Below are 57,671 nucleotides of genomic sequence, written 5' to 3'. Positions count from 1 at the left end.
CGCGCCGCCTGCAGGCTGCGGTTCGGCAGACGGACACCGTTTCCCGGCTCGGCGGCGACGAGTTCTTCGTGCTGGCGCATGATGTCGATTCGCCAGCGCGTGCCGGGCAGCTCGCGGAGAAGTTGCTTGCGTGCATTGCCGAACCGTTTGTCGAACTGCCCGAGGCCAGCGGTCTCGGGGCCAGTATCGGCATCTGCGTCTTTTCCGGAGGCGTCAGATCGTCGGAAAATCCGGAACAGATCATCCGTGCGGCCGACCAGGCGATGTATGAGGCCAAGGGCGGTGGCAAGCATCGTCATGCCTTTGCCGCCAGTTGATGGGTCGTGGCCAACAATTCGGCACGGCAGGTGCGCACGGCGATGCCGTGCGCCTTTGCAGATAGAGAGGGAACCCGATGGGACAAGCCAAACGGCGCGGTGGCCTCGAACAGCGCATCGCGCAAGCGCAGGCAAGAACCGAGGCGACACGCCCGGAGAAACTGGTTTGCAACGGTTGTGGCATCGACATGACGACGATTCACCCGGTCAGCACGCGAGGCCTCCCGGGGATCGATGCGATATGGGTCGGTCAGTGCGAATGCGGACAGACGACTTTTGCCGCTTCGGGTGATCCCAAGGCGGTTCAGGCTTTCTTCGATGCGCTCGGTTCGGACGCCGAGTTGACGCTGGGCAGCCAGAGCCGCGACGGCTTGCGGCACGACAGGGCCTAGCTTCCCTGCCGGCGTCTAGCGATTGCGCGGGGTGGCAGGTACCTTGTAGAGGTCGACCGGCTTGCCGGGTTTGGCCGGTGGAAGAACCGGCGCAATCGGCGGCACCGGCCGTGGCGGGTAAGGGCGATGGTAACCGCCGCCGTGGTTGTAGTAAGGCTGCTGGTAGGTCTCGTTGTAGACGGGTGCTACCTGGCCGGTCAGAGTGCACTCCGATTCAAGCTCGGCGCGCCGGGACGAATCGATATTCATGCGACCGACCGTGTTCAGGCATTGCTGGACGGCGGCCGGCGACGGCAGGCCGCCGGCCCTGCGTTCCGCTTCGGCTTCGCGGCGCTGCTGCGCCTCGTCCGCCTTGCGTTCGGCCTTGAACTGATCGGCGCGCTGACGCTGGCGATCCACATCGCGTTGAGCCTTGGCGCGCACGTCATCTGGAATCACGTCCTCGTTGACTTCCTTGAGCGTACGGGCGCCGCCAGCACATGGTTCGCTGGAAATCTGCGTACTGCCGTCCGGCTGGCGGCACTTGTAGGCTTGGCCGTGAGCGGGCACTGCAACGGTGAGGAAGGCTAGCAGGATGAATTGAGCCGTTTTCATGCCTGCTTTATAGCGCAACCCGGAACAAATGGGGAGGGCCGAACGAGCAAGCGCCCCGAGGGGCGCTTCACATTCATGCCGGATCGATGCCTCCGCGTCAGAGAATCATCCCGGCGCCGACCGTGTTGTTGCTGCTTTCGTCGATGATGATGAAGGCGCCGGTGCCGCGGTTCTCCGCATAGGGGTCGACGAACAGCGGCTGAGCGAGCTTGAAGCTGACCTGGGCGATGTCGTTCATCGCCAGCTTTTCGGCCGGGACTTTTTCCAGCGTGTTCACATCCAGGCGATGGTCGATGGCGGCCAGTTTGGCTTTCGAATCGCGCGTCGTGTGACGGATCAGGTAGGTGCGGGCGCGGTCCATCGGGGCTTCGGCCATCCAGCAGACAGTGGCTTCGATCTGCTTGACGGCGGCCGGCACTTCGCTGGATTTGACGATCATGTCGCCACGCGAGGTGTCGATCTCGTTGGCCAGCAGCAGGGTGACCGATTGTTCGGTGGTGGCTTCCGGGATATCGGCGCCGCCGATCTGGATGGCTTTCACGGTCGACGTCAGACCCGAGGGCAAAACCGTCACCGCGTCGCCGACCTTGAGTGACCCAGATTCGACGCGGCCCATGAAGCCGCGGTAATCGTGCAGTTCGGGGTTGGCCGAGTCCTGCGGACGACAGACGTACTGCACCGGAAAGCGGAACCTCTCGGCGCGTTCGCTGTGCGCGCCGGGGGCGGCTTCGAGGATTTCCAGCAGCGTCGGGCCTTTGTACCAGTCCAGCGCGTCGCCACGATCGACGATCATGTCGCCGTTGAGCGCCGAAATCGGCAGGAAGCGCACGTCGTCGATGCCGACCTTGGCGGCGAATTCGAGGTAGTCGGCCCTGATCTTCTCAAAGGTCGCCTGCGAATACCCGACGAGATCCATCTTGTTAATGGCGACGACCAGGTGCGGAATCCCGACCAGCGACGCCAGCTTGGAGTGGCGGCGGGTCTGGGTCAGTACGCCCTTGCGCGCATCGACGAGGATGATGGCGAGATTGGCCGTCGACGCGGCAGTGACCATGTTGCGTGTGTACTGCTCGTGGCCCGGTGCGTCGGCAATGATGTACTTGCGCGTACCGGTGGAGAAATAGCGGTAGGCGACGTCGATGGTGATGCCTTGCTCGCGCTCGGCCTGCAGGCCGTCGGTGAGCAGCGACAGGTCGACCGCGCCGAGGCCGCGCTTTTCCGAGGTGCGGGCGATGGCGTGCAGGGTGTCGGCGAGGATGGTCTTGGTGTCAAACAGCAGGCGGCCAATCAGGGTGCTCTTGCCGTCGTCGACGCTGCCGCAGGTCAGGAAGCGCAGCAGGCCATAGTCTTCAATATTTTCCAGGGCGGACATCAAAAATACCCCTCCTTCTTGCGCTGCTCCATCGAGGCGTCGCTGGTCTGGTCGTCCAGGCGGGTGGCGCCGCGCTCGGTGATCGTGGTGGTGGCGGTTTCGATGACGATCCCGGCGACGTCGCCGGCGTCGGACTCGACCGGGGCAGTGCACGAAATATCGCCGACGGTGCGGAAGCGCACGGTCTTCTCGATGATTGCCTCACCCGGTTTGGGCAGGTTGGTCAGTTCGCCGGAAACCAGCGGCACGTTGACCGGCACGATGGCGCCCTGGCGGATGACGACTGGGCGGGTGTGGGCGAAGTAGATCGACGGCAGTTCCAGCTTCTCGCGCTCGATGTACTGCCAGATGTCCATTTCCGTCCAGTTCGAGATCGGGAAGGCGCGGATGTTCTCGCCCTTGTGGCTGCGGGCGTTGTACAGGCTCCACAGTTCCGGACGCTGGTTCTTCGGATCCCATTGACCGAATTCGTCGCGGAAGCTGAAGATCCGTTCCTTGGCGCGGGCCTTTTCCTCGTCGCGGCGGGCGCCGCCGATGCAGCAGTCGAAACCGAATTCCTCGATGGCTTCGAGTAGCGTCACCGACTGGTGCTTGTTGCGCGATTCACCATCATGTTTGAGGACGACGCTGCCACGCGCCATCGAGTCTTCGACCAAGCGGACGATCAGGCGCTCACCCAGTTCAGCCGCGCGCTTGTCGCGGAAGGCGACGACTTCCTGGTAGTTGTGGCCAGTGTCGATGTGCATCAGCGGGAAGGGGAACTTGCCCGGACGGAAGGCCTTTTCGGCCAGGCGCAGCATACAGACCGAGTCCTTGCCGCCGGAGAAGAGCAGCACCGGGTTGGCGCACTGGCCGGCCACTTCGCGCATGATGTGGATCGCTTCTGCTTCGAGCCAGTCGAGGTGGCTGAGGACGATCCTGGGCGTGGCGATTTGCGTGGTCTGGGTCATTGCTGGAATCCGCACCGGATGTTGAGTGGCGACATTCTAGCAAGGGCTAAATAATCAATTAAGAACGTTTATTCATCTGTATATTCGTAATGGAAATAAAAGATACCTCATGAGAATTGCTCCTGCCCGGCGCTCGACCGTGGCAGGCACACCACCCCGACCACCGGGCGCTTGCCCAGTTTTTCATTGATGAATTCGAGCGCGGCGCGTACGGCTTCCATGTTGTACGGCATGTCGAAGTAATGCTCGTCGGCCTTGACCGTTTCCATGCTCAGGTCGCGACCCCATATCGGCATGTCCTGCGTACCGTGGCCCTTGACCACCGTGCGGCCGTCGATCACGGAATACACGCGGTCGAGCGGGAATACGCCACCGTTCTTCTTGCTCAATGTGGTCAGTTTGGTCGGGGTGGTCTTCAGCACGTCATTCGAGCTGCAGTTACCTGTCCCGCTTGGCCCGTGGCATACAGTGCAACGGTTCATGTATTCACGCTTGCCCAAATCGAACTTGCCCTTCTCGGTTGCACCGGCAACACCGAAGATGCCGAGGGCAGCGATGGACAGAGCGATGATCCCCAATGAACGGACGATCTTCATGATCTTATTCCGTGCACGTTCAAGGGGTATTCACCCACGCGGGTGGTGCATTGCGTGCAGTGACTTGAGGCGCTCGCGGGCGACATGGGTATAGATCTGTGTCGTTGAAATGTCGGCATGGCCGAGCAACAACTGGACGACGCGCAGGTCGGCGCCGTGGTTGAGCAGGTGGGTGGCGAAGGCGTGGCGCAGCACATGCGGCGACAGTTTTTCCGGTGCGATGCCGGCAATCAGTGCATAGCGCTTGATCAGTTGCCAGAACGCCTGGCGGGTCATCGGGCCGCCGCGGCCAGTGACGAACAGCGCGTCGCTCAGCCGGCCCTTGAGAATTTCCGGGCGCGCTTCCTTGAGGTAGCGGACCAGCCAGTCAATGGCGATTTCGCCGAGCGGCACCAGGCGTTCCTTGTTGCCTTTGCCGAGCGCACGCAGCACGCCTTCGTTAAAGCCGATTTCGTGCAGTTTCAGGCTGACCAGTTCGGAAACGCGCAGGCCGGTGGCGTAGAGCGTTTCCAGCATGGCGCGATCGCGCAGGCCAAGCAGCGCATCGACATCCGGTGCCGCAAGCAGGCTGTCGACCTGTTTCTCCGACATGACCTTGGGCAGGCGCGATGGGCGTGCCGGGTTGGGGAGATTGAGGGTTGGGTCGCTGACGATGCGGCCGCGCGCCAGTTGCCAGCGGTAGAAGCGGCGCAGCGTCGACAGGTAGCGCGACTGCGAGCTGGCGCGCGTCTGCCGCGACAGGTGGGCGATGAAGGCGGCCAGTGTCGTCGCACGCAGGTCGAGCAGCGGCCCGTGACCATTTTCGGCCAGCCACAGTGACAGGCGGCCGAGATCGGAGCGGTAGCTGTCGAGCGTCGCCTTGGCGAGGCCGTCTTCCAGCCACAACGCGTCGCAGAAGGTGTCGATCTCGGCGAGGTCAGCCGCGTGTGCCGGCAAATTCTCCGCCTTCATGTTTCAGCAGCCAGCGCTTGATGTCGAGCAGGAAGCCGCCGCGTTCGCGGGCAAATCCACCTAGTCCGCCGTCGGCAGCGACAACGCGATGACAGGGGACGACGACCGGATAAGGGTTGGCGCCACAGGCCTGGCCGACGGCACGCGGCGCATTTTTGAGGTTTTTTGCCAGTTGACCGTAACAGCGTGTCTCGCCGTTTGGTATGGCGGCGATTTCGCCCCAGACGCGGCGCTGGAAGGCGGTGCCGGCAGGGCGCAGCGGCAGGCCGAAAGCAAAGGCCGGGTCGGCCAGGTAGGCGCGCAACTGGCGCACCGCCTCGGCAGCCAGCGGACTGGTTGGAGCGACCTCCGGTTGCGCTTCGAGAAAGTCGATGGCGATGATTTCGTCGTCGCTGCAACGTACCCCGAGCGCGAAGCCGGGCGCGGCGACGATGGCCGCATGGCGCTCAGCCCCGGACATGGCCGTCTCCCAGCACGATCCATTTCTGGCTGGTAAGCCCTTCGAGGCCGACCGGGCCGCGCGCATGGATCTTGTCGGTCGAAATACCGATTTCGGCGCCGAGGCCGTATTCAAAACCATCGGCGAAACGCGTCGAGGCGTTGATCATGACCGAACTGGAATCGACCTCGCGCAGAAAGCGCATGGCCTTCGGATGATTGTCGGTGACGATGGCATCAGTGTGGTGCGATGAATACCGGTTGATGTGGGCGATGGCTTCGTCGATGCCGGCCACCACTTTGACCGAGATGATCGGGGCGAGGTATTCGGTGTAATAGTCCTCGTCGGTCGAGGCGACGGCGTTCGGCACCAGCGCCTGCGTCTCGGCGCAGCCGCGGATTTCGACGCCCTTGCCGGTCAGCATTGTGGCAATTGCTGGCAGCAGTGCGGCGGCGATACTGCGGTCGACCAACAGCGACTCGGCGGTGTTGCAGGTGCCGTAGCGCTGAGTCTTGGCGTTTTCGACAATCTTCAGCGCCTTGTCCGGGTCGGCTTCCTTATCGAGATAGACGTGGCAATTACCGTCGAGGTGCTGGATCATCGGCACGCGCGATTCGGCGAGCAGGCGGGCGATCAGGCCCTTGCCGCCGCGCGGCACGATGACATCGACAAATTCGCGCATGGTGATCAACTCGCCGACGGCGGCGCGGTCGGTGGTGTCGACGACCTGCACGCACTCGGCGGGTAGGCCGGCTGTTCGCAAGCCTTCCTGGACCAGCGCGGCGATCGCGCGGTTGGAACGGATCGCTTCCGAACCGCCGCGCAGGATGGCGGCATTGCCGGATTTCAGGCACAGCGCCGCGGCATCTGCCGTCACGTTCGGCCGCGCTTCGTAGATGATGCCGATGACGCCGAGCGGCACGCGCATCTTGCCGACCTGGATGCCGGAGGGCATGAACTTGAACTCGCCCATCTCGCCGATCGGGTCGGGCAGCTTGGCAACCTGCTCGACGCCGGCGGCCATCGCTTCGACTCCTTTTTCCGAGAGCGTCAGGCGGTCGAGCATCGCGCTTTCGAGGCCGGCGACGCGGGCGGCGGCCAGATCCTCCTGATTGGCGGCGACCAGCGCCGCCTTGTCGCGGCGAATGGCGGCGGCGATGGCGAGCAGCGCGGCGTTCTTTTCGGCGGTCGAGGCCGTGGCGAGGCGGTGCGAGGCAATCCGGGCCTGACGGCCGACGGTCTGCATGTATTCCTTGATGTTCATGATGTTCCAGGTTCAGCGCAAAAAATACATTATAGCCAGACAAATAACCGGGAACTTCGGGAAGCCGGTAAACTCTTACCCGCAACGATAACGTGGGTTTCCATCGGGGGAATGATGGCTGAAAAATTGATTTTGCCGACCGAGGTCAAGGTTTGTGCAACCTGCAGCTACTGGGATGGCGAACGCCAGGTGGATGCCGAGGTGAAAGTGGTCGTCGTCACGCAGGATTGTGCGGGGGAGTGTCTGGTTCAGGGAACCCAGAAGGCAGGCGTCATCGATGTCCGCACCGAGGCTGGCTGCATGTGGGAAGACCTTGAACCGGATGCCGGGGTAGCCGCGCGCTAACTATTTTTGCTGGCTGAGGCTCAAGCCGAGGTACAGGAATTCCTCCCAGATGTTGCCCTGACCGATGCCCTTGGCGAGCCGGTCGATTTTTCCCGCATGATGCAGCGCCGCCTCAAGTGTTGCAGTCGACAGCCGAAGTACGGCTTTTTTTACCGGATTGGCGCGCGGCCCCCAGACCCTGGCTTCCTTGAGTAGCAGGTCGAGCGGTCTGCCGCGGTCGAGACCGCTCCTGATCAACATCAGCGTCCGGATTTCCTCGCACATCGCCCACAGCACCAGCGGCGGCGGCTCACCTTCATGCATCAGGCCGGTCAGCGTCCGGCTCAGCCGGGCGATGTCGCCGACCAGCAGGGCTTCGCGCAAGCCGTCGATGTCATAGCGCGCGACATTGAACACGGCTTCGCGAATCTGCGCCAGCGACAGTGCACCCGCCGGGTAGAGCAGCCCGAGTTTCTGGATCTCCTGATGGGCGGCGAGCAGGTTGCCTTCGACGCGCTCGGCGATAAATTTCAGGCTGTCGAGTTCGGCGCTCTGCTGCTGACGGCGCAGGCGGCCGGCGAGCCAGCCAGGCAGTTCGGCCAGCGGCGGTGCCATCAGCTTGATCACGACGCCGGCACTGGCCAGCGTGGTAAACCAGACAGCCTTTTCCTCGCGCCAGTCGAGTTCGGGCAGCGTGACCAGCAGCAGGTTGTCGGGCGAGATTCGCCTGCACCAGTCCTGCAGCGCGGCGCCGCCTTCCTTGCCCGGCTTGCCGGTGGGAATGCGCAGGTCGATCAGCTTGCGGTCGCCGAACAGCGACAGGTTGTCGCCGGCGGCGAGCAGTTGGTTCCAGTCGAAATGCGGCAGCACGGTGAGCGTCTCGCGCTCGCTGTATCCCGCCTGACGGGCCTTGGCGCGGATGGCGTCGGCGGCTTCGCCGACCAGCAACGGCTCGTCGCCGTACACCACGTAGAGCAGACGCAACTCGCGGTCGAGGTGCGCGGCGAGTTGTTCGCCCTTGAGCAGCATCAGTCGTCTTCTTCGAGATCGGGATTCTTCGGCTTGATGATCGACAGGCGGCGGATGATCTGGTTGACCAGGTCGTTGTTCATGTCACGCCACAACAGGCCTTCCTCGAGATCCTTGGCGAGCACCGTCGAATCGTCGTAAGTGATGTCGCGTGACAGGTTGATCTCGTTGGGGCCGATCAGTTCCTGCCCCTTGCTATTGACGATGCGGAACTTGTAGTCGAGTTGCAGGCGGTACTCGCGAACACGGCCCTGGGCATTGACGCTGAGAATGGTCTTGACGCGGGTGTCCTGCAGTTGCACAAAGATCGCCTCGGCGTCCTTGGCACTGTCGACGATCTGGGTCTGGTCGGTTGCCCTGATGTAGCGCTGCATCCAGATGCGGACATCGGAAGTCTCGGGCAGGGCGATGTAAAGCGTCTTGTAGGGCAGGTTGCTGCTGAGCGTCCCGCGCAACTGGAAGCCGCAGCCGGCGACGATCGCTGCCAGAATCAGGGCAAGAAAAACGCGGAACAGGACGCGCATGGCGATTCCTTAAACGACGATATTGACCAGACGGCCGGGGACGACGACGACTTTCTTCGCCGCCTTGCCTTCCATGAACTTGACGGCGCCTTCGGAAGCCAGCGCGGCGGCTTCGATGCTCGCCTTGTCGGCCTCGGCGGCCACGCGAATCGACCCGCGCAGTTTGCCATTGACCTGCACCATCAGTTCGATCTCGTCTTGCTTCAAGGCGGCCGGATCGGCCTTCGGGAAGGCTTGCACGCCAGCATCGGCGCCCGGCTTCAGTTCGGTATACAGAGCCTGGCCGATGTGTGGGACGATGGGGAAGAGTAGCAGGGCAATGCTTTCCAGGGTTTCCTGGGCCAGCGCGCGGCCGTTGGTGTCGCTCAGATCGCATTTATCGTAGGCGTTAAGCAGTTCCATCACGGCCGCGATGGCGGTGTTGAACTGCTTGCGCCGGCCGTAGTCGTCGGCGACCTTGCTCATGGTCTGGTGCAGTTTGCGGCGGAGATCGACTTGCGGCTTTGCACTCCCTACGGTCGCGGTCGACAGTGAATTTTGCTCAATTTTGGCGTTGACCCTAGGGCCAGATGTTGCTTCTATGGTCGTACCAGCCTGCACGTGGTCGTAGGTCGTTTTCCACAAGCGGCGCAGGAAGCGGTAAGCGCCTTCGACGCCGGCGTCGGACCATTCCAGCGACTGGTCGGGCGGAGCGGCAAACATGGTGAACAGGCGGGCGGTATCGGCGCCGTACTGGTCGATCAGCACCTGCGGATCGACGCCGTTGTTCTTCGACTTCGCCATCTTCTCGGTGCCGCCGATGACTACCGGCAGGCCGTCAGCCTTGAGCGTGGCACCGCTCGGGCGGCCGCGCTCGTCGGTCACGACATCGACGTCGGCCGGGTTGATCCACTGCTTCTTGCAGCCAGCAAGATCGCGGTAGAAAGTCGGGGCGACGACCATGCCTTGGGTCAGCAAGTTGGCGAAAGGCTCGCCGAGGTCGCCGATCAGGCCGACGTCGCGCATCAGCTTGGTGAAGAATCGCGCATACAAGAGGTGAAGAATGGCGTGCTCGATGCCGCCGATGTACTGGTCGATGCCGCCCTTGCACCAGTACTGGACGCGTTCGTCGACCATCGCCGTGGTGTTGTCCGGACACGCATAGCGCAGGAAGTACCAGGACGACTCGAAGAAAGTGTCCATGGTGTCGGTTTCGCGCCGGGCGTCGCCGCCACACTTCGGGCATTTACACTCGTAGAACTCCGGCATCCTAGCCAGCGGCGAACCGGCACCGGTGATCTCGACATTCTCGGGCAGGACGACCGGCAACTGGTCATCGGGTACCGGCACGTCGCCGCAGGTTTTGCAGTGAACGATCGGAATTGGGCAGCCCCAGTAGCGCTGACGCGAGATGCCCCAGTCGCGCAGGCGGAACTGTACTTTCTTTTCGCCCAGTTCCTTGGCGGTGAGGTCGGCGGCAATTTTGTCGACTGCTGCTTCGTAGATTAGGCCATCGTAAGCGCCGGAATTGACACAAACCCCCTTTTCGCCGAAACGCTCATCCCATTCAAGCCAGAACAGCGGGAGTTCTCCGTCCACTGACAGGGCTGGTGCTTCTTGCATGGGCATTGTGCCAACACCTTCGCCCATTGTGGAGGTGGAAATTGATTTTGATTTCCAGCTTTCAGGAACAATTACTGGTTTGATCGGAGGTAGTTTGTCTTTGTATTTCTTGGCGAAGGCGAAATCCCGCTCGTCGTGGGCCGGCACCGCCATCACGGCGCCGTCGCCGTAACTCATCAGCACGTAATTGCCGACCCAGACTTCGACCTGTTCGCCGGTCAGCGGGTGGCTAACGAAGATGCCGGTCGGCATGCCCTTCTTTTCCATGGTCGCGATGTCGGCTTCGGCGACGCCACCCTGCTTGCATTCCTCAATGAAGACGGCAAGTTCCGGGTTGTTCTGCGTGGCGCGCGTGGCCAGCGGATGTTCGGCGGCGACGGCGACGAAGGTGACGCCCATGATGGTGTCGGCGCGGGTGGTGAAAACCCACAGTTTTTCGTCAGCGCTGTCTGCCAGAGGGAAGGCGAAGCGCACGCCGGTGCTCTTGCCGATCCAGTTCTTCTGCATCAGGCGCACCTGCTCGGGCCAGCCCGGCAGATTGTCGAGTTCAGCCAGCAGTTCTTCGGCGTAGGCGGTGATCTTCATGTAATACATGGGGATCTCGCGCTTTTCGATCAACGCGCCGGAACGCCAGCCGCGACCATCGATGACTTGCTCGTTGGCCAGCACGGTGTGATCGACCGGGTCCCAGTTCACTGTGCCGAGCTTTTTGTAGACCAGGCCCTTTTCATAGAGGCGGGTGAATAACCACTGTTCCCAGCGGTAGTACTCGGGTGTGCAGGTGGCGAATTCACGTTCCCAGTCGATGGCGAAGCCAAGCGACTTGAGTTGAGTCCGCATGTAATCGATGTTCTGGTAAGTCCACGCGGCCGGCGGTACGTTATTTTGCAGCGCCGCGTTTTCGGCCGGCATGCCGAAGGCGTCCCAGCCCATCGGCTGCATGACGTTGTAACCCAGCATTTTGTGGAAGCGCGACAGCACGTCGCCGATCGTGTAGTTGCGCACATGGCCCATGTGCAGCTTGCCAGATGGGTAGGGGAACATCGACAGGCAGTAGTACTTCGGTTTCGAAGTGTCTTCAATAGCGCGTGCGGCGCCGGTCTGGTCCCAGTGCTGCTGAGCGGCGCGCTCGATGGCGGCCGGAGCATATTTTTCCTGCATGGATGGGTCGCTGGTGGATTGGCGGGGAAACTGCCGATTATACCGGCGCTTCCCGTGTGAGCGGGGGCGCAGAGAAGGGCGCCGCGTTATCGCGGTTTTAAGGGGTTTTTTCCGGTCGACCGCAACGACCGCTTCGCCAGCAATCGAACCGGTCAGGAGCGCCACCCCAACTCCCGACCGAGGTGTCAGGGGGCTTGTCCGTCCGTCAGCGCGTGCAGTGGACTCTCACGCCGCCCTTATTGGTGCGCAGGCGCTTCTCCAACTGATTTGCCAGAAACGGCAGGTATTCTGCGCGGCAATAAGCGAGAGGAGCGACATCCGCGACTGATGGCGCCAAATCCATGACACCTTTGGCGCCGGCGCCAGGCCGTATTGCGGGGTCCGTCCGATTTCGTCCTCGACGATGTCGAGCAAGCGCTCGACGGCCAGCCCCCAGTATGCGGAACCCTCGGCCTTGCCGGTCAGGTACTCGGCCTCGGAGGTCGCGCGGCGCCACAACTTGAGAGCCAGTTCATCGCTGATGCCGGCTTTCCTGGCGATCCAGGGGAGAATTTTCGGTGCTTTCATCATGCTAGATACTCCTTTCAGTGTGTGGCGATAACCACTTGCTGAGTTGACTGCCTTGTGAGCAAAAAGTTTGGTGCACTGCAACATATTGAGATCAGTATACAGTTCGATTTTTGATGGCGGGTAGGTTACCCCCACTAATTTGAATGCTGCGTTGCACAATAACAACAGGTTGGCCTGGTCGTTCTTGTCCTGACGCGATGCGCCAAAGCCGATGATTTCCCGAAGAGAATCAATTACATGTCCGATCTTCTCGCTCACCTGAATCCACCCCAGTTGCAGGCGGTGACGCTGCCGCCGGTGCATGCGCTGATCCTTGCTGGCGCCGGCAGCGGCAAGACGCGGGTGCTGACCACGCGCATCGCCTGGCTGATGTCGACCAATCAGGTCGGGCCGCACGGCATTCTGGCCGTGACCTTTACCAACAAGGCGGCCAGGGAGATGACGGCGCGCCTGTCGGCGCTGGTGCCGATCAACACGCGCGGCATGTGGATCGGTACCTTCCACGGCCTGTGCAACCGGCTATTGCGGGCGCACTACCGCGAGGCAGGTCTGCCACAGACCTTCCAGATCCTCGATTCGGCGGATCAACTGGCGATGGTCAAGCGCCTGCTGAAGAACCTCAGTGTCGATGACGAGAAATATCCGCCGCGCGAACTGACGCATTTCATCAACGCGCACAAGGAGCAGGGTGTGCGCGCCGGTCAGGCCGAGGCCTACGACAACTACACGCAAAAGCGCGTCGAGCTCTACGCCGAGTATGAAAACCAGTGCAATCGCGAGGGCGTTGTTGATTTCGCCGAACTGCTGTTGCGCTGCTTTGAGCTGCTGCAGCGCAACGAGCCGCTGCGCCGACATTATCAGGAGCGTTTCCGCTATATCCTGGTCGATGAATTCCAGGACACCAACAAACTGCAGTACGCCTGGCTGAAGCTCCTTGCAGCCGGTGGCGCCAGGATTTTCGCAGTCGGCGACGACGACCAGAGCATCTACGCCTTCCGTGGCGCCGAAGTCGGCAACATGCGCGATTTCGAGCGCGCCTGGGCCGGCGACAACGTCATCCGCCTTGAGCAGAACTACCGCTCGCACGGCAACATCCTGGCCGCCGCCAATGCGCTGATCAAGCACAACCGCGAGCGCCTGGGCAAAAATCTGTGGACCGATGCCGGCGCGGGCGAGCCGATCCGTGCTTTCGAGGCCTATTCCGACCTCGACGAGGCGCGCTTTGTCATTGACGAGATTCGCGAACTGGTGCGTGACGGCCTGTCGCCGACCCAGTGCGCCATTCTCTACCGTTCCAATGCCCAGTCGCGGGTGCTCGAACACGAACTGTTCGCCAAGGGCGTGCCGTACAAGGTCTACGGCGGCCTGCGCTTCTTCGAGCGCCAGGAAATCAAGCATGCGCTGGCCTACCTCCGCTTGCTGGGCAACCCGGACGACGACACCGCCTTCCTGCGCATCGTCAATTTCCCGACCCGCGGCATCGGCGCCCGCTCGCTGGAAAACCTGCAGGCCGCTGCCCACCAGATGAATTCCAGCCTCTACAACGCCGCCGCCTCGCTGACCGGCAAGGCCGGCCTGACGGTCGGCACCTTCATCCGGCTGGTTGAAAGCCTGCGCCAGGAAACGCAGAACCTGCCGCTGCCCGAAATGGTCGAGCACATCATCGAAAAGTCGGGGCTGGCCCAGCATTACCGGATCGAGAAAGAGGGCCAGGAGCGGCTGGAAAACCTCGACGAATTGATCAACGCCGCCGCCACTTTCGTCGACGACGATGGCGTGGTGATGAGCGAACCCAGTGAAGGCGGCGCGCTCGCCTCGTTCCTCGCCCATGCCTCGCTGGAAGCCGGCGAGCATCAGGCCGGTGAAGGTCAGGAGGCGGTGCAACTGATGTCGGTACATGCCGCCAAGGGACTGGAGTTCGATGCGGTTTTTATCACCGGCCTCGAGCAGGGTTTGTTCCCGCATGAAAATTCGGTTAACCAGGGCCGCGAGGGGCTGGAGGAGGAGCGCCGGCTGATGTATGTTGCGGTGACGCGTGCCCGCCAGCGGCTCTACGTTTCCTGCGCCCAGACGCGTATGCTGCATGGCCAGACGCGCTACTGCGTGCCGTCGGCCTTCCTCGACGAAATTCCGGAAAACCTGCTGCTCAAGCTCAACAAGAAAGCAGAGGTGGCAACGGTGCCCGCCTACGGCTCGTTCGGTGGCGGCTATGCCGAGCCGGCGACGGGCGGTTTGCGCGTTGGCCAGACGGTCGAGCATGCCAAATTCGGCGTCGGTGTCATCGTCGCCAGCGAGGGACGCGGCACCGATGCGCGGGTCCAGGTCAATTTCGGTGGCAGCGGCATGAAATGGCTGGCGCTGGAATACGCCAGGCTGACGCCAGTCTGAGCGCCGGTGGTCGGTCGCTGTGCCGCAGCGTCCGCGGTGGCCCCGGGCCATGTGGGCGCGGTCGACGGCCAGGAAAGGCGGAAAGTGATTTGATCCGCCAGCCCGTCGCGCGCTAGATCGAATGCCGCACGAGTGATAACCTCTGGCTTTCGTGAGAAAAATTACTGGAGCTTTCGAGGAGAAGACCATGCCCCACGCATTCCGCATTCACCAGACCGGCGGTCCGGAAGTCCTGATCTGGGAAGAGGTCGATGTTCCGGTGCCTGACGCCGGCGAGGCGACCGTCCGTCACCGCGCCGTCGGACTCAATTTCATCGACACCTACCACCGCACCGGGCTCTATCCCTTACCCTTGCCGTCGGGAATCGGCCTTGAGGGTGCCGGTATCGTCGAGGCGGTCGGCGCGGGCGTCAGTGAGGTCAGGGTCGGTGACCGCGTCGCCTATGCCGGCGGGCCGGTCGGCGCCTATGCCGAAGTGCGCAACATCCCGGCGCATCGCCTGCTCAAACTACCAGACGCCATCGCCTTCGAAACCGCTGCCGCAATGATGTTGCAGGGGCTGACCGCCGCCTACCTGCTGCGCAAGACCTACCGCGTGCAGGCGGGCGATGCCGTGCTGATCCATGCCGCGGCCGGCGGCGTCGGGCTCATTGCCTGCCAGTGGGCGAAGGTGCTGGGGGCGACGGTAATCGGTACCGTCGGCTCGCCGGCCAAGGGCGAGCTGGCGAAAGCGCACGGCTGCGACCACGTCATCAACTACTCAACCGAGAACTTCCCGCAGCGGGTGCGCGAGATCACCGGTGGCGATGGCGTCGCGGTGGTCTATGACGGTGTCGGCAAGGATGTCTTCATGGGCTCGCTCGACAGCTTGCGCACGCTCGGTATGCTGGTCACCTACGGCAACGCCTCGGGGCCGGTGCCGCCATTCGACCCGCTGCTCCTGTCGCAGAAGGGTTCGCTGTTCGTCACCCGGCCGACGCTGATGCACTACACGGCGAAGCGCGCCGACCTCGAAGCGCTCGGCGGCGAACTGTTCGAGGTCGTCGGTTCGGGCAAGGTGCGTATCGAAATCAACCAGTCCTACCCGCTGGCCGAGGCCGCCCGGGCGCATCGTGATCTCGAGGCGCGCAAGACCACCGGTTCGACCATTCTCGTTCCATGATGGCCAGAATCCGGGCCGGACTGGTTTCGTTGCGCGATCTTTTCGCCACCGCCTGGTGGATATTCCTGATCGTCGGCATCGGCTTCGTGATCGCCTTCCAGTTCGTCCAGCCCGCCCCGCCCAACAGGATAGTGATCACCACCGGCAGTGACACGGGCGCCTATTACGCCTACGCCGGCCGCTACGCCACCATCCTGGCCCGCAACGGGATCACGCTCGAGGTGCGGACCTCCGACGGTTCGCTGCAAAACCTGGAGCGATTGGAGAAGGACGAGGCCCAGGTCGGTTTCATCCAGGGTGGGGTGATCGAGCCACCGGGCGATCCCGACGAGGAGAGCACGGACTCCCGGCTGCTCTCGCTCGGCAGCGTTTTCTACGAGCCGGTCTGGGTCTTCTACCGTGGCGAGCGGACGATCGATCGTCTGACCGATCTCAAGGGCAAGCGCATCGCCATCGGCCAGGAAGGCTCAGGCGTGCGTCAACTGGCACAGCAGTTGTTGAGCGCCAACGACATCAAGCCTGGTGACCACCTGCTGCCGCTGTCCGGCCTCAAGGCGGCCGAGGAACTGCAGCAGGGGCGGATCGATGCCGCCTTCATCATCGCCGCCGAGAACGCGCCGGTGGTTCAGGTGCTGTTGCGCTCGCCGGGCGTCAAGGTCATGAGTTTCGCGCAGGCCGAGGCCTACCAGCGCCGCTTCCCGTTCCTGACCAAGCTGACGCTGCCCCAGGGTGTCGCCGATCTGGTCCGCGACTATCCGCCGTACGACGTTACCGTGCTGGCGCCGACGGCCAACCTTATCGTCCGCGACGATCTCCATCCCGCCCTGCAGAGCCTGCTGCTGCAGGCGGCCACCGAGGTGCACGGGCGAGCCGGCTTCTTCCAGCGTGCCGGCGAGTTTCCCGCCTACAAGGACCGCCTGCTGCCGCTGTCGCCCGAGGCGGCGAGATATTTCAAGTCCGGCCCGCCCTTCCTCCAGCGCTACCTGCCGTTCTGGCTGGCGGTGCTGATCGACAGGCTGATCGTCCTTCTGATTCCCATCTTCGCATTGATGATTCCGCTGCTCAAGGTGGCGCCGGCGATCTATTCGTGGCGGGTGCGCTCCAAGGTCTTTCGTTGCTATGGCGAACTGAAATATCTCGAGCAAGACCTGAAACAACGCTTCGATGCCGCAAAACTGCCAGAATACCGCAGCCGGCTTGATGTGCTGGATGAGGAGGCCAGGGGTCTCAAGGTGCCCCTGGCGTTCACCGATTTGGTCTACACCTTGCGCGAGCATGTTAACCTAGTGCGGCAAACACTCAAGAATCTGGAGGACAGGACATGAAGGCCTTTCTCGTTGCCAACCCCAAGGGAGGTTCCGGCAAGAGCACCCTGGCGACCAACCTGGCGGGTTATTTCGCCAGCAAGCGCCACGAAGTGATGCTGGGTGACATCGATCGCCAGCAGTCATCGCGCGAATGGCTGGGCCTCCGCCCCTTCGCGCTACCGACCATCGACACCTGGGAGATCGGCCTCGACGCCGTCGCCAGACCGCCCAAGGGCACCAGTCATGTCATCCTGGATACCCCGGGCGGCCTCCATGGAAGGATGCTGGAGAGGGTATTGAAACTCTCCACGCGCGTCATCGTGCCGGTCCAGCCTTCGATCTTCGACATGATGGCGACACGCCATTTTCTTACCGAACTGCTGTCCGAAAAGGCGGTACGCCGGGGCCGGGCAGACGTTGCCGTGATCGGCATGCGCGTCGATGCGCGGACACGTGCCGCGGGCGAACTCGAGCGCTTTTTCGCCACTTTCGATCTGCCCGTTCTAGCCTACCTGCGCGACACGCAGGTCTATGTGCAGGCGTCGGCCGCCGGCATGACCATCTTCGATCTGCCGCCCTCCCGTGCCGCCCGTGACGTGGAGCAGTGGCGGTCGATCATCGAATGGGCCGAGGCTCACGTACCTCAAGAGCATCACAAACACGACGAGGACGACGAAAGCGCCGACGCCTAGCCGGGCGACCCGGCCGCGGATGGCACCCAGGCTGTCCGAATTGCCGTGGCGCTTCGCTTCCCGACGCTCGCCACGGTCGACGCCGAATAAGCGCGGAATTTCGCGCCGCCCCGCTCAGTTGGCGAAGGCGGCGATTCCCGTCTGCGCCCGGCCGAGGATCAGCGCATGAACGTCGTGCGTGCCCTCGTAGGTATTGACCACTTCCAGATTGACGAGGTGGCGGATGACGCCGAACTCGTCGGAAATGCCGTTGCCGCCCAGCATGTCGCGCGCCGTGCGGGCGATGTCGAGCGATTTGCCGCAGGAATTGCGCTTCATGATCGAGGTGATCTCGGCCGATGCCGTGCCGTCGTCCTTCATCCGGCCGAGGCGCAGGCAGCCCTGGAGGCCGAGGGTGATTTCGGTCTGCATGTCGGCCAACTTCTTCTGGATTAACTGGTTGGCGGCCAGCGGGCGGCCGAACTGCTGGCGGTCGAGCGTGTATTGGCGGGCCGTGTGCCAGCAGAACTCGGCGGCACCCAGCGCCCCCCAGGCAATGCCGTAGCGCGCCGAGTCGAGACAGGTGAATGGCCCCTTGAGGCCGCGTACTTCGGGGAACTCGTTCTCGGTCGGTACGAACACCTCGTCCATGACGATCTCGCCGGTGACTGAGGTGCGCAGGCCGACCTTACCGTGGATAACCGGCGCCGAGAGGCCGGGCATGCCCTTCTCAAGCACGAAGCCGCGAATCATCCCGGCATCGTTCTTGGCCCAGACGACGAAGACATCGGCGATCGGCGAGTTGGTGATCCACATTTTGCTGCCCGACAGTAGGTAGCCGCCATCCACCTTGCGCGCCCGCGTTTCCATGCTGCCGGGATCGGAGCCGTGGTTCGGCTCGGTCAGCCCGAAACTGCCGATCCATTCGCCGCTCGCCAGCTTCGGCAGGTATTTCTGCTTCTGCGCCGCGCTGCCGAACTCGAAAATCGGCAGCATGACCAGCGACGACTGCACGCTCATCATCGAGCGGTAGCCGGAATCGACGCGTTCGACCTCGCGGGCGATCAACCCGTAGCTGACGTAATTTTGCCCGGCGCCGCCGTATTCGGGCGGAATGGTCGGGCCAAGCAGGCCCATGGCGCCCATTTCACGGAAGATGGCCGGGTCGGTCTTCTCGTGGCGGAAGGATTCCGTCACGCGCGGCATCAGGCGGCCCTGGCAGTAGTCGCGCGCCGCGTCGCGGATCATGCGTTCGTCCTGGGTCAGTTGCGCATCAAGCAATAGCGGGTCTTCCCAGCAGAATTGCGCCTTGGCCATCGTTGGATTCCTCGGGTTCGATTGTTTTGACGATTGTAGTCAAAATGACCTATCGCGGTTGCGTTGTCCTCCTGGTCGCACGAAAGTGGGCTACCTGAATCACCTTGTTGGCTTGGCTTGAAAAAGGCTGGATTCGACCCTAAGTAACACCTCCCAATGTTGAAGTGATGTGGAGAAAGCAGACGTTGGCAGGCAGCGGAGGCGCGTTGTCATTCTGACACGCTCGTTCCACGCCGAAGGCGCATTGAGCGCATGCGCTCCAAGGCCTTCTTGACGGGTGGGTCGGTCACTCCTGCCGGAACGATAGGATCATCATCGTCCTGAAGTACTGAAGCGTCGGGGTCATTCTCGCCAATCTCCCACGCTGGGCGTACATGTAGTTGCTTCTTAGCCAAAAAACAACCCATTTCAAGCTGTGGCGGATTGTTCATACCCGCCGGAACCAGCAGGTACTCACCATGCTGGCGATAGATCGTCAGGAATTGATCGAGGTTTGTCGTTGTCTCTGGCGTCATCCGGTTGATACGCGATACTGAGACGAAGACCTTAGTTTTTGCTGCTACTTCATCTGTGATGCTGGGCCCGATTAGCAAAGAGTAGTGTGCGGGGTGCTGCTTGGACACGCCTGTGACAATGACTATTCGTAGTGCATCACGTACGTCAGCTCTTCCCCATTTCGTACCCCAAGCACGGAAGATCGCGATACCAGCTTCAAGATCGCGATACAGCAATCCAAGAATAGGCGGTGGTCGATCTGCCATTGCGAACAGCGTCCCGCACCATTGCGCTTTGTTCCACAATTGCATATCAATGGGCGACATCACTTGCCGCTCGGTATGCTTTCTACTAGTACTGTCGAGGAATTCAGCTGGTGGTTGACCATTACCAAACTTCGGCGCCACTCCGACATCTACATTATCCCTGCATGCTTTATTTGGGGTACGCCACGGTCGGTCACGTAGACACTCATATATCTTGTCATCCGGATCAATCCAATCGCGAAGTCGGACGTTGGGAACATGACCGAACGCATTTCTCCCGATCGTCAACATATCACCAAGCAAGATCGCTCGAGCAAAGGCACGCTCGTCACCTGCCACCCTGTCAAGCCATTCTTTCGGATCGCGAACTATGAACTGATGTAGGGCGATGCTGATGACCGTGTCACGCAGCCAATCAGTAAACCCATGGAACGCCTCAACAGAGGAGAATGCGAGACTTGGGGGACATCTGATCTCAGCGCTAGCTTCCTTGCCTGGAGTGAATTGAAACGAAGGCTTGTCTTCCAACTCGGCCGCAGGCAATACAATAATGGTTGTGCGCTCCACATGCGGCAGAAGATCGGTTTCGTCGCTAGTCGCCAGAAATGCTTCCAAGGCTCCCAGCAGCGATTCCGCGACACCAAGGAAAGTCGGTTCACTAGGTGTGACGACCAAGAATTCAGCCCCCAAGATGACTGATCTAAGGGACGTCTTGGCGCCTCCTATCAGAGAAGCTTGTTCTGGAAGGTCGGCAGCTGCTGGCTGTTCTTGCCAGTTCTCGAAGAAGCGCGGAAGCCACTCTGAGTCGTTTTCGGCCGAGAAATATTTCTCAGCATAGATCCGCTTCTCGTGTCCAAGCGCGTACAAGAGTGCCAGCCGGGCATTCGCTAGCCCCAATCGTTTCAGTGCATCGGGCAGGCTCTCAACGTCGGACAGCTGTTCAAGAGACAGATTCAAGAAGAGGATGCCGAGCACCGCCTCCTGCATCTGAACTTCCTCGGAGTGCAAAGCCTTTCGCTCGTCGGAGAGCTTAAGATGTGTCGCAGTAAAGCTTGACCATGACATAGCCTGAAGTACGTGCGGAACGCGCCCCAACTGCAATTCGATCCAAGCCAGTCGCTGCAGGATCCGTAGCGTTGCCGGCGGCATCTCGCCACTCTTGGCGAAGAGATGGAAACATCGCTCCGCTGCGACGAGCACCTTGTTTCTCGCAGCCCAAAGGAGCCCAGCCCGCTCATATGCAAAGCTGGCGGCGACAAGTGTCATCACGAGTTCGCCTTGGTACTCCTCTTTTACAAGCAGTTCTTCGGCTTTGCCGATCCACCGAATTGCTTCGTATGGCTTATCATGGCCCAGCTTCTGCAACCCACGGTCCCGGTACGCGATGCCTGCAACTCCGTCGCTTCTGCGTTGCTGCATCGCATCGATGACCTTAGTGTACAAGGCATCGAAACCTTTGCCGTCCGCGATGTCCCCGAGTACGTGGACTATGTCTGCCAACCTCTCAACCGGATACTGGCCCATGACCGCAGATTCATCGACGACTCGTGCGAGTTCCTCCCATACGCGGTCTAGCTCCGCCAAGTCTCGGAGATTCATGGCATGCGCCGCACGCAAGAGAGCCAAGCTTGTTCGGGCTTGAAGGGCATTGTTCGGTCGCGAGGTGTTGCCAGCGATGCCCTGCAACATCGAATGTAGTTTCTTCCGACGAGCTTCGCTCTGAGCCAGCTCCCGCTTGATCAATTCCAGAGATTCGGCAGTGATGAGAATTTGCCAGAGATTAAGCAGGCGGCTGACGTCATCTGCATCGGTTGAGTCGCCGAGGTGTTCCTCTACCTCTGAATAGAACTTGCTGAACGCCTCGTAGTCTTCGAACCACCAGTACGCAGTCCAAGCACGGTTGTAGGCAACACGCATAAGTTGCTGAGGAATGCCCATGTCCTTGCCGAGACGCTCGGCCTGGGCAAATCGACCATCTACCTCGTATCGAGGCCGGTTAAGGCCTCTTGCAAGCAGAGCGCCTTGAAGGCAGTCCTCCACAAGCTGATAGCGCGCGCCCTCATATCTCGACGGATCCGAGATCTCCTTGTCCAGTACTTCAATTTCAGACAGCCTCTCAGTATCGAGTGGACCACGGCGGTGCTCCGTCGATTCACCTGCACCGATGATGCAGAGTGTGGCTATCGCAAGGTCGAGGTGATCATGTCGATAGACCCTCTCGACAAGCCAACTGCGGTCGACGATGTGAACGGGCACGCCGGCGCATCTGCTGAGGTCGTCCTCAAGCTTCGCTCGCTCTTTGTCGCTCGCGAACTGATTGGTAAAGAAATAAATCCTTTTGTAGTCGCGCCCAGTCGAAAGAATGTTCTTGACGTCGGCTCGCACCTTCGTCTTCCAAGCCTTCTTTGCGCTGAACGCAAAGGCCCATCTCTCCGAGCCGCCCGATGGCTCACCGAACCACCAACGTTCGGCAATCTCTGCTGCTACTGGGTAGGTTTCGGAGTCGACTTTACTATCACCGCCTCCAGTAGGACCGGTCTGAACTCGAAGATTGGGGCAGATTTCGCACTCTGCTATCTTGCGGCAGAAGTGCTCGAACTCATACTCTTGTTTTCGGCTTGTCAGTGTCTCCAGGTGGTACTCGAATACCGACGTTGCAATCTTTGGCGTGGCTACGACCATCGTGTCGGAGAATAGGTCCGGATGGCGCGCCCGCATCAGTTCTCGTGGACTAGGCATCCCTTGCCTCTGTACGTTAGTCTCGATTGTCTCAGGCATTTAACCTCCCATGTGTGCATGCCAGCGCCATCGAGTGCATACAGTGGCGCTTCTTCAGAGCATTCTGCCATGACGGGTTCTAAGTTGCCGTTATGATGAACTGGAGGTTCGAATTCGCAAAGCTGACTGTCAGCAAGGACTACTATTGGCCGGACACTGCCTGATGATGAATGGAAATCAACGGTGTGTTCATTGGGCGGGTTTTTGCGGTGTGGGGCCGGTGAAGCCCAAACTTTGATCTGCGGACGATAAGCTGAACAGATTGGCTTGCCCCCGAGGGCTATTGCGGTCGACGGCGAAAAATGGCCGATTTTCGGGACAACAGGGGACGGACCCTGAGGTTTCCCCTCATATAAATGCCATATGAGAAGCCTGTTGAGCTTGGTGCCGGAGAATCGGAACAGCGTCTTTCGGGCGAATTTGGTTAAGCCAGGAGGGCCCGGCATCGATGACTCGACGAGCCAATGTGATGGCTGAAATCTCTTTGTGCTTTAGACCGGGCACACTCTGGAAGAACCTCTGTATCCCGCTCTGCTGGGCGCACTCGCCGATCAGGCGCATCAGCCAGTGGGTCAAGTGAGCAATCAACAGCAGAATCTCAAGTCGCTTGCCCGAGCGTGATCGCGAAGCGCTAAAGCCAAGACCAAGCCGCTCGTTCTTGAGATCACGAAAGGATTCCTCAATGGTCATTCGTCGGGAGTACTGGTCAATAATCGTCTCTGGGCTCGCTTTTGGAAATGCTGGAGAACAGGCCAGCAGCCATGGCTCTCTGGCACCACGAGCCGCCTTGATCGAGCTATGGGAGCGCGAATGTTTGCCCGTCCGCGTGTGATGGTGGCGCCTTTTGGCTTCGCGTTTAACCAGCACCAACCGACAGTCTGTCGGATGGCTACGAACGTATCGGGCATTGTCGAAGGCTTGGGCGCACGGCGTGGCATCCGGAAAAACCTCGGTGCAGCGCTTCCATGGACCTTCGGTAATACTGACCCTGTCTTTGCCACGGATGCGTCCGATCCACGGCCAATGATGTTCCGTGACCAAGTCGAACCAGGTCGAGTGAAAACCGGCATCGGTGATGAGGGTCGGAGTGCACCCGTCGGGCAGCAGCTTCGCCAAACAATCCAGAAACCGACGATGCACCGCCTGATTACCATACCGTCGTTGCGCGTGAATTTCCTCGTACAGCGTCACACTGCGGCCCTTGACGGCGATGCTGGCACGCAGCAGATGCCAGCGTTGATCGGTCGTGGCGTCCGACCAATCGATCACCACCCGCACATTATCGAGATCGGTCAGCCAACGTGACGCCACCTCACGATAAATCTCGGTCCTTGTGATGTGCAACGAGGTATTTCCCAGCAGACGGTCAATGCGCTTGACTCGATGACGCATCGACGTCGCCGACTGCACAGACCGCGCAAGCTGACTCAAGCTCAAGCGACCACCTCGCAGCGCACTGCCTACAGCCGCCTCAACCGCACAGGCCAATTTGACATGCAGGCTCGACAGACACCCCGCCAGCATTCCGACTATCATCTTCTTCGCACTCATGATCCGCCAACCCTTGACGATTTACCCAAAGCAACGAGTCTACTCCTCATTCTCCGCGTGAATATTTGTCTTCAACCTATTGAATAAGTGCCAAACTATGAGGGGAAACCTCAGGGACGGACCACGGTTTCCAGTTTGTTCTTTGCAGCGAGAAACCATGGTCCGTCCCGAATGGCGCTAAGTTAAGGCCGTATTGCGTCCATTTTTGCAGCGACAATGCTAGCGCTGGGCATGCTGGACAGCCTTGACTTAGTGCCATTTTCGTCTGTCCCTCATTTCGCGGGACTCCCTTGGACTCCGGGATGCTCGGTGACAGTCACCACGATTGAGTCCTCGATGAGGTCCCCGACTCGCTGCATTTTTTTGTCAAGTTTCGAGGTCTTAAAGGTGAGCCTTGCGCTTCCCGGCTTCAGAGTAATCAGCTTCGCCGAGCGACGCCTGTGGTCAGTTGGATTGGGCACCACTTCGGCCGTCAGGACGTTGATGTCGCTTGAGACAACCTCAACCGTCTCTGCCATCACACCATATTGACCCAGATGCAGTTGGCCGCTGTTTATCCATCCTGACCCGTACCGATACATTCCATACTCGGACGCGGCTGCATTGACGTATATTTCGACACCCGGGGGCAAAGTGCGCGCAAGCACGGGTAGCATGTATCGAAGCTGTTCGTTAGTCCTCGTTTCGGTGACGTTTTCTTTGGAGGTGTTCACGGCGCGTTCAACGGTAAGTTCTAGTTGTCCACGCTCAGTGTTTGACAGGAAATAGCTAGCGATACGATCGCAGGCGACAAGCATCGGCAACGCAAGCACGATCAACAAAGCAGTTCTGTTTTGCTGGAACATGTCCATCATTCTGGCGAAGCAACGCTTTTCTGAGCCTTGAACAATCCTGGCTTCCATCTCTTGACTGTGCCTTCTGACGCCCAACGTTTGACATGAGAGGCGGGCACCGACTTGCCGGGGCACGTCCTCTCGATGGAAGGGTTAGCCAGCTGGTGGCCCCTTGAGTTCGACGACATTGCCTTCGGGGTCTGTGAGATACATGGACGGCCCTTCACCCTCAGCGCCATAGCGCGACTCGACCTTTCCAGCCTCAACGCCATGAGCGTTAAGGTGAATGCGAATGTTGGCTTCATCAAAGGGCTCCACGCGAAGACAAAAGTGATCAAGGTTGCGTGCTTCTGCTCCAGGTGGCGCACCTCCAGCCTTGCCAAGTTTGCCATCGACAGGTACTAGATCAATGAGAGAGCGACCAGCGCGCAACTGAACCAAGCCGATCGCATCTTCGCGGCGCTCGACGGAGCAGCCAAGCGCCTGACAGTAGAAGCGAACCATCCGTTCGAGGTCGACGACACGCAGGACGATGTGGTCGATTTCGCGAATAAGGAACATGGCGTTTGCGTGGAAGGTGGCTAGCAGTTATTCACCAGACCGTCCGGTCTGGACTATTGAAATTCGCAGAACATGTCGAGGCGCAGTAACTGGATGATTCATCATGGGTGTACCGACGTTTTCTGTACGTATATGCAATGATAGTACAGACCGATGGTCGGCAGCTGGCTCAAGCTGGCATCGGCCAACCAACATTGCGAACGAGTGGCCGCTATGGAGAAAATCCTTGAGAGCCGGCCCCAGAAATTCAGACAGTGGGATAAGTGATAGCCTTGCTCAATTGCAGGCCGCATAGTGGCCGAAATGAGGAGCAAGAGCATGACGAGAAGGAAGCGGCGGAATCACTCGCCGGAGTTTAAGGCGAAGGTGGCGATTGCCGCCATCAAGGGCGACAAGACGTTGGCCGAGATGGCGCAGCAGTTCGATGTTCACCCCAACCAGATTACCGACTGGAAGACACAGTTGATGGAGCGTTCGTCAGTCGTGTTTGGCGACACGGCCGCCAGGGAGAAAGGCCCGGACATTCTGGCCATGGAAGCAAAGATTGGTCGCCTGAGTCTGGAGAATGATTTTTTAGAAGGCGCGCTCACCAAGGCGGGACTGCTGAGCGCAAGACGATGATTGACCGCACCCATACCCTGCCCGTTGTCCAGCAATGCAAAGTCTTGCGACTGGCGCGGTCGACCGCCTACTACACCCCGGAACCTGTCTCGTCCGCCGATCTGGCGCTGATGCGCCGCATCGATGAGTTGCATCTGGAACATCCTTTCGCCGGCAGCCGGATGCTGCGCGATCTACTGCGCCTGGAAGGCCATCCGATCGGCCGCAAGCATGTGCGGACATTGATGCGGAAGATGGGCGTTGAAGCGCTCTATCGGAAGCCGAACCTCTCCAAACGGCATGATGCCCACCTGATCCATCCCTACCTGCTCAGGGACCTGGTCATCGTCCGCCCGAATCAGGTTTGGGCCACCGACATCACGTACATTCCGATGCGCCGGGGCTTCGTCTATCTGGTCGCCGTCATCGACTGGTGCAGCCGGAAAGTCCTCTCCTGGCGGCTCTCCAACACGCTGACCACGGATTTCTGTCTGGAGGCGGTCAGCGAAGCCATCTCGCATTTCGGCAAGCCGGATATCTTCAACACCGATCAGGGTAGCCAGTTCACCAGCAGCGATTTCACCGGGCTGCTGAAGGATAACGGAATCCGGATCAGCATGGATGGCAAGGGCTGCTGGCGTGACAACGTCTTTGTCGAACGACTCTGGAAAAGCGTCAAGTACGAGGAGGTCTATCTCAAGGCATACGACACAGTGGCCGATGCCAAGGCCAACCTGGGGCGCTATCTGGATTTCTACAACACCCGCCGACCGCATCAAACCCTTGACGGTAAAACGCCGGATGCGTTCTACTGCCAGAACCTGCCAAAAGAGACGTTCACAGCATGATCACCGCGTTACCCACCGCGCCGTCAGCCTACGGTCTAAAGGGACCTTCGGCCGCCGTCACCGTGGATAACGCTACCCCGCAGGGCTCCACCTATCTCCGTGGAAAAACTGTCCAAACAAACGGGGCCAGCTCTTTGATTGGCTCCTGTTGGCCAGCTTGTGCCTCACGATGAATGAAAATAGGCGGTGTGGTCACCAGATGGATTGCTGGTCCACTCCCGCGAAGATCATACGTCGATCGGCGAATGATAACCCGAACAGATTGGTTGCTGCGGCCGGCTGTTGCACTCCAGGAGCGCTTCCTTCGGGGCGCGGTCGACCCCGAAAAATGGCGGATTTTCAAATGCCGCCATCAGGCTTTAGCCCTTCGTCGAATCGTCCACCCACAGCCGGCGCCAGCCTTTCTGGCCGAGCTTCCGCAGGGTTTCTATGTTGCGCTCGAAGATGTCGGCGGTGTCGGGAAAGGCGGCGACGGCGCGGTCGATGCTCGCTTCGCGCAACAGGTGCAGGGTCGGGTAGGGCGCGCGATTGGTGTAGTTGTCGATATCGTCGGCGTTGCTGCCGGCGAACTCGTATTGCGGATGCAGGCTGGCGATCTGGATCACGCCGTCGAGTTCCAGGCGGCGGATCGTTGCATCGGCTTCGGCAAGGAAAAAGTGAAAATCGAGAAAATCGCCCATGACCTCCGGGTGGATCAGCAGCGTGGTGTCGAGCATCTCGGGGTCGGTTGCCGCCAGTATCTGGAGTTCGTGTTCGAGTTCGGCCAGCAGTTCGTCCGCCGTTTGCGCGCCGGTCACGGCATAACGAATCTGCCGTTTGACGTGCACCGCCTTGGCGAACGGGCACAGGTTGAGGCCGATGACCGCGCGTTCGAGCCAGCCCTGCGTGGCGGCGATAAATTCGCTGGCGCTTTCCGGAGTGGGCGAAATCAATACGTCAGGCACGGTGGACATGGGTTTTCGTCACCGATTTCATTGGGTTGCTGCCGTACGGACGATGACTAACGCCGCAGCCAGTCGCTGAAACAGCTTGCGCTCCCGGATCAGCGGCCAGCGGTCGTAAAGCAGAATCTCGGCGGGGCGCCACAGTGCGACCCAGGCGAAGATGATAAGACTCTGCTCGATCGTTTCGACGAAGCTGGATTTCGGAAATATATTGGTCAGGGCAACGCCTACCAGCGTTGCGAAGAGCATGACCAGCAGGCCGACTGCCAGCCCCTTGCGGCCAAGGAGGCGCAATTCGTTCAGTTTGATTTGCTGCTCGCGAGCCCGCAGTTCGAAGTGGTGCCCGATTGCGGTCTCGAGTTCCTTGCTCAGGCTTGGTTCTATCCTGGTACCCGGCAAATAGACGACGAGATCGATGGGACTGCTGCCAGCGGCTTCACGAGCGTAGGAAACGATATGCCGCTCAGCATCAGGATCGAGTTCGCGCTCGCGAAAGGGCGCCGGATCGAAGTTGTTGAACAGTTGTTCGATGCTCTTTATACGGATTTCAATTTCTTCGGTATTGGTCATGGCGATCATTGATCCTGGATATTCATGCCTTCATGGGTTGTTTCGACCCGCAGATCTTTGCCTGATATTGCGGAGTGTCTGATGACGATTACCAGTGCCACCAGCATGAGCAGCGGGTCGAACAGCACATCCCAGAGGTTGGCGAAGATGCCGTTGGCGTAGCCGGCGAGATCGAGGGCGAGAATCAGCAACCAGCTGTCCAGCCGGTGCCACCAGTCGTAGCGCAAAGCTTCCAGGACGCGCGGCAGCAGGCTATCCGGGCAATACTCGCGCACCGCCTCCCGCAGCATCCGCTCGTCCTCGTTCATCTTTGCGTCGAGCAACAGCGGGTCTTCCCAGCAGAATAGCGCGTTGGCCATCGTTGCTTTCCTCCGGTGGATTTGCCCGCCGATTGTAATCAACTTGGGCGCTGCGGGAGGGTTGTCACACCCCAAGAGTGCTTCTTTCGGGGCGCGGTCGACAGGCAAAAGTGACCCGAATCGACGCCAAACCACCTTGCGCTGCTGCACCATTCTTGCCGACGGGAAGCGCCAGCGGCAGGCGCCGGTCGCCGCTATGGCATAATCTACCCCACACCATAGCGCCGACGGGGGATCGCCAGGTGACCGTCAACAACGTACCGACTCCCAGCATCTTCATCAGCTACCGCCACAGCGCGGACAGCGAACTCGCGGCGAGCCGGCTGGCTGAAGACCTGCGCCGGCATTTTGCCCGCGAGCAGGTGTTCCAGGACTTCGTCAGTATCGACCCGGGCGCCGATTTTGTCGAAGCCCTCGAGCGGGGGCTCGAAATCTGCGCGGCGCTGCTGGTGGTCATCGGACCGAACTGGCTCGGCGTCGTCGACGACAAGGGCCGGCGCCGCCTCGACCTTGCCGACGACTGGGTTCGCCGCGAGGTGGCCGAAAGCCTGCGCCGGCCCGGCGTGCGCGTGTTCCCGGTGCTGCTTGACGATACCCGCATGCCCGGCGTCGACGATCTGCCCGAGGAACTCCGGCCCTTGACGCGCCGCCAGGCGTATCCGCTGACGGTCCGCCACTGGGCGAACGATGTTGCGAAACTGGTCGAATACCTGCAGCGGGTGCCGGGCCTTGGGCGGCCATCAAGCGAGAACACACCGCCATCCGGGGGTGCCAGGCAGGAGATCCAGTCGCCAACGAAAACCGTGACGGCCAAAGATCACAGTGCCGGGAGCGCTGCCCCGCCGGCCGAGTGGGTGCCCGGCGAGGTGTTCCGCGACGGGGACGATTGTCCCGAGATGGTAGTCATCCCGGCTGGCCAATTCCTGATGGGGTCGCCGAAACCAGAGGCGGGGCGGCTTATCAGCGAAGAGCCGGAGCACTGGGTGCGTATCGCCAAACCCTTTGCACTCGGGCACGGCACCGTGACAGTCGGCGAGTTCAGTCGCTTCGTCGAGGCGAGCGACTACAAGACCGAAGCCGAGCGCAGTCCCGAGCAGGGGATCTGGGCTTTGGACCGAGACAAGGCTGAATGGGCTCAAGCGAAGGACAAGAACTGGCGCAATCCGGGCTTTGCCCAGGACGATCGTCATCCGGTCGTCGGGGTGAACTGGAACGATGCGCAGGCCTACGTCAAATGGCTCGGTGAGAAGACCGGCAAGGCCTATCGGCTGCCAAGCGAGGCCGAGTGGGAATACGCGGCGCGGGCGTGGACGACCAGCGCGCGCTTCTGGGGTGACGACCCGAATCATGCCTGCCATTACGCCAACCTCGCTGACCGCAGCCTGAAGACGACGCATCCGAAATGGCCTTGGCCCATTCACGAGTGTGACGATGGTTACGTCGAGACGGCGCCTGTCGGCAGCTTTGCGCCCAACGCTTTCGGGCTGTACGACATGATCGGCAACGTCTGGGAGTGGCAGCAGGACTGCTGGAACGAAAGCTATCGCGGCGCGCCCGACGACGGGCGGGCGTGGGAGAGCGGTCGCTGTGGCCGGCGGGTGGTGCGCGGCGGCTCCTGGGGCGACGGACCGGTGCTCGCGCGGGCGGCCTTCCGCCTCGGTGTCGAGCCCGGAAACCGAAACAACAATACCGGATTCCGCCTTGCCAGGACGCTGTGAAATCCTGCCTCTTTGACTCTTTACCTCTGACCCATTCCACACTCCAGCGCATGGCGCGGCAATTGGCCTTGCCGGCCAAAGGATCGATTCGCCGCGTGGGCGCAAGTCGTGCTGAAAGCTGACTTCATCAAACAGTGGGGCTTTAGTCGATCAGCTTGCTGAGCCACAGGCAGCCTGTTGCGGTCGACCCCGAAAAATGGCCGTTTTTCAAACGCCTCGGCAAGCGGCCATGCCTTCGCTGCTCCGTCCAGCCACAACCCGCGTCGAACTGCCAGTCCGATCAGCGTGTGGCGTGACCGGTTGAAATTCCGGATTGACGGTGATTGGAAGGCACGGGATACTCACCGGCGTGCGAATGAATTTCCTGTCCTTCAGGCGAGGAGCACCCGGACATGTTGACGTCGATTAACAAGCTGCTATTCACACTCCGAGACGGCGGCGGACAGGGGCAAGCCAGCGAAGTCATGGCGCGCTGTGCTGACGGCGGCGCCGCCAAACCCGGCCGGGAGCATCGCGAGGCGATTGCGCGGATGAAGCGTCTGCCGCCCTGCATGCCACCCTCGCCGGGCTGAACCCCCAAAGGACCTTCCTCCATGACCCAACACGCCTTCATCGCCATGCCCTTCGGTACCAAACCCGGCACCGACGGTCGGGACATCGACTTCAACCGTATCTACAGCGAGCTGCTCAAGCCGGCGCTCGAAGCGGCCGGTTGCGAAGTGTTCCGTGCCGATGAGGAGCAACGTGCCGGCGACATCCGTACCGACATGTTTCAGGAACTGCTGGTGGCCGACCTGGTGCTGGCCGATCTGACCCTGGATAATCCCAATGTCTGGTACGAGCTGGGTGTGCGCCATGCCTTGCGTGCGCGCGGCGTGGTGCTGGTGCAGGGGCCGCGGCCCACCAGCCCGTTCGACATCTACACCGACCGCAAGCTGCGCTACCGGCTGAAGGACGGCGCCCCCGACCCAGCCTTCCTGGCTGAGGACCGTGCGGCGCTGACCGCGATGGCCAAGGCCACGCTCGGCGCGGCAGCGCAGCGCAAGGTCAGCCCGGTCTATATGCTGCTGCCGCACCTGCAGGAGCCAGCCTGGCGCAACCTTCTGTTGCAGGACACGAACGAATTCGGCGCTGCTTACGAAGAGTGGCGCGGGCGCATGGAAGTGGCGCGCGCCAAGTGCCGTGCCGGCGACATTCTGGTGCTGGCCGACGAGACGCCGACGCAGGCGCTGTGGCTCGAAGCCAAGCGCGCCGCCGGCAATGCGCTGCTGCAACTGCGCCAGTTCTCCTTCGCGCTGGAGCAGTTCGAGGATGGCCTTCGCGCCGAGCCTGACGACATGGTGTGCCGCAGCAAGCGCATCGTCTGCCTGGGCCGCATGGGCCGTCACGAAGAGGCACACGAAGCCGCGCGCCAACTGGTCGAGGACAGGCCGAACGACGCCGAGGCGCTGGCGCTGGCCGGGCGGGTGGAGAAGGAGCGCTGGCTATCGCGCTGGCGCACCCCTGATGCGACGCCGGCGGCGTTGCGCGAGGCGGCTGGTGGCGAGAACGCGAGTCTGGAGGAGGCGCAGGCGCCATACCACAAGGCCTTCGTCACCGACCCGGCGCACCATTATTCGGGCATCAACGCGCTGACTTTGTTGTTGCTGCTCAAGCACCTGGGCGGCGAAGCGAGCCGGGTGGTGATCGACAACCTCGTCGGCGGCGTGCTGTGGGCGGCGCTGACGGCGCAGGAGCGCGATCCGAAGGACTACTGGGCCAAGGCCAGCTACGCCGAGCTGTGCCTGCTGGTTAACCCGCGCGATGCGGTGGTGAGGGAATACCGCATCGTTGCCGCCGCCGCCAAGGGCGACTGGTTTGCGCTCGATTCGAGCCGGCAGACGCTGGCCCTGTTGCGCGATCTGCAGTTCCGGCCCGATGAGACGCAGGCCGCGGCCGACATCGTCGACCGCGAGATCGCGCGCACCGCACCGCCGTTTCAACCCGGCCAGGTGCTGCTGTTCTCGGGCCACATGGTCGATGCGCCGACGCGACCCAAGCCGCGCTTCCCGCCGGCCATGGTGGCGCGCGTCACGGCAGAAATCGAACGTGTGCTCGACGGCCTCAATGCCGGCCCCGGCGACATCGCGCTGACCCAGGGCGCCGCTGGTGGTGACCTGATCTTTGCCGAAGCCTGCATCAAGCGCGGCGTGCGCATGCAGTTGCTGCTGCCGTTGCCGGAACCTGACTTCATCGACGTGTCGGTGATGCCCTCAAGCGATGGCGTGGCCTGGCGCGAGCGATACTACGCGCTCAAGGCGCAGCTCGCCGAAGCGGCGCGCGTGATGCCGGTGGAGCTCGGCCCGCTACCGGCCGGCGCCAATGCCTTCGAGCGCTGCAACCTGTGGCTGCTGTACACCGCCCTCTCTTACGGCCCCGATAAAGTGCGCTTCGTCTGCCTGTGGGACGGCGCCGGCGGCGATGGTCCGGGCGGCACCAAGCACATGCTCGAGGAAGTGAAACGCCGCACCGGCCAGGTGAGCTGGATCGACACGCGCACGCTGGGCTGAGTCAGCTCATACTACCCAAGAAGGAGACCCCGTAATGAACGATGCCCTGATCCAACGCATGCAAGCCCCCGGCCCCAAGAAGATCCTCGCCTGCGACGGCGGCGGCATCCTCGGCCTGATGAGCGTGGAAATCCTGGCCAAGCTCGAAGACGACTTGCGCGCCAAGCTCGGCCGGGGGGCCGACTTCGTGCTCGCCGACTACTTTGACTTCGTTTGTGGTACCAGCACCGGCGCCATCATCGCGGCCTGCATCGCGGCGGGCATGTCGATGGCGCGCATCCGCAAATTCTATGAAGACAGTGGCGAACAGATGTTCGACAAAGCCTTCCTCCTCAAGCGCCTGAACTACAAATACAACGATGAGCCGCTCGCCCAGATGCTGCAGAGCGAACTCGGCAAGGCGCTGGGCGGCGACCGCACGTTAGGCAGCCCGGGGCTGCGTACCCTGCTGATGATGGTGATGCGCAATGCCAGCACCGACTCGCCGTGGCCCATCAGCAACAACCCTTTCGCCAAGTACAACCAGGTCGTACGCAAGGACAACAACCTGCGTCTGCCGTTGTGGCAACTGGTGCGCGCCAGCACGGCGGCGCCGACCTTCTTCCCGCCCGAGGTGGTGACCCTTGCCGAAGGCACGCCCGATGCCTACACCTTCATCTTCGTCGATGGTGGCGTGACGACCTACAACAACCCCGCCTTCCTGGCCTTCCAGATGGCTACCGCGGCGCCGTATGCGGTGAACTGGGCCACCGGCGTCGATAAGTTGCTGGTCGTGTCGGTGGGCACCGGCGGCGCGGCCAAGGCGCAGCTCGACCTGAAGGCGGCCAGCATGAATATCCTCTACAACGCCAGCACGCTGCCCGGTGCGCTAATGAACGCCGCCGCCGCGGGTTGGGACATGGCCTGCCGCCTGCTCGGCGAGTGTCGTTTCGGCGGGTCCATCGATCGCGAGTTTGGCAGCATGCTCAGCGCGCCCGGCCAGCCCGCCAACTCGACCGTGCCCAAACTGTTTGCCTACCTGCGCTACGACCCCGATGTCACGGCCCAAGGCCTGGCCGCGTTGGGCCTGCCGGACATCGATGCGCAAGCCATGCAGAAGATGGATTCCGTCAAGAACATGCCCGACATTCAGCGAGTCGGCAAGGCCTTTGCCCGGCAGCATGTGGTCATCGAGCACCTGCGCGGTTTTTGTTGACGGTAAACACGCGCGCGACGCGATGAAATACCGCATGCTCAAAGACGACCGGGATGTCAGCGCCAAGGGCGCCCATTTCGCGGTACTGGCGCTGGTGCGGGTCACCCATGGCATCGCGCCACATCGTTGATGATGCGTTCGCCCTCGTTCATCTGTGTTTCGAGCAGTAGCGGGTCTTCCCAGCAGAACCGCGCCTTGGGTATCGTTGCTTCCCTTCGGTGGATCTACCCTTCGATCGTAATCAACTTGGGCGGCTGCGGGCGGGCTGTTGCGGTCGACGCGCAACAAGGCCCGGATTTCGACTGGTGCGACGGAGGCTCATCCTTCCTGGGGCGTGGGATGCCACCCCATCGGGCGCCCCTGATTCTGGACAGCCGGTTTATGGACAGCGAGCGTGGTGTCGCTTCCCGATTGCGAAATTGCGCGCCGTTCGCGTGCTGATGCGCCTTTCCCCGACCTGCAGCGAACCGGCCGAGTTCAGATAACGGGGTGGCCGCGTCTGAAACGCTGGATCGAGCCCAATGCGGAGATCAGCCAGCCCATGCCCAGGGCCAGCAATGCCGAAGTAATCTCCGCGGTACGGCCAGGCAGGTAGCGCTGCGCAAATTCGCAGGCAAAGGCCAGGATCGCCACGGTCACCGTCATCCCGCTCAATGAACCGCCATTGCGTACGGCACTCCAGATGATGGCGCCGAAGCAAAGGCACTCGAACGTCACCGTGGTCACCACCGATTCGATCGAACCCGACAGCGAGGAGGCAAACGGCAGCCAGTGCATCGCGCTGGGCCAGTCGTTCAAGTGCAGTGGCCAGATGGCGTGAAGCAGATAGGCCGCGGTGGCGATCGCGAGCAGGGTCCACAAGCGCAGCCTTGCCTCCATTCGATCCATGCCCAGCCATATCGCGGCCCCCGCTGCGATACCCAGGACCACGGCTAGTCCCGGCGCCCGATTGATGATGACGAACTTGCCTCCTAATACCGCCAGCGTCGCGATGCCCGCCAGCGGTCTGACTAGGTGTTCCTCCGCCACCGAGCGAACCAGTTGGGCCAGCGCCTCCAGCCCGATCACCGTCACCGCCACGTGCAACAGCATGCGGCGAGGTTGCCAAGCGTCCTGCTGCCACAGCGACTTCACGTTATCGACGACCGATGACCGGTCGAGTGTAGGTATGAAAGGAAACAATTCCACCGCCGCCCAGAGTACGATCATCACCAGCGCAAAGCGATCGGCGGCTTGCAGGTTCAGGTAGCGCCGCGACAGCCGGTTAAGGCTGTTCCCGGAGATCATCCCGGCCAGCCAGCCAGCCGTGAACCCCAGCATGTTGAATATGATATCGGACAGCGCCGGGGTACGTGGCAGGTATTTCTGCAGCCACTGCAGGATGCCGGCGACGATCAGCGCGATCGGGAACCAGGCGACGAACCCTGCTCGCTGGCGGCACTGGCCATGGTAGTGCCAGGCGAGCAGCCAGCCCAGTGGCAGGAACAGGATCACGTTCTCAAGCACGTCGACCAGACCCAGTGGTCCCCAATAAATGAAGTCCTGCGGCTGTGCGAAGTTCCACTCCAACGGATACAGTGATCCATAGACGATCAATGACAGCAGCAGCCCGACGGCGATCCTGTGGTTGCGTCGGCCGGTGCTGGCTGGATGTCCTGCTTTAACTTCGGGTTCCACTCGGGTCTCTCGCATTGGTCGAGGGGCAGTGATGCCGGCACGGCGATTCATTCGTACTCGATGGATTTCACCACGTTCCCGGCGTTGACCGCAACAGTAAGTGCAAGCTGCCATTTTCGCCGACCCAGGGCGGCGCGCGATTGATTGTTCGCGCCTCTCCGCTTGGGCCGCGCTGCATCGCGAGGCACGCAGCCTGCGAGCTCGAAGCGAGAATGTTGTTGCAATGGGTTTTCGTTTCCGCTTCACCGTAGTAATCTGCTATGCAGTATGTTCTCGTGAACATGAGTCGGATAAGTTTGTAGAGGTTGAAATGGCGAGCAAGAATGACCTGTTCAGAACCATCAATGCGCGATCTCCCAGCATTGTCGAGCAACTCATTACCGGATGGGGAAGCCTGCAGTTCAGCGAGTATGTCAGTGACTTGCTCAAGGAAGCGCAAAGAGGCACCAAGCTGGAATTGAAGGAAGAAGTAATTTCGGCTCTGTCGGAACTACGGGCCGAGCACGACCGAGAGTTCCCGAAATACGCAATCCTGGCCGAGGAACTGATTGTGGAACGGCTCGAGCAGTCTCCGAACTTTCAGGTGATAAATACGAGATTTCCTCGAATTGCAAGGCGCCTTGTTGCGACCTGGGGACATGCCACTTTCGGTGAGTATATCAACGACCTGCTCAACGACAAGAGGGTGGGGCGACAAGGGTTTCCGGAGGGAATCATGCGCGCTCTTTTCAAGTTGTCGGAAGAGCATGACAAGGAATTCCCCGAATTCGTCGTCAACGTCACGGATATCTGGTCGCTGACCAACAAGATCTACTGATCGTTGCGGGCTATCTCTGGCCAGGTACTCCAGGCAGGCCGGCCAAGGCTTTCAGTCGGCAAGAGGCGCTGGCCTCTGGCGCTGCAGAGCCGGCACACACGGATCAGATTGCCGGCGGTCTCAGGGCACGATATCTGCCGGCCACCACCGGGCGGGTGGGCGAAAGCGATGAGTCTCCGCTCGATCGCTCTGCCCGAAGCGGTAGGGGCCACGGAATTCACAGGCGTTGGAAATGCCCCGCAGCCGCCCGGAATCGAAAGTCACTCCGCTCTTGCCGATACTGGCATACCGGCGAGAGCATTCACCCTCAGAACGAGCCGAACATCCCACCGAGGATGATGACCGCGATCAACGCCAGCATTGCGCTGACGACACAGCACATCACGATATCGATATAGCTCTTGCGATGCGTCGACCCACAGACTGCCAGCAGGGTGATGACCGCGCCGTTGTGCGGCAGGCTGTCGAGGGTGCCGGCGGACATTACGGCAATGCGATGGAGCAGCGCCGGATCGATGCCCTGTTGTGAAGCAATCTGGAGATAGATCGGACCAAGCGCCTCAAGGGCGATGGTCATGCCGCCGGACGCCGAACCGGTCAGCGCGGCGAGAACGTTGGTCGACACGGCCAGCGAAACCAGCGGCCCGCCTTCGATCGACAACACCCAGTCGGCCACCGCCGCGAAGGCCGGCAGCGCCGCGACAACCGCGCCGAAACCGACCAGGCTGGCGACACTGACAATGGGCAATACCGACGCATTGGCGCCGGCATCGACCGATGCGCGCAATTCGCTCAGGCGCTTGCGGTTGAGGGCGATCAGCACCAGAATGGCGACGATCAGCGCAACCATGACCGACCAGATACCGCTGACCGACGCAATCGTGATACCGCCCCATTGCGGTTCGTAGAGGAAGCTGGTGTCGAGGCGCGGAATCACCAGCATCGACATCGTCAGATTGACCAGGACGACAATGATCAGTGGCAATGCCGCGACCAACACGCCGGGCTGTTCCAAGCTTTGGTGACCGTGCTTGATCTCAGCCGGGTCGAAGGTGCTGGAGGTCGTCGCCCGCTCGCGAACGACCGTGTTCTCGGACGCTGACTCGACTGTCCTGAGGACGTCGCCAAAGCCCTCGCCGGCCAGCCGGGCCGCTCGCTCGGCGCGCATGAGCCACCAGAGGCCGAAACCGAACATGATGAACGATGCGATGATACCGAGTCCCGGTGCGGCAAACGGTGTCGTCCCGAAGAAAGGCATCGGGATGGCATTCTGGACAGCCGGCGTGCCCGGCATCGCCGACATCGTGAAGGTCATGGTCCCCAGCGCGACCGCTCCCGGCGTCAGTCGGTTCGGAATATTGGCCGAGCGGAAGAGACCCTGCGCCATCGGCACGATCACGAAAAGCGCGACGAAGAGACTGACGCCGCCATAGGTGACGATTGCTCCAGCCAGAACGACAGCCAGTATCGCCCGCTTTTCGCCCAGTTTCTCGGTCATGAACGCAGCGATGGTGTTTACCGAACCGCTATCTTCCATCAGCTTGCCGAAGATGGCGCCAAGCAGGAAGAGCGGGAAAAATTGCGCCACAAAACCGGCCGCCGCCCCCATGAAAGTCTGCGTCCAGTGCGCGAGGAGCGGATCGCCTGCGGCGAACGCCGCGACCATGGCCGCCAGCGGCGCCAGAACCAGGACGCTCCAGCTACGGAACGACAGCCCGACGAGAACGGCCAGACCAAGAATGATTCCCAGCAACCCCATCGCCTACGACTCTCCGATCAAGAGGTCGATGTCGAGCGTCGATCGAACGCCGATGTCATTGCCGTGGGTTTCCAGGAAAACCTCGGCGGCGCGCCGCCCTTCCTCGCGCAACATGCAGAAAAATGCCCATTCGGCCAGTGACTTGGACGAAAAACCCAACCCCAGCAGGGCGTCTTCTCCAGCGACGCGATGGATGCGCAGCTTCGCCCACTTGGCTCCCTCACCCGAACCGGGATCGGCCACCTGCCGCAGGAGCGCCGCCATGCGCAGTTCCTTGACGAGTGGTGAATTGAACGAAATCTCGTTCAGGCGGTTCTGGATTTCCATGGGGGTGCGTGGGGTTCCCGGCCGTTCGATCGGGTTGATCGAGACCAGGATAGTGTCGGGGGATTCGCATTCGCGGACCAGCGGCGTAATCGTCGGGTTGCCGGCAAAACCGCCATCCCAGTAGGGGTCGCCATCGATTTCCACCGCCTGGAACATGGTCGGCAGGCAGGCGGAAGCAAGCAAAACCTCGGGGGTCATTTCCGCGTTGCGAAACACGCGACCACGCCCGGTGCGCACGTTGGTGGCAGTGACGAACAGTTTTGGGCCCGCGCTATTGATGGCGCTGAAGTCGACACAGTCGACAAGGATGTCGTACAGCGGGTTTCCGCCACCGATGCTGAGAGTGTAGGGCGAGAGAAGCCGTGCGGCCATATCCGCCGCGACGAAGGCGGGACAATAATCGAGCGTCCACTGCCCGGTCAGTATTTCGAGAGGGCCACGCCGGAAGGGGCTGAGCAACGCCGCCTCCGAGATTTTTTTCCAGAAACTTTCAAGTTCGAGCTGGGCTTGCCTGGGGCCACCCTTGACCATGCCGTGCGCCATTACCACTGCATTCATGGCGCCTGCGGAGGTTCCCGAAATTCCTTCGTAGGTCAACCAGGATTCATCGAGCAGCCGGTCAAGAACGCCCCAGGTATAGGCGCCATGTGCGCCACCGCCTTGCAGCGCGAGATCGACAAGTGCCGGTTCCCGACCGGAACCGCCGGCTTGTGTTTTGTTTGTTGAAGCAGTCATTGTTCAGAATCCCCACATGAAAAATACGAAGACTTCACCCTCGTTTGTAATACTCGCGATCTAGTCCTGCGGTGAACCGGGCAATCAATGCCCCGAGGCCACACCCTTAGTCTACACGAATATGAGGTGACACCGATGGGGGCATCAGCCGGGATGGGCGCCTCCCGATCGCCGGCTCAGCCCGGGGTAGCGGTTCGTCATTGCAGGCCGCAGGAAATTGCCCGACAATGTGGCAACGGTGCATGCCGCAGCACCGCGCGTTACCATTGCAGTGTCCCTTGGCTGCGGCATCGGAAGGAGAAAGATTATGGCTGGAAAGAAGGCGCTCTTCGTGGGCATCAACAAGTTTGCAAATTATTCCCAGTTCACCCTCAATGGCTGCGTCAATGACGCCAAGGACATGTCCGCCCTGTACAAGGATCTGCTCGGCTTCACGGCGGCGGAGATGACGGTTATCTCCGATGCGCAGGCGACCAAGGCCAATATCATGAGCAACCTCAACGCCATGGTTGCTGACGCGAAAGCCGGCAAGCTCAACTACCTGGTGTTCAGTCTTTCCTCACACGGCACGCAGATGAACGACACCAGCGGCGACGAGCCCGACGGCAAGGACGAGGCCTTCGTGCCTTACGACATTGCCGAAAAAGCCGGGGCCTGGGACCCGGCGCACATTATTAGCGACGACGAGTTGCATGACCTTTTTGTCCAGTTGCCGGCCGGTGTGCTGCTCGAGGTGTACCTCGACACCTGCCACAGCGGCTCCGGCCTGCGCGGGGCTGAATTCGGGCTGCATGCGCCGCGTGCCCGTTACATTGCGCCGCCCGAGCAGGAGTTCAGCAAGAAGACCGCCAGGATGCGCGGATTCACCCTCGAACGCCCGTTGGCCGCAGCGAAAAAGGGCGCAAAGAAGACCGTCAAGGCGCCGGTTGCCGCCGGCGCCCACCACCTCCTGTGGACTGGCTGCAAGGCCAACCAGACGAGTGCTGACGCCTATTTCAACGGGCGCTACAATGGGGCGTTCACCTACTATTTTGTCAAGGTCATGCGCGATACGCAGAACAAGCTGTCGCGCAAGGAAGTGATCGCCAAGATGCGCACCTTGATGAAATCCGGCTTTGCGCAGACTCCGCAACTGGAAGGAAATGCCACAAACCGGACTCAAGCGATCGTCTATTGATCTGGCGCGCGGGTGCTGAGCGAAAAGGGGCTCGAATGAGCCCCTTTTCTTGCCTGGGTTTGCTTGCCATTCACGGCGTCGGGATTGGCTCCGGGGGGGATTGCTGAGCGCCGGTACTGTACTTCTTCTCGAAGGCTTCGGCAGCCTTCTTGACCGAAACGAAGAAATCCTGCTTGCCGATTTCCTCGGACAGTCCGACGCGAGCCAGTTCCTCGAGGAAGGGACGCGGCGCGTCGGCGATCTTGACGTCGACCCCGGCATCGGCGAGCTCCTGGTGCAGTTCAGCAAAGCGCTGTGCTGCCGTGACGTCCATGTCGTGAATCGCCTGGGCGTCGATCACCAGCCACTTGACCGGCGGATCAGCCGCGTCGACCAGCGTCCTGATGCGCGCCATGACGTGCCGCGCATTGGCAAAGACCAGAGGCGCGTAAAGGCGGTAGATGAGCAGCCCGGGCACGCTTTCCGCGTCATCACCCACTATGCAGTGGTGAAACTTGCCGTCTCTCTTGAGCCGGCGCAGCACCACGTCATCCGGGCGCGAGATTTCCACGAGTACCGAGATCAGAGACAGCAGCAGGCCGAGAATGATCCCCGGCACGACCCCGGCAATCAGAATCGCCACGGTCACGCTCATGCCGATCGCGAACTCGATGCGGTCGATCTTGTACAGCGCCGACAGCGACGCCACTTCAAGCATGCCGATGGCTGTGACGATCAGTATCGCCCCCAGCGCCACCTTGGGCAGCAGGGCGATCAGGCCGGTCAAGAAGAACAGGAAGAGGAGCAGGCCGGCCGCCAGCACCAGTTGCGCCACCTGTGACTTGCCGCCCGCCGAATCGACGATCGAAGTACGTGACTGGCTGGCCGATACCGGAAAGCCCTGCCAGAGTCCGGCGAGGATGTTGGCCGAGCCGAGCGCCACCAGTTCGCGATTCGGGCGGATCTCGTAGCCATTCTTTTCCGCGAAGGTCTGGGCCAGCAGAATGCCGTCCGAGAAGGCGAGGAAGGCAATCGCCACCGCAGCCGGCGCCAGCGTCGCAATATCCCCCCAGTGTAGACCGGGGATCGCCAGGTGAGGCAGGCCCGAAGGCACCTCACCGACCAGCGCCACGCCGTGGCTGCCGAGATCGAGAGCGAAGGTGACGACGAGCGCCACCGCACAGGCGGCCAGCGCGCCCGGCACGCGCGGGAGCCAGCGGGCGAGGGCCACCAGCAGGCCAACCAGGGCGACGCCGAAGAAAAAAGTCACCAAGTGCGTCTCGGGCAACTTCCCGATCACGGTGAGGACGATTTCGAAGAATTCCTCACCCTCGGTCTTGATGCCGAACATCTTGCCCAGTTGCGTCGCGATCAGGACCAGCGAGGCGCCATTCAGGTAGCCGATCAGCACCGGACGCGACAGAAGGTCGGCGATGACCCCCAGCTTCAGCCGCGCCGCGAGAATCAGCACGATGCCCGAGAGCAGACTGAGGACGGCGGCCAGCATGACGATGCGCGCCGGATCGCCGCCCGAAAGCGGCAGGATCGCCGAACCCGCCAGCAGGCCAATCGCGGCATCCGGTCCGGCGATGACGTGCCGCGAACTGGAGAACAGGGCGTAGCCGATTGCCGCCGCCAATGCCGCGTAGAGGCCGGTAATCGCCGGCAGGTGCACCAGTTCGGCATAGGCGATGACCGACGGAATCGAGACGATGCACGCGGAAAGCCCGGCGATGGAATCCTTGCCCAGCCATTCGAGGCGGTAAGCTCTCAGCGTGGCGAGCAGGGGTAAACTGGATTGCAGATACTTGGAAAACGAGGCCACGTTCATGGGTCAGGCTCCCGGTGGAAAGGTGCAGAGCGGAAATATACTACCTTGCGGCGCTGCGCGCGCGGAAAGCGGTCGCCCGACCCGCCTGGCGAGTTGATGCATTTTCCATATCTCGTAGCCCTGATGAGGGGACGCGGGGGGAATTTCCCGTCCACCGTGAAGTATTTCGCACTTCGGGGAATCTTGTGCTTTCGTCTCCGGTTGCGGGCGGCTAGCCTACCCGGAGAAGGAGTTCGAAATGGATAATTCCCTGAACCAGAACTTGGGCATCCACCCGCAGGCGACCCAGTCTTCGCCCTTGGGAAATGGCGCTGGTGCCCTGGTCATCGACAACCGGTCGGCAGTCTCGTGGCAGTGGGAGCACGATGACCGCGTGCAGCGAATGCAACTGAGGCGCGCCGGCGAAGTGTCCTGCGCCGACGTCGTCGTTCCGGTCTGGTCGCTCGCTGACGAGAGCGAGGGGCTTCCGCGCTGCGAAGGCAAGTTCGTCCGCTACTGCGATATTCCAGCCGAACTGCTGGGCGCGTTTCGCGAGCAGCAGTTGCTGGCGGGCAGACCGTTTTCGGGAGCCGCCTTCGTCGAAGATTTCCAGTTCTTTGCCGATATCCTGGCCCACAACTGGTGAGCGCTTGCTGGCTGCCTCTGGCTTGACTCATGTTTTCGCAACACGAGCGCTATGAGTTGACCGGCTACGCACAGCGCTGACCGCGCCTGGCGCGCCGCTTCAGCACCCCTTGTATTCCGGTTTGCGCTTCTGCATGAAAGCGTCGATTCCTTCCCGGGCATCTTCGCTCATCATGTTGCAGGCCATCACTTCGCTGGCGTAGTCGTAGGCTTCGGTCAGGCCCATTTCCAGTTGCTTGTAGAACATGCCTTTGCCGATGCGTACGGCGATAGCGCTCTTGGCGAGGATCGACTGCACGAGGCGCTCGACCTCGGCGTCCAGCGCATCGGCCGGGACGACACGATTGACCAGCCCCTTGGATTTTGCCTCCATGGCGTCGATGAAGTCACCGGTGAGCAGCATTTCCAGCGCCGCCTTACGCCCGAGGTTGCGGGCGAGGCCGACGGCAGGCGTCGAGCAGAAGAGGCCGACGTTGATGCCGGACACGGCGAACTTCGCGACGTCAGCAGCGACCGCCAGGTCGCACATCGAGACGAGCTGGCAGCCGGCGGCGGTGGCGATGCCGTGCACGCGGGCGATCACCGGTTGCGGCATGCGGGTCAGGGTCAGCATCAGCTCGCCGCATTGCCGGAACAGCGCCTGCATGTAGCCCTTGTCGTGGTTGGCACGCATTTCCTTGAGGTCGTGTCCCGCGCAGAAGGCCTTGCCGGCGCCGGCAATGACGACGACGCGCACGGCTTCATTGGTGGCAATGGCGTCGAGTTCGTCCTTGATCGCGGTCAGCATGTCCTTCGACAGGGAATTGAACTGGCCCGGGCGATTGAGGGTCAGCGTGGTCAGGCCGTCGGCACGGTCGCTACGCAGGACAAGCGGGTTTTCGAAAGTCATGGCATCTCTCCATCTGTTGTTCTGAAGCTGCAAGCGTAACCGCATTGCGCATCGCGTCAAGGCTCGCGGCGCGGCCTTGCCGATGCTGCGGCGGCCCTGAGATCATCCGGGCACCGGTGGAGGGCAGGCGGCGGGTGATCAGCTACCGTTGATCAGCGCATCCGGGATCAGATAGAACTCCCTGCCGCCGATGCCGATCCGCCAGTTGTCGTTCTGGCGCTGGGCGGAAATCCTAGCCCCGTCGTCGGTGGTAAATTTCTTGTCGGCATAATGCAGTACGCGGGTTCGGCCATCGGGGCCGTAGGCGATCCAGATCTGGGCGCTGTGCGTGGCGAAGTGGCGCACGACGCGGAAGTCGCACTGGCGATCGAGCGTCTCCTTGTCCTCAGAGCATCTGATCTTGCCGGAGGCATCGTATTTGGCCGGCGGCGTCGCCCCCTTGGCGGCGGACGCCGGTCTGCTGGTGATATCGATCTCGAAGGTGAAGTCAGCCGACTGATTGCTGCTGGCGGCATTGCCCGTCAGATAGACACGAATCGTGTATTCGCCGTCCTTCGGCAACAGGCCGGAGAACTGGTTGCCCGAGACCGAGCCGATGAAGAGCGGGGTATCGTCCGACGCCAGGACGTTGAAGTAAGCTGGTGTCTTGCTTGCCTTCAGGGTAATGTCCATGTTCTGGCCGGCAGCACCGCGCAGGCGGTAATCGATGACTTGGCGGCCCTTGATGCTGCCCTTGACCGTGGCGCCGCTTGTGCCTTTCTGAAACTGCACCTGCTCGTGGCGGATGTCCGCTTCGGCCAGCGCGGGTCCGCCTGTGGCAAGCAGCGCGAAGGCGATGGCGATCATCAAGGGCTTGTTGATTTTCATGGTTTTTCGGGAGTTGACCGCAACAGCGGCGATGTTGGGCTTTCAGTCCTTCTCTGCTGGCGCCAGATGCCAGTCCTCCGTTTTGACCACCTTGGCTTGCGCCGGGTCGCCGAGGTAGTGCGGCGACATGATCTGCACATTGTACTCGTTGAACACGTCCTGGATGTTGGCGTGCAGCATGCTCATCACCTCGGCGCGCGGACGCGGTTCAGTGGGTACGGCCTGCGCGACGAGGCGATATTCCGGGTAGAAATCGGAGAGTGCCGTCTGGAAGACACGCGGTGCCGGTGTTTCGAGGATGCCAGGTGTGCGGTTGGCCGCTTCGATCAGCATGGCCTCGACCTGACGCCACGGGGTGTCGTAGCCGATGGTGACCGTGGTATCAACGATGAAACCCTTGCCATGTACGCTACGCGAATAATTCTTCGTTACCGAGCCGGTGATCAGCGAGTTGGGGATAGTCAGCTCTTCGCCGAGGCCGGTGCGGATGGTCGTCGTGAAGGTGCCGAGGCGAGTGACCGTGCCCTCGTTGTCGCCAACGCGCACATATTCGCCGACCTGAAGCGTGCGCGTGTAGGTCAGGATCAATCCCGAGGCGGCCTGGCCGACGACACTCGATGCGCCGAGCGAGACCATCAGGCCGAGTAGCACCGAAAGGCCCTTGAAGGCGTCGGTCTCGGCGCCGGGAAGGTAGGGATAGGCCATGGCGACGGCGAACAGCCAGATGCCGATGTTGAACAACTGGCGCGTCGTCGGCAGCGTATCCAGGCCCAGCCATGCGGGCGCGGAGCCGCCGCGCGACAGTCGTTCGAGGAAGCGGCCGAGAAACTGCACGGTAAAGCGTGCCAGCAGTAAGATGGCAATGGCAATGCCGAGGCCGGGGATGGCGCTGATGATGCCGCCGCCGATCTCCAGCGCAATCCCGAAGAAGTAGCCATTGAGGCGCTCACCCCACGGGCGGGTATACGGGAAACTTGAGAGGACGATGCTGAGCCATTCATAAACGAGCATGGCGATGAATGCCCAGCTGACCACCGCAAGCACGCGGCGCAGCAAGGGGACCAGGTGTTCTCCTTCGACTACCTGAGTACCGCCGATTTTTAGCGCGGCCACCTTGCGCTCGGTGATCGCCGTGAGGATCCGCGAGACGCGGTCGCGCAGCCGGCCGAGGCCCCACAGTAGCAGCACGAAGATCGCCGTAGCCGCCGCCGCCCACGCAGCCCCCTTGAGCATGGCGTGCAGATTGCGCACCTCGTCGGTTTCGGCGATGACCTGCTCGAGGTTGCGCGCCGCCTGGGCGGCTACCTGTTCTGGCTTTTCCTGGCGCAACTGGTCGACATCACCGGCGGTAACGACGAAGGCCAGCGTGTCGCCCATCATCACCAGTTGCCCTTCGGGGTTATCCCGGATGGCAACATTGTGTTTTCCGCCGCGCGCCAGTGCATCGTCGATCGTGGACTTGGCGCGCGCGGCCCGGGGGCGTGGCGCGACGCCAAGGAAATCGCTGCGGAAGACGACGACGGTCCGGTTGAAGATGACCAATGGCGCCTCGTTCGCGGAATTCGTCTCGGCTCCGCTCTTGTCTGCCGCCGTGGCGGGCAGGGCGGCAGTCAGGATCAGGCAGAGGATGGCGACGAGACGCAGGATGACAAACATTCGAGACTCCGGTTGGCAGATGCCCGGCGCGACCGTTCGGTGCCGTCGGGAATGCGGTGATTCTAGGGATTCTGTGAGCGATTCGTCAAATTTTGGTGCGTTGTCATGGAAATGTTTCAAATCGGGTGAAATTTGACCGTTCACCGCGACAGTTTTCGTGGGGACGATTTTTCGGCGCGGGTTCGGCGCCGCGTTAAAATGCGGCTCATGACTCCCCCGCGTTTTGTCCACCTTCGCCTCCATTCCGAATATTCCGTGACCGATGGCATGGTCCGCATCGGCGATGCCGTCAAGCGGGCGGCGGCCGACGGCATGCCGGCGCTGGCGCTGACTGATCTCGGCAATCTGTTCGGTCTCGTCAAGTTCTACACTGCGGCCCGCGGCAAGGGTCTCAAGCCGGTTGCCGGGGCCGATGTGTGGATCGCCAACCGCGAGGCGCCGGACGACGTCTCCCGCCTGCTGCTGCTTGTGCGCAACCGGGACGGCTACCGGCAGCTTTGCGAGCTGCTGAGCCGGGCCTATCTGGTCGACGGTCGGCGCGACCGGGCGGAAATCCGCCGCGAATGGTTTGACGAAATCGGCAGCGACGGCCTGATCGCGCTCTCCGGGGCAAATCGCGGTGATATCGGCGAGGCCCTGATCAACGGCAACTTTGACCAGGCCGGCGAACGGGCGAAGGCCTGGGAGGCGATCTTCCCCGGCGCCTTCTATCTCGAAGTGCAGCGCTACGGGCAGCCGCAGCAGGAATCCGTGGTCCAGCAGACCGCCGATCTCGCCGGCGAACTCGGTCTGCCGCTGGTCGCCACGCATCCCGTTCAGTTCATGAACCGCGACGACTTCCGCGCTCACGAGGCGCGGATCTGCATTGCCGAAGGCTACGTGCTGGGCGATACGCGTCGACCGAGGCTCCATACCGGGGAACAGTATTTCAAGACCCAGGCCGAGATGGCCGAGTTGTTCGCGGACCTGCCCGAGGCGCTGGAAAATTCTCTGGAAATTGCCCGCCGCTGCAACATCGAGCTGACGCTGGGCAAGAATTTCCTGCCCGATTTCCCGACGCCGGCAGGAATGACGCTCGATGACTTCCTTGTGGCCGAAGCGCGAGCCGGGCTGGAGAAACGCTTGGTCGAGCTTTTTCCCGACCCGGAGGAGCGCCTGAAACGCCGCCCTGAATACGACGAACGTCTCGCCTTCGAGTGCAGGACCATCATCCAGATGGGCTACCCGGGCTACTTCCTGATCGTCGCCGACTTCATCAACTGGGCCAAGAGTAACACTGTGCCGGTAGGCCCGGGCCGCGGTTCCGGCGCCGGCTCGCTGGTCGCCTACAGCCTGCGCATCACCGACCTCGACCCGCTGGCCTACGCCCTGCTGTTCGAGCGCTTCCTGAACCCGGAGCGGGTGTCGATGCCCGACTTCGACATCGACTTCTGCCAGGACAACCGCTGGCGGGTCATCGAATACGTCCGTCAGCGCTACGGTTCGCAGGCGGTATCGCAGATCGTCACCTTCGGCACCATGTCGTCGAAAGCGGTGATTCGCGACGTCGGCCGCGTCTTCGGCCTGCCGTATTCGTTGTGCGATCGTATTTCCAAAATGATCCCGATCGTCCAGAACAAGCCGGTATCGCTGGCCGAGGCGCTGGAGCAGGAGCCGGCGTTGAAGGAGCTGATGCGCGACGAGCGCGACGGTGAGTCGGTCCGCGAACTGTTCGATCTCGCCGGTCGACTAGAAGATTTGACTCGAAATGTCGGCATGCATGCCGGCGGCGTGCTGATCGCGCCGGGCAAGATCACCGATTTCTGCCCGATCTATCAGGCCACCGGCAGCGATGCGTCGCCGGTCTCGCAATTCGACAAGGACGACGTCGAAAAGGCCGGTCTGGTCAAGTTCGACTTCCTCGGCCTGCGCAACCTGACGATTATCGAGCTGGCCGTCGAATACGTTCGCCGGATGACCGGCGAAAGGCTCGACCTGATGGCACTCGGCTTCACCGATCCGGCGGCCTACCAGATATTGAAAGAGGCCAATACGACGGCAATCTTCCAGGTCGAATCGGAGGGGATGAAGAAGCTGCTGAGAAAGCTGCAGCCCGACCGTTTCGAGGACATCATCGCCGTGCTCGCGCTCTATCGTCCCGGCCCGCTCGGTTCCGGGATGGTGGACGACTTCATCCTACGCAAGAAGGGCCAGCAAAAGATCGACTATTTCCATCCCGACCTGACCGCCTGCCTGTCGCCGACCTACGGCGTCATCGTGTACCAGGAACAGGTGATGCAGATCTCGCAGATCATCGGCGGCTACACGCTGGGTGGCGCCGACATGCTGCGCCGGGCTATGGGCAAGAAGAAGCCCGAGGAAATGGCCAAGCATCGGGCGACCATCGCCGCCGGGGCCAAGGAGAAAGGTTATAACCCGGCGCTGGCTGAGCAATTGTTCGATCTGATGACCAAGTTCGCCGAGTATGGCTTCAACAAGTCGCACACCGCGGCCTACGCCGTCGTCACCTACCACACCGCCTGGCTCAAGGCGCACCATTGCGCGGCCTTCATGGCGGCAACATTGTCGTCCGACATGGACAACACCGACTCGGTGAAGATCTTCTATGAGGACACCATCGCCAACAAGTTGAAGGTGCTCGGGCCGGATGTGAATGTCTCGAATTACCGTTTTGAGCCGGTCGACCGTGGCACCATCCGTTATGGCCTGGGGGCGGTCAAGGGCACCGGCGAGCAGGCGGTCAATGAAATCCTCAAGGCACGGGAAAGCGGCGGGTCGTTCAAGGATCTGTTCGATTTCTGCCGGCGCTGCGACAAGCGCATGGTCAACCGCCGCGCCACCGAGGCGCTGATCAAGGCCGGTGCCTTTGACAGCATCGATGGCCACCGCCACCGACTGCTCGCGTCGGTCGGCGTGGCGATGGATTTCGCCGAGCAGGCCGAGCGCAACTCGATGCAGACCAGCCTGTTCGATGTCGGCCCGGCCGCCGAGGAACACGCTCCGCAATACATACCCGTGCCGCCCTGGGGCGAAAGGGAGCAGTTGATGCAGGAGAAGACCGCGCTTGGCTTCTTCTTCTCCGGGCATCCCTTCAACACCCGCAAGCAGGAGTTGTCGCGCTTCGTGCGGCGCTCGCTCAAGCAGATGGAACCGTCCAGGGAGCCAACCCTGCTCGCCGGTATCGTGGTCGGCGTGCGCACGCAGATGACGCGCCGGGGAAAGATGCTCCTGGTCCAGATCGACGACGGCACGGCAACGCTCGAGGTTTCGGTATTCAATGAGCTGTTCGAGGCGGAGCGCGCCAAGATCGTCATCGACGAGGTGCTGATCGTCGAAGGTAAGGTCAGTTACGACGATTTCTCCGGCGGTAATCGTGTCACCGCCGAAAAGTTGATGACCGTCGGCGAGGCGCGCGCCCGCTTTGCCAGGCACCTGTTGCTGCGGATGAACGGGGGCTCGGACGCGCACAAGCTGAAGTCGCTGCTGACGCCGTTTGCACCCGGTCCGGCGCAGGTGCGGGTCAGCTACCGCAACGCAACGGCCGAGTGCGAAATAGTGCTCGGCGACGCCGTGCGCGTGCGCCTCGACGACACGCTGCTCGACGCCCTGAACGGCTGGCTGCAGTCGGAGAACGTCGAGATCGTCTATCACTGAACGATGGGCAGCCCCGGTCTTCGCTGATTCGCGCGTACGGGCAAGGGGCGGGCCTGGTTTCGGGAGCGCAAACCCCCGGATGCCACCCACAGTCCATCCTTCGGTCTGCTGCGCATTCGCGGTGTTGGGTTCGAGAGTGGCTGCTTGATGAGCGCATGGATCGCCGGGCACGCCGCCAGCAATATCGCCTACAACGTCACTCTTGACAACAAGATCAGGCGGATTGGTGTCTCGGAGGCGGTTCAGGCCAACCATCCCTGTGCCGCCTGCCCGATTCCCGATGACTTGATGTGCTAAGCGGCGAGCCGCAACACTCGGGGCGTTGATGGGAGCAGCCAAAAGGCGATTGTCGCGGTCGACCGGAAAAAAGAGGCAAAAACGATGTTCTTTGAGGCGACTGAAAAAAATTGGAAAATCAAAAAACTGAAATGACTCTGACCCCAAAGGCACAAGAAAATCCTCGCCGGTGTCGGACCACCTTAGTCTCGTCAATTCCTCGCCAATCATGCAAACCGAATCGGCTAACTGCGGTTTTCAGGTTGCTACCCAGCGATCCACTGGCGTTGCAACGGCCGAGCCTGCCGTGGGTTCCAGCTACCGGTTTAGCACACCGTCAAGCGGCACGAGGCTGTGGCGCCAAGAAATTACATAAGGTGAGACAACATCGTGGTCTCTGTCCACAGGCTTGCCGGGTTAATCATCCGCCCGCACGCTCAGCGCGCTCGGCGGCGCTCGCCGCGCGCTTTCGCTGCCCCTGAGACGAGGCTGCTGACCGCAGCCGCCTGCTGCTGCTTCCTCCGCCACGCGCCGACCCAACCGAGACTTTTGAACAACAGCAGGGTCAGGACCAGCGCCAGCACGGGTAAGCCGATGCCGAGCAGCATGAACGCGTCTTCTGTCGCGAGAAGGCCATTGACCGCCCATTTGAAGTTCATGCCGAAGAAGCCCGTGAGGAAGGTGAGCGGCAGGAATACCCAGGAAATCACGGTCAGGCGGTTGATCTGCTCGGATTGCCGGTTGGCCTGGTTGGCGCCATAGCCCTCCATTGCTTCGCTGGTACGCTGACGATAGCTGTCGATCCGCTCCACCAGATCGATCAGGCGTTCGCTGTAGGTGTGAAGCCACGGTGTGGCCTTTATGCCGACGCTGGCAATTCCGATTCCGCCGGCCGTCGCGATCAGGGCCTTCAGCGTGTTGCACAGGGGTACCAGCCGCCGATGTAGAGACGAAAGTTCCCGGCGCAGGTCGGCCAGGGCGAACAGTTGCTCGGGCTTGGGATTGAGGAAAATATCGTCCTCCAGCTTGTCGAGGATTTCGTCGGCACATTCCAGCCGCGGGTACAAGCCGGTCACCAGCTCATTGAGTACAAACCCGATTGCGTAGTCCGGATGTGTGGCGATGCTGTCGGTGATTTGCCGGAAGCCCGTGTGCCAGCGGTCCCGGCCGGAAACCGCTCCATCAAACACGGTGATGAGCCATGCGGGAGAAGACAGCAGATGCGCCTCGACGACTCCCCGCTTGCCGCCGTTCGCCCAGGTCGAGAAACGCATCTGCTGCGCGCTGATCTCGCAGCGCGACGACTGACCGAAGCGCGACAACCAGGCGCTTGCCGTTTCGTCCAGTTGCAGCGCGCCAGCCAGTGCCGCGAATTCGTCGGCCGTGGCGCTCGCAATGTCAAGCCAGAAAAAGCCCGACTGCGGCAAGCTGGCAGCCAGATCATTGCCGGACAGCGGCGTGCTTGCGCCTTGTGCATCGATTAGTGTTGCCTTCATGACGAGTTGTGTCTCCCGACGTCAGTGGTTTGCATCCAGGCGCAAGATCCGCCGTTTGCAAGATATACACGAGGCGCAGACCATGCAAGAAGATCGTAGGTGGCTCAGGTATGCGACGAATTTGTAATCCATGACTCTCCAGGAGGGCCGTATGCTCATCCAGACCGATCCACGCGCATCCTATTCGTGACCTGTGCCGCCTACCATATTCCCGATGACTTGATGTGGTAAGCGGTGAGCCGCAACGCTTGGGGCGTTGATGGGAGCGGCCAAAAGGCGATTGTCGCGGTCGACTGGAAAAAAGGGGTAAAAGCGATGTTCTTTGAGGCGGGTGGAAAAGGTTGGAAAATCAAAAAACTGAAATGACTCTGACCCCAATGGAACAATTTTTTCTCCATGGCGGAGCGTAGCGGCGATGTTTTGCAATTGCGGGGACAAACGACAGATTGGCCTTCTGTTGAGTTAACAGAAGGCCAATCTACGAGTTGCTACTTGGTTTGTCGGTGGCGCTGAGGGGAAATGACGATCGTCTGGCTTGGTTGATTCAATGGTGTTTGAGCACTAACCTGGCGACACCTGAGACATCAAAATGCCGGAACCTTGGCCGGATTAAATTGCCGCTCCAGTAGCTTGTTCAAATCGGCGAGTGTTGTGCTGTCGTCATAGATACCAGCGCCGACTTGAATGCCGGAAGTGAACGAAATATCCGCCGCCAGGGAATACGATAATTTTCGCGACAAATTACCAGCCCCCAGCTTCGGCCACGAATATTCAACCCACCCGCCAGTGGGGTTTCGACCGGCTTTGCAGAGTTCCTGGAAAATGAATTTGCCGCTGTTGTCCTGAATCTGCATGATCGGTCTACCCACCAGATCGGGGCGGAACGGATGGGCGATCATTCGGTCTTTTCGACAGTCAAAGACGAACACATAACTATCCTTCCAGGTCCAAGGCCCAGTCGTGTTGTTGAATGCTGAAAATCCGGAAGGCCCCTTGGCGTTCAGGTACTTTGCGGCGGAGCGGACTTTCAGGACGACTTCGTCCGGTGTGGCGGCGTCGTTACCGGCGGCCATAAGCGTGCCGGTGAGACTGCCGCAGGCGATAGTGGCGCACAAGACTTTGATAAATTTAATCACTTTGATTTCCCCTGTCATAGCTTGACGAGTTAGAGATTGCATTTTAGCTGATGGTCGCTGGTCAGGCTTTGAGCCATGGTTTGCCAACCGGGAGCACATCGCGTCCAAAGACGTCGGCGTAGATGAGGTGGGCCATGATGTACCACGCAGCGGCAGCAGCGATCATGAGTTCATAGCCGGCAACAACGGTTAAATTGGGAAATCCAAAGTGCGCCAGATCAAGCAGGATAAAACCAATCAAGAGGAACGTAAAGGTTAGCGCCAGCGCGTTACTGATACGCATCGAGCCAACCCACAGGATCGCGGTGAAGGCTGTCCAGGCGACAAGAAACCAGCCGATGTCCGTCTTGCTGGAGGTGTACAGGTCGTAGTGGTTGCCGATCAGCAGGAAGGTCAATGAGATCCAGAAGCAACCATAGCCAGTGAAGGCGCAGTAGCCGAAATTATTCCCGGTCTTCAGCTCCTGCAGCCCGGCAATCATTTGCGCCATGCCACCAAAAAATATTCCCACCCATATCACTGGGCCAAGACCCATCCAGCCAACGTTATGAAATTGCAACAGCATCGTTGTCAAACCAAAGCCAGCCAATCCAACTACGGCTGGATTGCCGAGTTTTTGTTCCGCCATAACACCCCCTGTTATTAATTTTGCATATACAGATCACTTGCTGCCAAGTGATCGCGAGAACACATCTTGCCTTCATGAGAAATTGAGAAATCTCAGCCCCGTCACAACGAAAGAACAAAGCCTATCAAAACCACTCGGTAGTATCCAGCGATAGGTTAAGAATGCTGATGAGTCGGTGCGATTGGTCGTTCTCCAGTATATGTCAGAAATCTAGCGCCGATAACAAATGCAAACTTGCACAGATCTGCGAGTGCGATACTGGATTCCCCCTTTCTCCGTCGAACCATGGCAGTGAGTGTTGGCCAACGGACGACCGGGTTCGTCATCGGCATTGCGCTTCAGTGGGTGAAGTAGTCGGTACCCCGGCGGCGCGCGGGGCGACTTCCGGCAGGATATTTTGGGTAAAAAACCACAGCAAAGCGCGCTGAATGGGCGATTTGCGAAGCAGAAGGGGTCACCGGCACCGTTACGTGTCATGCTCGCGAATTCCCGTGGTGGGACTTCATCAACTCGATTGAGCGGCAAGACGTGGACACGACAAATCAAAAATATTCCTCGCTGCGCGAAGAACTCCTGCCTTTCGTCATTCGCCCCGCGGTGACCGAAGAGGATTTTCACAAGGCGGTCGATATCCGCCACCGTGCCTATGCTCGCCATATTCCCGAGTTCGCCGCCAGCCTGCGGGCGCCGGAGTCCGAAGATTACGACGACGGCTCTCTCGTGCTGCTCGCTGAGGCCAAGCTTGACGGTTCGCCACTGGGGACGATGCGCATCCAGACCAATTCCGGTAACCCGCTGAAACTCGAGGAATCGATCAGCTTGCCTTCGTGGCTTGCGGGAACAAGCCTGGCCGAGGCTACCCGTCTGGGCGTCGAGCAGAACGCGGTCGGTCGGATGGTGAGAATAGCGCTTTACAAGGCCTACTTTCTTTACTGTATGGAAGAGGCCATCGAATGGATGGTCATCACGGCGCGCAAGCCGCTTGATCGGCTCTACGAGGCCCTGTTGTTCCGGGATGTCCTTCCCGGTGGCACACTGGTACCCATGCACCACGTCGGGAATATGCCGCATCGTGTGATGGCCTTTTCAGTCCCGGATGCTCACAGCAATTGGGTTGCAGCCAAGCATCCGCTCTACTTGTATGTTTTTCAGACAGTGCACCCGGACATCCGTTTGCCAGAGAGGGTCAGCCGGCGATTGGTTGACAAGCGCGAGGCGTATGAACTGCGCAGTGCCGAATACCTGATGTGATCTTGTCGCGGGATCTCGTGCGTATGCGGGGTCGGTAAGGCAGCGCAATTTTCACCCTTCGCGCTCTCTCGCGATCAGCGGCTTGGGCGTCCGCCATTTCGCGGAAAATTCCCTGATTCGAGTCTGACAGACTTGCCGGCTGGAAGTTGTTCCACAACGCGTGGGGCACAAGGCTGCCGGCGCGCCCGGCCTGGCGGCGCCGAAAACCAGCCACCGACTCGCCCGATGAGCGGCCGATCGCCGGTCCGCCTGATCGTCTGCTTCTTCCCGGGCGCTCCCCAGCAGTGGCGTTGTCAAGCGGCCACTTCGGGCCGGCATTGTCGTGCGCCGCATCAGTCGTGGCTTGCCATGCCCCGCTGGCGCTCTAATTCTGGACAAGTGTGAAAAAGGCCGCAGTTGATCGGGTCGCCGTCGCGGTACCTTGAGCGTGTAGCAGGAATGGCTGTTGCGAGTCGTGCAAAGCGTGATGTTCGGCAGGTGGCCTCGGAGAACGACGGCAAACTTGACGAGCTTCCAGGTTGTGCAAAATGACTCAGGCGCCAGCGCATGTTCCCTGCACCGAGAAAAAGGTACAAGCGAGATGCAAAACCAGAACCCATCGATTTCCGGCGCCATGATGACGTTATCCCCGACGATCGCTCGCCTTCGCGATCTCGGCGATGCCCTGCTTGGCTCGCTGGCGCTCTATGTCATTCCCCTTGCCGCGGTTGTGCTTGCCGTATGGGCTCTCATCGCCTGGGAACCGGTCTATGAGTTCGGCGAAGTCGATCCTGTCGAATTCAAGGTGCTGCGGGACGACAGCCGGATTTTGTCGGAATCGCAGGTATCGGGATCCCTGGAATCCTTGGCGCGGGCGAGCCAGGTGGAAACGCGGCTGTCGGAAGTACCTTTCTGGATGGCGTTCCAGGTGGGTGCCACGGCTTCGGGAATCGCTCCAGCCATCTTCTTTCCCTCGCGTCATGCAAGGCAGATCGAGTGCTGGAATCCGGCGACGCGCGAGCATCTGGGCGCAGCTGACCGCGATCGGAGCAGCGGTCAACTCAGGCAGGCCCTGGGCGGATTCCGTCTCGATGGGGTCAAGGGCCAGGTGCTGTGCCGGGTGGAGTCGGTCGGTCCGGCGCGCCTGACGATCCAGCGCTGGGATGTGGCCGGTCTCGAAACCGCGCAGCGCAAGTTCGAGCGCAACAGTGGTCTGATCGATGGCAGTGTCGGGATACTGGCCGCCTTTGCCCTGATGGTTGCCTTTGTCTATCGCGACGGATTGATCGTGCTGTTTGCCGCCTGGCTGATCGCCAACATGCGGATGGCGGCACTATCGGCCGGCTGGGATGCCCATTTGCTTGAGCAGTCCATTCCCGCCGACTGGTTGGGGACAGTCCGCAGCGTGACAATCGCGGCCTTCTACACACTGACTGTTGCCGTCTTCATGCGCATGTTCAAGCGTGAGCTGAAGCAGGTCGGGACGTCCTGGGTCCTCGGCTACGCGCACTGGTCGCCGCTTCCGCTTATGACCGCTGCACTGCTGCTGCCCTATCACACGTTCCTCCAGATCATCTGGGTGGCCGCGATTATCGGCATCGCGTTGTTGTGCTTCCTGCTCTACCGGGTAATCAGATTCACGAATTCCTGGATGGCGATGTGGTACGCCGCAGCCCATGCCGTCCTGCTGGGTATCATTCTCTCGTCGAGTGTTTACGAGATAGCGGCGGCCGCTCTGGGCGTCACGACCGCGGCAGGCAGCGTAAACAGCATTACCGCTGCGGTGTTTTCCAGCCTGCTGGTTGCCGTGGCCATCGCCGAGCACATGAAGCGCGAACAGCAGGGACGCCTGGAGGCTCAGGCCGAACTGCAGCATACCTATGACGTGATTCCGGTCGGCTTGTTCACGCTCGATGGCGATGGCAATTTCCTGAAGACCAACCCCGCGCTGGTTACGATGATGGATCGCCATGGAGGAGCGGACGGCTGTGCTTCCTGGGGCGACTGCTTTGCCGAGGGATACTGGCGGACCCTGCAACAGGCACTGAGGACGGCGGGAACGGTTGAAATCGAAGTGTCTGGCAAGCCGCACGCCGACGGTTCGGCGCCCCGATTCCTGGTGAAGGCCGCCGTTGCCCGGGGGCGGATCGAAGGTTCCCTGCAGGACATAACCGAACGCCACGAGGCCACCCAGAAACTCCGCCATCTTGCGGAATTCGATGCCCTCACCAAGGTTCTGAACCGCCGTGGCATCGAGGCGGTCGCCACCGCAGCTCTTGAACGAAGCTCGCCGCAACGGCCGCTGGCCCTGGCATACCTCGACATGGACCGTTTCAAGCTCATCAACGACCTCTTCGGGCACACGGTGGGCGACGATGTCCTCAAGCAGATCTGCGAGCGGGTGGTCGGGTCGATCACGAATCATCGTCTGGGGCGGGTCGGCGGCGATGAGTTTTTGATCGTCATGGAGAACACCACCGTTGCCCAGGGAAGCGTGATCTGCGATAAGATCGTCGACACGGTTTCGGGCCGGAGTTTCGAGTCAGAGGGGAAGGGTTTCAGTGTCGGGGTATCGGTTGGACTGGTGGAATTGCTGGCACCGACGACCCTCAAGGAGGCGATTTCGACGGTGGACCGCGCCTGCCGTCTGGCGAAGACCAAGGGATCGGGCGTTCATGTCTTCGAAGCCGGTTCGCAGGCCCTGCGCGATTACACG

Annotated in this window: 48 protein-coding genes (2 of these 48 running past the window's edge); 19 read left to right on the top strand and 29 right to left on the bottom strand. The window is 61.2% G+C overall.

Annotated elements, in window-relative coordinates:
- Positions 1-317, top strand: the 3' portion of a protein-coding gene (locus IPP03_07265; protein ID MBL0352451.1) for a diguanylate cyclase. The gene continues 859 nt to the left of window position 1, outside the view; only the last 317 of its 1,176 coding nucleotides appear in the window; the start codon falls outside the window, past its left edge; the stop codon is at positions 315-317.
- A 77-nt stretch (positions 318-394) separates the two neighbouring features.
- Positions 395-709 carry a hypothetical protein gene (locus IPP03_07260; protein MBL0352450.1) on the top strand — a complete coding sequence of 105 codons (315 nt, stop codon included), beginning with the start codon at positions 395-397 and terminating at the stop codon, positions 707-709.
- A 15-nt stretch (positions 710-724) separates the two neighbouring features.
- On the opposite strand, the gene IPP03_07255 is transcribed toward IPP03_07260, so the two are convergent.
- The 7 genes from IPP03_07255 to IPP03_07225 form a co-directional block, all read right to left on the bottom strand.
- A complete protein-coding gene (locus IPP03_07255; protein MBL0352449.1) occupies positions 725-1,303 on the bottom strand; it encodes a hypothetical protein in 579 nt (192 codons plus the stop codon).
- Positions 1,304-1,400: 97 nt separating this feature from the next.
- Positions 1,401-2,675: a sulfate adenylyltransferase subunit CysN gene (gene cysN / locus IPP03_07250; protein ID MBL0352448.1), complete on the bottom strand. Its 1,275-nt coding sequence runs from the start codon at positions 2,673-2,675 to the stop codon at positions 1,401-1,403.
- A complete protein-coding gene (gene cysD, locus IPP03_07245; protein ID MBL0352447.1) occupies positions 2,675-3,625 on the bottom strand; it encodes a sulfate adenylyltransferase subunit CysD in 951 nt (316 codons plus the stop codon). Before cysD ends, cysN begins: the two co-directional genes overlap by 1 nt.
- Before the next feature lie 107 nt (positions 3,626-3,732).
- A complete protein-coding gene (locus IPP03_07240) occupies positions 3,733-4,221 on the bottom strand; it encodes a hypothetical protein (protein ID MBL0352446.1) in 489 nt (162 codons plus the stop codon).
- A gap of 30 nt (positions 4,222-4,251) precedes the next feature.
- A complete protein-coding gene (gene xerD, locus IPP03_07235) occupies positions 4,252-5,172 on the bottom strand; it encodes a site-specific tyrosine recombinase XerD (protein ID MBL0352445.1) in 921 nt (306 codons plus the stop codon).
- Positions 5,138-5,632 (bottom strand): methylated-DNA--[protein]-cysteine S-methyltransferase, encoded by a 495-nt coding sequence (locus tag IPP03_07230; GenBank protein ID MBL0352444.1) that lies wholly within the window; start codon positions 5,630-5,632, stop codon positions 5,138-5,140. The genes xerD and IPP03_07230 overlap by 35 nt, the downstream gene beginning before the upstream one ends.
- Positions 5,619-6,875 (bottom strand): glutamate-5-semialdehyde dehydrogenase, encoded by a 1,257-nt coding sequence (locus IPP03_07225; protein MBL0352443.1) that lies wholly within the window; start codon positions 6,873-6,875, stop codon positions 5,619-5,621. Before IPP03_07225 ends, IPP03_07230 begins: the two co-directional genes overlap by 14 nt.
- A 114-nt stretch (positions 6,876-6,989) precedes the next feature.
- Here IPP03_07225 and IPP03_07220 point away from each other — a divergent pair, with 114 nt between their 5' ends.
- A complete protein-coding gene (locus tag IPP03_07220; protein MBL0352442.1) occupies positions 6,990-7,220 on the top strand; it encodes a hypothetical protein in 231 nt (76 codons plus the stop codon).
- On the opposite strand, the gene IPP03_07215 is transcribed toward IPP03_07220, so the two are convergent.
- The 4 genes from IPP03_07215 to IPP03_07200 all read right to left on the bottom strand — a co-directional run bounded on the left by IPP03_07215 (position 7,221) and on the right by IPP03_07200 (position 12,082).
- Positions 7,221-8,228, bottom strand: a complete 1,008-nt coding sequence (locus IPP03_07215; protein MBL0352441.1) for a DNA polymerase III subunit delta — start codon at positions 8,226-8,228, stop codon at positions 7,221-7,223.
- Complete coding sequence (locus IPP03_07210) at positions 8,228-8,752, bottom strand: hypothetical protein (protein ID MBL0352440.1); 525 nt, start codon at positions 8,750-8,752, stop codon at positions 8,228-8,230. The genes IPP03_07215 and IPP03_07210 overlap by 1 nt, the downstream gene beginning before the upstream one ends.
- Positions 8,753-8,761: 9 nt before the next feature.
- Entirely contained in the window at positions 8,762-11,515 is a 2,754-nt protein-coding gene (locus IPP03_07205) for a leucine--tRNA ligase (protein MBL0352439.1), read from the bottom strand.
- Between the two features lie 225 nt (positions 11,516-11,740).
- The gene (locus IPP03_07200; protein MBL0352438.1) at positions 11,741-12,082 is read right to left on the bottom strand and encodes a hypothetical protein; all 342 of its coding nucleotides are present in this window, start codon (positions 12,080-12,082) and stop codon (positions 11,741-11,743) included.
- A 240-nt stretch (positions 12,083-12,322) separates the two neighbouring features.
- On the opposite strand from IPP03_07200, the gene IPP03_07195 reads away from it, so the two are divergent.
- From IPP03_07195 to IPP03_07180, 4 genes are all read left to right on the top strand, one after another.
- Positions 12,323-14,473 carry a UvrD-helicase domain-containing protein gene (locus IPP03_07195; GenBank protein MBL0352437.1) on the top strand — a complete coding sequence of 717 codons (2,151 nt, stop codon included), beginning with the start codon at positions 12,323-12,325 and terminating at the stop codon, positions 14,471-14,473.
- Positions 14,474-14,660: 187 nt separating this feature from the next.
- A complete protein-coding gene (locus tag IPP03_07190; GenBank protein ID MBL0352436.1) occupies positions 14,661-15,635 on the top strand; it encodes a quinone oxidoreductase in 975 nt (324 codons plus the stop codon).
- Complete coding sequence (locus IPP03_07185) at positions 15,632-16,960, top strand: TAXI family TRAP transporter solute-binding subunit (GenBank protein ID MBL0352435.1); 1,329 nt, start codon at positions 15,632-15,634, stop codon at positions 16,958-16,960. The genes IPP03_07190 and IPP03_07185 overlap by 4 nt, the downstream gene beginning before the upstream one ends.
- A complete protein-coding gene (locus IPP03_07180; GenBank protein MBL0352434.1) occupies positions 16,957-17,634 on the top strand; it encodes a ParA family protein in 678 nt (225 codons plus the stop codon). The genes IPP03_07185 and IPP03_07180 overlap by 4 nt, the downstream gene beginning before the upstream one ends.
- Positions 17,635-17,748: 114 nt before the next feature.
- Here IPP03_07180 and IPP03_07175 read toward each other — a convergent pair whose 3' ends face one another.
- The 5 genes from IPP03_07175 to IPP03_07155 all read right to left on the bottom strand — a co-directional run bounded on the left by IPP03_07175 (position 17,749) and on the right by IPP03_07155 (position 25,414).
- Positions 17,749-18,930, bottom strand: a complete 1,182-nt coding sequence (locus IPP03_07175; protein MBL0352433.1) for an acyl-CoA dehydrogenase — start codon at positions 18,928-18,930, stop codon at positions 17,749-17,751.
- Between the two features lie 209 nt (positions 18,931-19,139).
- The gene (locus IPP03_07170) at positions 19,140-22,469 is read right to left on the bottom strand and encodes a hypothetical protein (GenBank protein ID MBL0352432.1); all 3,330 of its coding nucleotides are present in this window, start codon (positions 22,467-22,469) and stop codon (positions 19,140-19,142) included.
- A 348-nt stretch (positions 22,470-22,817) separates the two neighbouring features.
- Positions 22,818-24,020, bottom strand: coding sequence for an IS4 family transposase (locus tag IPP03_07165; GenBank protein ID MBL0352431.1), 1,203 nt, complete (start codon positions 24,018-24,020; stop codon positions 22,818-22,820).
- A 272-nt stretch (positions 24,021-24,292) separates the two neighbouring features.
- Positions 24,293-24,922: a hypothetical protein gene (locus IPP03_07160; protein MBL0352430.1), complete on the bottom strand. Its 630-nt coding sequence runs from the start codon at positions 24,920-24,922 to the stop codon at positions 24,293-24,295.
- 84 nt (positions 24,923-25,006) lie between these two features.
- The gene (locus IPP03_07155) at positions 25,007-25,414 is read right to left on the bottom strand and encodes a VOC family protein (protein MBL0352429.1); all 408 of its coding nucleotides are present in this window, start codon (positions 25,412-25,414) and stop codon (positions 25,007-25,009) included.
- 318 nt (positions 25,415-25,732) lie between these two features.
- On the opposite strand from IPP03_07155, the gene IPP03_07150 reads away from it, so the two are divergent.
- A protein-coding gene (locus tag IPP03_07150; protein MBL0352428.1) for an IS3 family transposase occupies positions 25,733-26,862 on the top strand; the annotation gives its coding sequence in 2 pieces (ribosomal slippage) (positions 25,733-25,982 and positions 25,982-26,862; 1,131 coding nt in all).
- 359 nt (positions 26,863-27,221) lie between these two features.
- Here IPP03_07150 and IPP03_07145 read toward each other — a convergent pair.
- Genes IPP03_07145 through IPP03_07135 form a run of 3 tightly spaced genes read right to left on the bottom strand, consistent with a single transcriptional unit; the run spans position 27,222 to position 28,735 of the window.
- Entirely contained in the window at positions 27,222-27,815 is a 594-nt protein-coding gene (locus IPP03_07145; protein MBL0352427.1) for a DUF1415 domain-containing protein, read from the bottom strand.
- An 18-nt stretch (positions 27,816-27,833) separates the two neighbouring features.
- On the bottom strand, positions 27,834-28,376 hold the full coding sequence (locus IPP03_07140) for a hypothetical protein (GenBank protein ID MBL0352426.1): 543 nt from the start codon (positions 28,374-28,376) through the stop codon (positions 27,834-27,836).
- 5 nt (positions 28,377-28,381) lie between these two features.
- Entirely contained in the window at positions 28,382-28,735 is a 354-nt protein-coding gene (locus IPP03_07135; GenBank protein MBL0352425.1) for a hypothetical protein, read from the bottom strand.
- Positions 28,736-28,977: 242 nt separating this feature from the next.
- Here IPP03_07135 and IPP03_07130 point away from each other — a divergent pair, with 242 nt between their 5' ends.
- The 4 genes from IPP03_07130 to IPP03_07115 all read left to right on the top strand — a co-directional run bounded on the left by IPP03_07130 (position 28,978) and on the right by IPP03_07115 (position 34,197).
- Positions 28,978-30,453, top strand: coding sequence for an SUMF1/EgtB/PvdO family nonheme iron enzyme (locus tag IPP03_07130; protein ID MBL0352424.1), 1,476 nt, complete (start codon positions 28,978-28,980; stop codon positions 30,451-30,453).
- Between the two features lie 392 nt (positions 30,454-30,845).
- On the top strand, positions 30,846-31,025 hold the full coding sequence (locus tag IPP03_07125) for a hypothetical protein (GenBank protein MBL0352423.1): 180 nt from the start codon (positions 30,846-30,848) through the stop codon (positions 31,023-31,025).
- 21 nt (positions 31,026-31,046) lie between these two features.
- Positions 31,047-33,002 carry a DUF4071 domain-containing protein gene (locus IPP03_07120; GenBank protein MBL0352422.1) on the top strand — a complete coding sequence of 652 codons (1,956 nt, stop codon included), beginning with the start codon at positions 31,047-31,049 and terminating at the stop codon, positions 33,000-33,002.
- Between the two features lie 34 nt (positions 33,003-33,036).
- Complete coding sequence (locus IPP03_07115) at positions 33,037-34,197, top strand: patatin-like phospholipase family protein (GenBank protein MBL0352421.1); 1,161 nt, start codon at positions 33,037-33,039, stop codon at positions 34,195-34,197.
- A gap of 477 nt (positions 34,198-34,674) precedes the next feature.
- Here the strand turns inward: IPP03_07115 and IPP03_07110 are convergent, their stop codons facing one another.
- A complete protein-coding gene (locus IPP03_07110; protein ID MBL0352420.1) occupies positions 34,675-35,874 on the bottom strand; it encodes a VanZ family protein in 1,200 nt (399 codons plus the stop codon).
- Positions 35,875-35,974: 100 nt separating this feature from the next.
- Between IPP03_07110 and IPP03_07105 the strand changes: the two genes are divergently transcribed.
- A complete protein-coding gene (locus IPP03_07105) occupies positions 35,975-36,691 on the top strand; it encodes a hypothetical protein (GenBank protein MBL0352419.1) in 717 nt (238 codons plus the stop codon).
- Between the two features lie 307 nt (positions 36,692-36,998).
- Here IPP03_07105 and IPP03_07100 read toward each other — a convergent pair whose 3' ends face one another.
- Positions 36,999-38,450: a GntP family permease gene (locus tag IPP03_07100; GenBank protein ID MBL0352418.1), complete on the bottom strand. Its 1,452-nt coding sequence runs from the start codon at positions 38,448-38,450 to the stop codon at positions 36,999-37,001.
- A 3-nt stretch (positions 38,451-38,453) separates the two neighbouring features.
- Complete coding sequence (locus IPP03_07095) at positions 38,454-39,512, bottom strand: patatin-like phospholipase family protein (GenBank protein ID MBL0352417.1); 1,059 nt, start codon at positions 39,510-39,512, stop codon at positions 38,454-38,456.
- Between the two features lie 307 nt (positions 39,513-39,819).
- Here IPP03_07095 and IPP03_07090 point away from each other — a divergent pair, with 307 nt between their 5' ends.
- Positions 39,820-40,689, top strand: a complete 870-nt coding sequence (locus IPP03_07090) for a caspase family protein (protein ID MBL0352416.1) — start codon at positions 39,820-39,822, stop codon at positions 40,687-40,689.
- A gap of 70 nt (positions 40,690-40,759) precedes the next feature.
- Here IPP03_07090 and IPP03_07085 read toward each other — a convergent pair whose 3' ends face one another.
- Positions 40,760-42,499 (bottom strand): SulP family inorganic anion transporter, encoded by a 1,740-nt coding sequence (locus IPP03_07085; protein MBL0352415.1) that lies wholly within the window; start codon positions 42,497-42,499, stop codon positions 40,760-40,762.
- Between the two features lie 238 nt (positions 42,500-42,737).
- Between IPP03_07085 and IPP03_07080 the strand changes: the two genes are divergently transcribed.
- Positions 42,738-43,124, top strand: a complete 387-nt coding sequence (locus IPP03_07080; protein ID MBL0352414.1) for a hypothetical protein — start codon at positions 42,738-42,740, stop codon at positions 43,122-43,124.
- Between the two features lie 99 nt (positions 43,125-43,223).
- On the opposite strand, the gene IPP03_07075 is transcribed toward IPP03_07080, so the two are convergent.
- The 3 genes from IPP03_07075 to IPP03_07065 all read right to left on the bottom strand — a co-directional run bounded on the left by IPP03_07075 (position 43,224) and on the right by IPP03_07065 (position 46,535).
- Positions 43,224-44,012, bottom strand: a complete 789-nt coding sequence (locus tag IPP03_07075; GenBank protein MBL0352413.1) for an enoyl-CoA hydratase — start codon at positions 44,010-44,012, stop codon at positions 43,224-43,226.
- A gap of 138 nt (positions 44,013-44,150) precedes the next feature.
- Positions 44,151-44,879, bottom strand: coding sequence for a hypothetical protein (locus IPP03_07070; protein ID MBL0352412.1), 729 nt, complete (start codon positions 44,877-44,879; stop codon positions 44,151-44,153).
- Positions 44,880-44,921: 42 nt separating this feature from the next.
- A complete protein-coding gene (locus IPP03_07065) occupies positions 44,922-46,535 on the bottom strand; it encodes a mechanosensitive ion channel family protein (GenBank protein MBL0352411.1) in 1,614 nt (537 codons plus the stop codon).
- A 207-nt stretch (positions 46,536-46,742) separates the two neighbouring features.
- On the opposite strand from IPP03_07065, the gene dnaE reads away from it, so the two are divergent.
- Together dnaE and IPP03_07055 are read left to right on the top strand one after the other, a co-directional pair.
- Positions 46,743-50,189 carry a DNA polymerase III subunit alpha gene (dnaE, locus tag IPP03_07060; GenBank protein ID MBL0352410.1) on the top strand — a complete coding sequence of 1,149 codons (3,447 nt, stop codon included), beginning with the start codon at positions 46,743-46,745 and terminating at the stop codon, positions 50,187-50,189.
- A gap of 147 nt (positions 50,190-50,336) precedes the next feature.
- The gene (locus IPP03_07055; GenBank protein MBL0352409.1) at positions 50,337-50,486 is read left to right on the top strand and encodes a hypothetical protein; all 150 of its coding nucleotides are present in this window, start codon (positions 50,337-50,339) and stop codon (positions 50,484-50,486) included.
- 416 nt (positions 50,487-50,902) lie between these two features.
- On the opposite strand, the gene IPP03_07050 is transcribed toward IPP03_07055, so the two are convergent.
- From IPP03_07050 to IPP03_07040, 3 genes are all read right to left on the bottom strand, one after another.
- Positions 50,903-51,961 (bottom strand): hypothetical protein, encoded by a 1,059-nt coding sequence (locus IPP03_07050; protein MBL0352408.1) that lies wholly within the window; start codon positions 51,959-51,961, stop codon positions 50,903-50,905.
- A gap of 584 nt (positions 51,962-52,545) precedes the next feature.
- Entirely contained in the window at positions 52,546-53,115 is a 570-nt protein-coding gene (locus IPP03_07045; GenBank protein ID MBL0352407.1) for a cache domain-containing protein, read from the bottom strand.
- Positions 53,116-53,158: 43 nt separating this feature from the next.
- A complete protein-coding gene (locus IPP03_07040) occupies positions 53,159-53,725 on the bottom strand; it encodes an acetate uptake transporter (GenBank protein ID MBL0352406.1) in 567 nt (188 codons plus the stop codon).
- A 528-nt stretch (positions 53,726-54,253) separates the two neighbouring features.
- Here IPP03_07040 and IPP03_07035 point away from each other — a divergent pair.
- Entirely contained in the window at positions 54,254-54,976 is a 723-nt protein-coding gene (locus tag IPP03_07035; GenBank protein MBL0352405.1) for a hypothetical protein, read from the top strand.
- 580 nt (positions 54,977-55,556) lie between these two features.
- A protein-coding gene (locus IPP03_07030; GenBank protein ID MBL0352404.1) for an EAL domain-containing protein crosses the window boundary here: on the top strand, positions 55,557-57,671 show its 5' portion. 882 nt of this gene lie beyond the right edge of the window; 2,115 of the gene's 2,997 nt are visible here — the first part of the coding sequence; the start codon lies at positions 55,557-55,559; its stop codon lies off the right edge, out of view.

It is taken from the genome of Candidatus Dechloromonas phosphoritropha (assembly GCA_016722705.1).
Taxonomy (GTDB): Bacteria; Pseudomonadota; Gammaproteobacteria; order Burkholderiales; family Rhodocyclaceae; genus Azonexus; species Azonexus phosphoritrophus.
The sequence above is the reverse complement of the archived record's forward strand: the minus strand, read 5'-3'. Positions and strand labels throughout refer to the sequence as shown.

Bases quoted from the DNA above. Each gene is read 5' to 3' on its own strand.
- IPP03_07260 (MBL0352450.1), top strand. From the start codon at position 395: ATGGGACAAGCCAAACGGCGCGGTGGCCTCGAACAGCGCATCGCGCAA.
- IPP03_07255 (MBL0352449.1), bottom strand. From the start codon at position 1,303: ATGAAAACGGCTCAATTCATCCTGCTAGCCTTCCTCACCGTTGCAGTG.
- cysN (MBL0352448.1), bottom strand. From the start codon at position 2,675: ATGTCCGCCCTGGAAAATATTGAAGACTATGGCCTGCTGCGCTTCCTG.
- cysD (MBL0352447.1), bottom strand. From the start codon at position 3,625: ATGACCCAGACCACGCAAATCGCCACGCCCAGGATCGTCCTCAGCCAC.
- IPP03_07240 (MBL0352446.1), bottom strand. From the start codon at position 4,221: ATGAAGATCGTCCGTTCATTGGGGATCATCGCTCTGTCCATCGCTGCC.
- xerD (MBL0352445.1), bottom strand. From the start codon at position 5,172: ATGAAGGCGGAGAATTTGCCGGCACACGCGGCTGACCTCGCCGAGATC.
- IPP03_07230 (MBL0352444.1), bottom strand. From the start codon at position 5,632: ATGTCCGGGGCTGAGCGCCATGCGGCCATCGTCGCCGCGCCCGGCTTC.
- IPP03_07225 (MBL0352443.1), bottom strand. From the start codon at position 6,875: ATGAACATCAAGGAATACATGCAGACCGTCGGCCGTCAGGCCCGGATT.
- IPP03_07220 (MBL0352442.1), top strand. From the start codon at position 6,990: ATGGCTGAAAAATTGATTTTGCCGACCGAGGTCAAGGTTTGTGCAACC.
- IPP03_07215 (MBL0352441.1), bottom strand. From the start codon at position 8,228: ATGCTGCTCAAGGGCGAACAACTCGCCGCGCACCTCGACCGCGAGTTG.
- IPP03_07210 (MBL0352440.1), bottom strand. From the start codon at position 8,752: ATGCGCGTCCTGTTCCGCGTTTTTCTTGCCCTGATTCTGGCAGCGATC.
- IPP03_07205 (MBL0352439.1), bottom strand. From the start codon at position 11,515: ATGCAGGAAAAATATGCTCCGGCCGCCATCGAGCGCGCCGCTCAGCAG.
- IPP03_07200 (MBL0352438.1), bottom strand. From the start codon at position 12,082: ATGAAAGCACCGAAAATTCTCCCCTGGATCGCCAGGAAAGCCGGCATC.
- IPP03_07195 (MBL0352437.1), top strand. From the start codon at position 12,323: ATGTCCGATCTTCTCGCTCACCTGAATCCACCCCAGTTGCAGGCGGTG.
- IPP03_07190 (MBL0352436.1), top strand. From the start codon at position 14,661: ATGCCCCACGCATTCCGCATTCACCAGACCGGCGGTCCGGAAGTCCTG.
- IPP03_07185 (MBL0352435.1), top strand. From the start codon at position 15,632: ATGATGGCCAGAATCCGGGCCGGACTGGTTTCGTTGCGCGATCTTTTC.
- IPP03_07180 (MBL0352434.1), top strand. From the start codon at position 16,957: ATGAAGGCCTTTCTCGTTGCCAACCCCAAGGGAGGTTCCGGCAAGAGC.
- IPP03_07175 (MBL0352433.1), bottom strand. From the start codon at position 18,930: ATGGCCAAGGCGCAATTCTGCTGGGAAGACCCGCTATTGCTTGATGCG.
- IPP03_07170 (MBL0352432.1), bottom strand. From the start codon at position 22,469: ATGCCTGAGACAATCGAGACTAACGTACAGAGGCAAGGGATGCCTAGT.
- IPP03_07165 (MBL0352431.1), bottom strand. From the start codon at position 24,020: ATGAGTGCGAAGAAGATGATAGTCGGAATGCTGGCGGGGTGTCTGTCG.
- IPP03_07160 (MBL0352430.1), bottom strand. From the start codon at position 24,922: ATGGAAGCCAGGATTGTTCAAGGCTCAGAAAAGCGTTGCTTCGCCAGA.
- IPP03_07155 (MBL0352429.1), bottom strand. From the start codon at position 25,414: ATGTTCCTTATTCGCGAAATCGACCACATCGTCCTGCGTGTCGTCGAC.
- IPP03_07145 (MBL0352427.1), bottom strand. From the start codon at position 27,815: ATGTCCACCGTGCCTGACGTATTGATTTCGCCCACTCCGGAAAGCGCC.
- IPP03_07140 (MBL0352426.1), bottom strand. From the start codon at position 28,376: ATGACCAATACCGAAGAAATTGAAATCCGTATAAAGAGCATCGAACAA.
- IPP03_07135 (MBL0352425.1), bottom strand. From the start codon at position 28,735: ATGGCCAACGCGCTATTCTGCTGGGAAGACCCGCTGTTGCTCGACGCA.
- IPP03_07125 (MBL0352423.1), top strand. From the start codon at position 30,846: ATGTTGACGTCGATTAACAAGCTGCTATTCACACTCCGAGACGGCGGC.
- IPP03_07120 (MBL0352422.1), top strand. From the start codon at position 31,047: ATGACCCAACACGCCTTCATCGCCATGCCCTTCGGTACCAAACCCGGC.
- IPP03_07115 (MBL0352421.1), top strand. From the start codon at position 33,037: ATGAACGATGCCCTGATCCAACGCATGCAAGCCCCCGGCCCCAAGAAG.
- IPP03_07100 (MBL0352418.1), bottom strand. From the start codon at position 38,450: ATGGGGTTGCTGGGAATCATTCTTGGTCTGGCCGTTCTCGTCGGGCTG.
- IPP03_07095 (MBL0352417.1), bottom strand. From the start codon at position 39,512: ATGACTGCTTCAACAAACAAAACACAAGCCGGCGGTTCCGGTCGGGAA.
- IPP03_07090 (MBL0352416.1), top strand. From the start codon at position 39,820: ATGGCTGGAAAGAAGGCGCTCTTCGTGGGCATCAACAAGTTTGCAAAT.
- IPP03_07085 (MBL0352415.1), bottom strand. From the start codon at position 42,499: ATGAACGTGGCCTCGTTTTCCAAGTATCTGCAATCCAGTTTACCCCTG.
- IPP03_07080 (MBL0352414.1), top strand. From the start codon at position 42,738: ATGGATAATTCCCTGAACCAGAACTTGGGCATCCACCCGCAGGCGACC.
- IPP03_07075 (MBL0352413.1), bottom strand. From the start codon at position 44,012: ATGACTTTCGAAAACCCGCTTGTCCTGCGTAGCGACCGTGCCGACGGC.
- IPP03_07070 (MBL0352412.1), bottom strand. From the start codon at position 44,879: ATGAAAATCAACAAGCCCTTGATGATCGCCATCGCCTTCGCGCTGCTT.
- IPP03_07065 (MBL0352411.1), bottom strand. From the start codon at position 46,535: ATGTTTGTCATCCTGCGTCTCGTCGCCATCCTCTGCCTGATCCTGACT.
- dnaE (MBL0352410.1), top strand. From the start codon at position 46,743: ATGACTCCCCCGCGTTTTGTCCACCTTCGCCTCCATTCCGAATATTCC.
- IPP03_07055 (MBL0352409.1), top strand. From the start codon at position 50,337: ATGAGCGCATGGATCGCCGGGCACGCCGCCAGCAATATCGCCTACAAC.
- IPP03_07050 (MBL0352408.1), bottom strand. From the start codon at position 51,961: ATGAAGGCAACACTAATCGATGCACAAGGCGCAAGCACGCCGCTGTCC.
- IPP03_07045 (MBL0352407.1), bottom strand. From the start codon at position 53,115: ATGACAGGGGAAATCAAAGTGATTAAATTTATCAAAGTCTTGTGCGCC.
- IPP03_07040 (MBL0352406.1), bottom strand. From the start codon at position 53,725: ATGGCGGAACAAAAACTCGGCAATCCAGCCGTAGTTGGATTGGCTGGC.